The following is a 56,246-nucleotide window of genomic DNA, read 5'->3' as shown; positions in this document are numbered from 1 at the left end:
CAATATGATCGCTGATTGCCGCGCGCGGCAATCTTGTGTTTATGTCCTGGGCGACGTGCGCCGCAGCCCTTGCCATTGTGGGGAACGAAAACGTCCCCCTTTGGTTCCCAACAGGATCGGTTAACGGGATTGGCGCGCAAGGCCACGGGCTGGCAGGGTCGCTCGTTCAGTTCATCGGGGCCACAGGCCCCGGCAGGGGAGTATTCTTGGCACAAGCTTCGGGCAAGCGCAGCAGGACCAAGCGGTGGCTGGTTCGCTATCCTCGCGCCTTGCCGACAGCGATTTTCCTGCTCGTCACCGCGACCGCGGTGCTGAGCGTGTTCGCCATCGAAAGAGGTGAGGACCAGCGGCAGGCCGTGCAGATGCGCAGCCGTGCCATGGCGATCGGATCTGCCCTGGAACGACGCGCCAATGCCAGCAGCGCCTATTTGCGCGCGGGTGCGGCCCTGCTCGCTTCGCTGGACGATGTGCCCGCGTCACGATTCCGCCGTTTTGTCAGCGAATTGCGGCTGGATGCCGATTATCGCGGCGCAGAAGGGATCGGCTGGGCGAAAGTGGTCCATCCCGACGAGATCGAGGCATTCGACCAGCAGATGGCGGAAGAAGCGCCGGGCCGGGTGGTGCTGCATCCGCGGCCCAGCGGGCAGCAGCCCTATTCCGTGCCGGTCACCTATCTGCAACCCGACACGGAACGTAACCGCCGCGCCCTGGGGTTTGACATGTTTTCCGAGCCAGTGCGCCGCGCCGCCATGATCGAGGCGGAGCGTACGGCGCGGCCCACGGCCAGCGGCAAGGTGGTGTTGCAGCAGGAAGGCAATGGAGAGGCGCCGGGCTTCCTGATCTACATGCCGGTATTCGAACCTGCGCCCGGTGGCCGCCGCCTGCGCGGCTTCATCTACAGCCCGTTCAATGCGGAAGATTTCCTGGCCTCCGCATTGCAGCTGGAAGGGGCCGGGGAATTTGGCGTGCGGCTTTATTCAGGACAGCTGGGCGAAAGCAATCTGCTGGCCGATACGAATTTCGATCCGGCCAATACGATGCGCGCCGTGGAACGCATATCCATCGCCAACAGCCCCTGGGTGCTGGAAATCGATTCCGACAGCGGGGATCGGCTCTCCGGCCTTTCCATCCTGACGCTGATCTTCGGCCTGCTGGTTGCCAGCTTGCTGATGCTGCTGGTCCGCATGCTGACCCAGCAGGCGCTGGAGGACGAGGAGCAATTGCGCTGGTTCGAGGAACAGGCTTCGATCCGCAATTCATTGACGCGCGAGCTCAATCACCGGGTGAAGAACACGCTGGCCAATGTGCTTTCGATCATCGCCCTTACGCGCCGCCGGGCGGAAAGCCTGGATGATTTCGCCGCCTCGCTCGACGGGCGGATCCGGGCCCTGTCGGCAACGCATGACCTGCTGACCAAGTCCGATTGGGGCACCACGCCGATCCGTTCCGTTGTCGATGCGGAACTGAAGCCATATTCCTATGCTGCCGATCACGAGATCGATCTGGTCGGTCCGGAGATTGAACTGGCGCCCAATGATGCGCTTTCCCTGGGCCTTGCGATGCACGAACTGGCGACCAATGCGGCCAAATATGGCGCGCTGAGCAGGCCGGGCGGCAAGGTATCGGTCCATTGGAAGCTGACCACCGATGCGCTGGTGCGGATCGAATGGAAGGAAAGCGGTGGCCCGCCCGTGCCGCAGAAGCGCAATCGCGGTTTCGGCACCGACCTGATCGAACGGATCGTCGCGCATGAGCTCGACAGCCCGGTGGAACTGGAATTCAACCCGGAAGGCGTGCGCTGCGTCTTGACCATTCCGGTCAGGCGGCGGACCGAATTCGTGATGCGCGCCAACAGGATCAAGGCGGGTACCGAGCCTCCGCCCAAATCCGGCAAGGACTGATCCCGCCATACCGGCATGAAATCGCGGTGCTTCGCACTGGACCTGCTATATCCCGGCATATACAGCAACCTGATGAATGCTTCGCTTCATGCCCTGCGCGTGCTTGTCTTCACCCTGGCGGCGCCACTGTTCCTGTCCGCCTGCTCCGCTGCGGAACAAGGCGGCACCGGCACCGTCATCCTCGCCGCGTCGAGCATGCAGGAGGCGATGACCGATGCGGCCAATGCCTGGGCTGCTGAAGGGCACGCCGCGCCCACGCTTGCCTTTGCTGCGTCATCCGCGCTTGCCCGGCAGATCGAAGGCGGCGCGCCCGCGGACATCTATCTCCCGGCTGACGAACAATGGATGGACCGGATGGAAGGGCTGGACCTGCTACGTCCGGGAACCCGGTCCGATCTGCTGACGAATGAACTCGTGCTGATTGCGCCGAAAGAAGATGGAGAGGCGGATTGGAACATGACGCGCGGCGCCCTGCTCAACAGGCTGGGCGATGATGGCAGGCTGGCCATTGCGGACCCGCAGGGCGTGCCGGCCGGGCGCTATGCCAGGGCGGCCCTGACCCATCTGGATCTGTGGAACGCGGTGGCAAACAGGCTGGCCGTGGCCGAGAATGTCCGCGCTTCCCTTGCGCTGGTGGAACGGGGTGAAGCGCCACTAGGCGTGGTGTACAAGACTGATTCCATGGCGTCGGACAAGGTGCGCATTCTCGCCACTTTCCCGGCCGATAGCCATCCCCCGATCCGCTATCCGGTGGCGGTTCTCGCTTCTTCCGACAGCCGCGGTGCAGAGGCATTCATGGCCTTTCTCAAATCGCCCGAAGCGGGGGCGATATTTGCCCGGCGGGGCTTTGGCTTGGTGGAATGACCGGCTGGCTGACCCCCGCGGAATGGTCCATCATCTGGCTTTCCCTGAAGGTGAGCCTGGTGGCGGTGGGGTTGACCCTGCCAATCGCCTATGCACTGGCATGGCTGCTGGCCCGGCGGCGCTTTCCCGGCCGCTTGTTGCTGGATGCGCTGGTCCATCTGCCGCTGGTCGTGCCGCCGGTGGTTACGGGCTGGCTGCTGTTGCTGGCCTTCGGCCGCGCAGGGGTGGTGGGTAGCTGGCTGTATGAACAATTCGGCGTGACGCTGGTTTTTCGCTGGACCGGCGCCGTGCTGGCGGCGGCGGTGATGGCACTGCCGCTGATGGTGCGTGCCATGCGCCTGTCGATCGAAGCGGTTGACCGCCGGCTGGTGGAGGCTGCGCGCACGCTTGGCGCGTCCCCCTGGCATTCCTTCCTGACGATCAGCCTGCCGCTGTCCTTTCCCGGCGTGGCGGCGGGCATGATGCTGGGCTTCGCCCGCTCGCTGGGTGAATTCGGCGCCACAATCACCTTTGCATCCAACATTGCCGGGGAGACACGGACCTTGCCGCTGGCCATCTATACCGGGCTGCAATTGCCCGGCTCGGAAGCCCAGGTGGCGCGGCTGGCGTTCATTTCTGTCGTGCTTTCCGTGGGTGCGCTGATCGTTTCGGAACTGCTGGTGCGCCGTTCCGCCGGGAGCCGCGCCCATGTTCTTTGACGTGACGCTGCGGCACCGCATCGGGGAGCGGGAGATCGCGCTCGACTTCGTATCGGAGGATCGGCTCACTGCGCTTACCGGCCCGTCCGGCGCGGGCAAGACGACTGTGCTGAACTGCATTGCCGGGCTCGTCCGCCCGAAATCCGGGCGCATTGCCGTGGGTGGCCGCGTATTGTTCGACAGCGATGCCGGAATCGACGTGAAGCCGGAAGATCGCCGTGCCGGCTATGTGTTCCAGGATGCGCGGCTGTTCCCGCATCTGAAAGTATCGGCCAATCTCTTATATGGTGCGAAGCTGGCTGCGGCGGAGGATCGCTGGATCGGCACGGAGGAGGTGGTCGACTTCCTGGGTATCGGCCATCTCCTGTCCCGCTGGCCGCGCACGCTTTCCGGCGGAGAGGCGCGCCGTGTCGCAATCGGCCGCGCCCTGCTGGCCGGGCCGCGCTTCCTCTTGCTGGACGAGCCGCTATCCTCCCTCGACATTGCGCGGGCGGAAGATCTGCTGCGGCTGATAGAGCGGATCCGGGACGAACTGGAAATCCCGATCCTGCTGGTCAGCCACAGCCCCGGCGAAGTGTCACGCCTGGCGGGCAGGGTGATCACGCTGGATTAGCGGGCGCGCCCTTTCGCGGCTGCCCTTGTTATTGCGGGGGTGGGCCGGCCGGCGGGCGCGGGCCCCATTGCGTTGTCACGGGTTCGCCCTTCAATTCCTGGAAGGCGACATTCAGGCCGATCAGCGCGCGCGATTTGGGCGTGCCGCCATATTCCAGCCCCTTCATCAGCTCCTCACCCAAAAAGGGCTTGAAGCCGGGATTGCTTTCCAGCGCGGCCAATGCGTCTTCCGGCGTGCCGCCATCCGCCAGCGTCTTTTCCGCCGCATCCACCAGCGCGCGGTGGAAGGTGATGTAGGCGCGGAATTCGTCCCAGCTGCGGACCTGGCCGTGGCCTTCGATCACCTTGTCCACGCCCTTGATTGTATCCTGCGCCTTGCCCAGCGTGACCGGGGTGGCCAGCATGCTGCCGCCTGATGCGGGATCGATCAACGGTGCCATATACCATGCCATGATGTCGCCCGCGGCCATTGTCCGCTCCGCCGGGAAGACGACGAAAGCATCGCCATCCGTGTGGCCGGCGCCGAAATAATAGAGATTGATCTCGTCCTTGCCCGAACCGATCGTCATCCTGTCATCGAAGCTGCGGTCCGGCCGGCGGGCATTGGGCAATTCTGCCATCCGGGCGGAGGAATTGGCATGGGCGATCACTTCCACGTGACCGGCCAGATCCTCCAGCTCCGTATTGCTGCCCATATGATCGGGGTGGGAATGGGTGTTGACGATCATCGTCACCGGCTTGTCGGTGACCTTGCGCACCTGGTCCAGAATGGCCTGGCCATTGCCCGGCAGCTTGGTATCGACCAGCGTCACCCCGTCGCTGCGGACGAACACGACCGTGTTCCCGCCCGCGCCGAAGATCTTGTACACATTGTCGGAGACCTGCTCGATCGGTTCGATCCCGGGCAATCCGCCTTGCGCAGACACACCCGCTGCGGTCATTCCCGCAACCACGATCGCACCCAGTATCGCGATACGCTTCATATTCAGCCTCCCCAGAACACCCTTTCGGCGAACCAGTATGCACCCGCCAGGATCACCGCGATGGATCCTGCCAATGTGATAGCCTGCCCGGCCTTTGCGCTGCGGCGGCGAATTACCGTCAGCAGGCTGGCCACGATCAGGACCACGGCGAGCTGCCCCAGTTCCACCCCGACATTAAACGAAAACAGCGACCAGCCAAGGGCTTCTTGAGGAAGTCCGAATTCCCTGAGCACGCTGGCAAAGCCAAACCCGTGGATCAGGCCGAAGATTCCGGCCACCCAAGGGCGCAGATCGCGGCCATTTCCCTTCCGTTGCAGCAGGTTGTCCGCGCCCACCACGATGATGCTGAGGGCAATGGCCGGCTCCACCAGGTAGGCAGGGGCATTGACGATGTCCAGAGCGGCCAGTGACAGGGTGATGCTGTGGCCGATGGTGAAGGCGGTCACGATGGCCACCAGCTTGCGCCAGCCGCCGCCCAGCAGCAGCAGGCCGAACAGGAAGAGCAGATGATCGGGGCCGATCAATATGTGATGCACGCCGGAAGGGATGAATGTTCCCATCACGGCGAAGGCCCCCGCCGTCGTGCCGCGATAGAAAGTGCGGGATTTGCTTCCCTCGCCGAAGATCCACTGCTGGCTCAGCTTGCCGCCGTCATAGATGTTCACGAAGGTCTGGTGCTGCGGATCGTAGGGGAACAGGTTCATCCCCAGCGTCAGCGAAGGCGGTGGTTCCCGCGCAATGCGGAAGGATAATTGCACAGCATCATCTGCCGCCTTGGTCGCCGTGCCGCGCCATTCCACCGGGCCGGCCAACCCGCCTTCGGCCATGCGACTGGCGAGCAGGGTTTCGATTTGCGCCCGGTTCGCCCCCAGCACTGCGGGATCGAGCAATCGGTCAGGCTCTTCGATCCCCAGTTCATGGGCGCCATCGATCACATGGAAGGTCACGCGGCCATGGATCGCATCGTCATGCAATTCCACATCGACATAGCTGAAGGGGGATGGATGGGCGGAAGCTGAAGCGGCGCAGAACAGCAGGACCAGTGCCGCCAGAACGCGCCCGGCATACTTTCCCCACGCGGCACTGGGCCGCGAATCCGGCAGTCGATAGAACAAGAAAACCCCCTCCGTCCCGGTGTGGAACCTGCCGCCGCTGTCGCAGCATGTCGCGCGGCCCGCAATGCCTGGCGTCATCCGGTGCATATGGAAACGGCATCTCGCTCGCAGCCGAGTCGAATTTTCTGCGATTGTGCAAATAAGCTGTGACGGCCACAGCGATGAAATGCCGCTTACGCGACAGATTCCATCAGTAATCCGGCCGATCCGGTACAAGAATAACGCATTCCAAACCCCGACTTGCCTTATCTTGCTCGGCGAGGACGGGTCGGGAAATTATAAAATCGCGGGCTTCAGGGGTAAATCGGACAATCGTTCGCCTGCATAACATGATCGAGCGACCCTCCGCTTCTGTAATGCGGGGTGAAATGGATGAAATCGCTTGGAAAGTGTCTTCTTGTCGCTACGGCATCGAATGCGACAAGACCTTTGGCATGGCGGGCGCTGAAAAATCGGTTGCCGTCGCGCTCTACAATTTTGCGGGCCTGAACAAGGCCGCGACCTCAAAATAGCAGGACAGCGAGAGGATCCGGCCCGTCCGGGGCCGGATCCGTTCGTCCATGAAAAATCGAAGGGATCCGGTTTTGCCCGTCATATCTCTCCAGGACATCAGGAAGATCTACACTCTCGGCGATAACGAGGTGCATGCGCTTCGCGGCGTCTCTCTCGATATCGAAGCGGGCGAATTCGTATCGATCGTGGGCCCTTCCGGTTCGGGCAAATCGACCCTGATGCATATTCTCGGCTGTCTCGATCGGCCGACTTCCGGCCAGTACAGGCTGGATGATCGCGATGTCTCGTCGCTATCGGGGGACGAGCTGGCCGATATACGCAACAAGCGGATCGGCTTCGTTTTCCAGGGCTTCAACCTGCTGCCGCGCACCACGGCGGCGGAAAATGTCGAAATCCCGCTGCTTTATTCGCGCCCGGTGCTGAGCGCGGCGGAACGGCGCGAAAAGGCCTTGAAAGCGCTGGAGGTCGTGGGACTGGGGGACCGCGCAGAGCATGGATCGAACCAGCTTTCCGGCGGCCAGCAGCAGCGCGTGGCGATCGCCCGCGCGCTGGTGAACGAACCTTCGCTGATCCTGGCGGACGAGCCGACCGGCAATCTCGACACCAGGACCAGCATCGACGTGATGCATGCCTTGCAGGATCTGCGCGAAAGGCTGGGCATCACCATCGTATTGATTACGCATGAACCGGAAATCGCCGCCTATGCCACGCGCATCATCGCCGTGCGCGACGGCGGGATCCTCAGCGACGAACCGAACACGCCGCGTGAAGCGCTGGACGAAATGCCTGCAATCTCCGTTGCGGCCAGCTGAACGGGGCGGGCATGAACAATCTGCGCCATCAGATCGATCTCGCCTTCCAGGGGCTCATACGCAATCGCGTGCAGGCCGGGCTGGCCATGATCGGCATGATGGTGGGCGTGGCCGCCCTGGTTACCAGTCTCGCATTGGGGCGCGGCGCGCAGGATGCGCTGGAGGAACAATTGCGTGCGGCCGGCGCCAATCTTCTGCTGGTTACTGCGGGCAATTACCAGGTGCGGACCGGGCCGTTGAATACCGGCGATGCGACCAGCCACGGATTCGGCTGGCTGGACGATCCCGCACCGCTGCCCGGTTTCATCCCGCAGCCGGGACAGAAAATCCGCCCCGGCTTCGCTGAGGGCGAGATGCAGCCCGCCTCATTCGATGGCGAGCTTGCACCTTTGCCGATGCCGTTCTGGGATGACGAGGTTCCGGCGATGACCCCGGCCGTCCTCTATCAGGAGGAGGTTTCGAGCCTTTTCACCCGTATCCATTTCGAAAATGATCCGATGGAAGTGCATAACCATCCCGTCGCGGCCGAGCGACTGGGCGATTCCGCGGCCGGGCTGGGCGCTGCCGCCACTCTGACGCGGGAGGACGCAGAGGAAATCCGCAAGATCCCCGGCGTGCAGTTCGTGGTTTCCGGCGTGCATGAAAATGAACGGCTGAAGGTGGAAGGCAGCGATGCCGAATGGTTTACCCGGATGCACGGGACCGAAGCCCGCCTGCCCGAAGTCCGCACCGGATGGACCATGGTGCATGGTCGCTTCCTGGACCAGGACGATATTGCGGAGGCGGAACAGGTCGCCGTGCTGGGCCGGGTCGTGTCGGACAAATTGTTCGGCGAAGATGCCAATCCCGTGGGTGAAACCGTGGTGTTGTGGAACCAGCCCTTTCGCGTGATCGGCGTGGTTTCCAGCAAGAGCTGGGCCGCCAGTCCAACGCCCGGGGATGACCAGTTCGATGCCTTCTACGTGCCGATCAGCACCATCCACAAGCTTCTGAACCTCAGCCAGCTCAACAGTATCGCGGTGACCACGGATTCGGTCGGAGACACGACCGAAGTGGCAGAAAAGATCACGGAATTGCTGCGCGAACGGCACGGCATCACCGAGGAAATGGCCGACGACTTCAAGGTTGAAAGCGTCGCCCAGCAGGTTCTCGGCAAAGGGCTGGCCCCCAGCGTTGCCCGCGTCGTTTCAGGCAATATGGCGACGGTGGATGAAATGACCGTGGCCAACCTGTCTTCATCGCTGAAACGGACCAATCGCACGATTGTCGCCCTGCTGGCGGGGGTTGCCACGGTTTCGCTGCTGGTCGGCGGGATCGGGGTGATGAATTTGCTGCTGCTCTCCGTCACCCAGCGGACTCGCGAAGTCGGCCTGCGCATGGCCGTGGGGGCCAGGCCGAAAGATATCGCGGCGCAATTCCTGTTCGAAGCCGTGCTGCTCAGCCTGATTGGCGGGATCGCGGGGATCATCCTCGGCGTGGCCGCATCGGGAAGCCTTGAACAATTCTTCCACTGGTCCGCCGTGATCTCGCCCGTGGCGGCGATCCTGGCCGTGCTGGTGGCCATCCTGCTTGGCGCGATTTTCGGCGTCTATCCTGCCCGGCGCGCGGCCAGGCTCAGTCCAATCGAGGCTCTGCGATATGAATAGAATGGTCCTGTTGCGTGCCCTGGGTGTGGTCTGCCTGTTCGCATCGGCTCCACCAGCGCTGGCGCATGGCGATGAAGTCCATACCGCTCCCCATGGCGGTGTGATGGTGACCGATGGCGCCATGCATTTCGAGCTGGTGGCCGATCCCAAGGGCGGGCTGAAGATCTATTTCTCCAGCGCGGACGGCAACCCGCTTCCCGCCTCCGCCGCATCGGAAGTCGCAGTGGAAATCGAACATCCGAAAGCGCGGACCGAATATGTCGCGATGTCCATCGACCGGACCGGCGGGTTCTGGCGCGGCAATTCCCAGCCGCTGACCGATAAGGGCGCGGTGCTGCATATTGGCGTGGTGAGCCAGGGAAGGGGAGCGCTGAAGGATGTGCCCGCTTCGCAAGTCATCGCGGCGATGAACAATGCGGGGCATCATGGGCACTAATCTGCGCATGGCCATGCGCGCGCTGACGCAGAACAAGATGCAGGCGCTGCTGACCCTGCTGGGCATGAGCGTGGGCGTGGCGATGGTGGTGATCGTGTCCGGACTGGGGCGCGGCGCGCAATTGCGGATCGAATCCCAGATCGAGGCTTCTGGCCCGACGCGGATCACGATCAAATCCGGCAATCTTACCCCCGCCGGTATCAATACGGGCGGCCGTCAGGATACGAGTTTCGGCGAGGAAGCCGAAGGGGCAGTGGGCATTGGCCCGCTGGTCGGCGATCAGGTGGATGTCAGCCAGAACGAGGCGGTGATGGATGCGCGCCGGCGGATGGAAGCCGTCCGCCCGACAAGGCATCTCAACCCGCCGACCCCTCTGGGCGCGGCAGAGATCGAACTGCTCAGCCACGATGTCGAACACGTCATTGCCGTTGCCGGCTCCGTGACAGGCAATGCCAGCGTCGATCCGGATGCGGGATTGCGCATGCGCGTGGTGCGCGTGCAGGGATACGCGCCGGCATGGCCCGAGATGGATGGCTGGGACACGCTGGAAGGGGAATTGCCGGACGGGGCGAGCATTTCGGCAGGAGCGCCGGAAGTCCTGCTCGGCCCCGGCGCCGCGGCAAAATTGTGGCCCGATGGCGGTTCTCCCATCGGCAGGATTTTGCCCGTCAAAGGGGAGCAGCTTCGCGTAGTCGGCGTGATCGACGCGAAGGAGGATGACAAGGCGATCATCCCGTCGGTCTATGTTCCGCTGTCGCTGGCGCAGACGCTTCTTGAACGGGACAATTATGATTCGATCACCGTCCGCACCAGCTCGGTCGCAGTAACCAGCGCGGCGGCGGAGGAAATCGGCGAAAAGCTGCGCGTGCTGCACCAATTGCCGGACGACACCTTCGATGATTTCCGCATCGAGAGCCAGAGCGTATCTGCCCTGCCGAGCATGGGTTCCAATCCCGGCCTGGTCCGCGCGGTTCATGCCAATACGCTGGAGCTGGAAAAGCAATCCTGGGAAGAAATGGCCAAGAGCCTGCGGCAGGCCGGGCGCACTTTCACTCTGCTGCTGGCCGGTGCGGCGGCGGTTTCGCTGGCCGTCGGGGGGGTGGGCGTCATGAACATCATGCTGGTTTCCGTGGCGGCCCGCACGCGGGAAATCGGCCTGCGCATGGCGCTGGGCGCGCGCGCGAATGACGTGATGATCCAGTTCCTGGTGGAGGCGGTGACGCTGGCCGTGCTCGGCGGGTTGTTCGGCCTCATGCTCGGCGGGATCGGCCTGATGATCACCGAATATGGCCTGCACTGGGCTACGGCGGTTTCGCCCTGGATGCTGCTGCTTGCCTTCGCGATGGCGGCAATCACCGGGGTCGTTTTTGGAATAGCGCCCGCGCGGCGCGCGGCCCTGCTTGACCCGGTGGTCGCGCTGAGGGCGGAATGATGATGGCTTCGCGGCAAATCCGGAGTGCGCAATGTTCAAGCTGATACCGATCAATATCTGGATGGCCATCCGCTCTCTGAGCCGGAACCGGTTGCGCACTTTCCTGACCATGCTGGGCATCATCATCGGCGTGGCCGCCGTGCTGACCATGGTCGCGCTGGGCACTGGCGCCCGTGGCTCTGTTGAAGGGGATGTCCGCTCGGCCGGGACCAATCTCGTCTTCGTGCGTGCCGGCAATTACACGCGCGGGGGCGAAAGCGTGGGGATTTCGGCCGGGTTGGGATCGGCGGATACGCTGACCGATGGCGATGCCCGCGCGATCCGGGACAATGTGGACGGCATCATCGCCGTCAGCCCCGGCCTGTCATTGCGCACCACGGTTTCCGCCGGCGCTTCCAGCGCTTTTTCGCAAGTGCAGGGCGTGGCCCCCGAATTTGCCGAAGCCAATATGTGGGCTGTCGATCCCGGCCGGATGCTGGAGGATGATGGCAGCGAAGCGGTTATCGGCCGGACGCTCGCCAACGATCTGTTCGGCGATGGTTTCGATCCTACCGGCAAGACCGTGCGTTTGCGGGACGAGGATTTCACCATTGTCGGCGTGACCGATGACGAATCCAGCGACAATGATGAAAAACTGTTCGTGCCGTGGCGCAAGCTGCAGGCCAGCCAGAATATCGACCATCTCCATTTCATTGTCATCGCCGCGGAAGAAGCGGGGCAGACATCGCGGATCGCGGATGAGGTGAAGGCGCTGCTGCGCGAGCGGCACGGCATTGGCACGGCAGGGGGCAATCAGGGCTATCTCGGCGCGCAGGGTGGTTCTGCCAGGGCGGTGGACGATTTCACGGTCGAGACACAGGCGGCAGAGGCGCTGACCAAGGGGCTCTATACTCCTGCGGCCGCCTTTGCCCTGGCCAATCTGCCGAAGCTGGACGAAGTGACACTGACCGAAATGGCCGACACGCTGGACCGGGCAAGCGATACGATGACTGCGCTGCTCGCCAGCATTGCCGGTGTTTCGCTGATCGTGGGCGGGATCGGAATCATGAATATCATGCTTGTTTCGGTGACGGAGCGCACGCGTGAAATCGGCCTGCGTGTCGCCACCGGCGCGCGGTCCAGCGACGTTGCGCTGCAATTCCTGCTGGAAGCGATCACGCTGAGCGTGGTCGGCGGGCTGATCGGCCTGATACTGGGGCTGGTGAGTGCGCGGCTGATCGGATGGGCGCTGGACTGGCCGGTAAGCGTGCCCATTTCCGCGATGGCACTTTCACTGGGTATCGCGGCGGCTGTTGGCCTGATCTTCGGCATCTATCCGGCGCGGCGCGCTTCGCTGCTCGATCCGATCGACGCCTTGCGGAGCGAATGAATATGCCTGGCCGCTGATATGATCCGGGCTGGCCTGCGCATAACGGAATTATCCGCGAATGGGCGCCGGGCGCTCGTTCTGGTTCTCGGCCTGTTGCTGGCGGCCTGCGGTACGGCCAGGCCCGGCATCGAGGATCAGGCAGAGCGTTTCGTCACCATCGCATTGTCATATGCGCAGATCGATGAAGCGGTTCTTGACGGTTATTTCGGGCCCGAGGAATTGCGGCCTGCCCCTGATGAAGAACCGACAGTGGAGGAATTGCGGGCGCAACTGGTCACGCTGAAAGGCGAACTGGGCGATACGCCGCCAGGCGATCGCGCCATGCGCCTGCTGGCCCGTATCGAAAGCCTGATCGCGCTGATGGACAGCAAGGGGGACGATGCTGATCTGAACTTCGCGGAAGAAGCGGAAGAAGTGTACGGCCTGACCATTGCGGAGCCGGACATGGTCCCGCTCGATGCCGCGCGCGCGGAGCTGGAACGATTGCTGCCCGGCCCCAATTCGCTGGCGAAGCGGATTGCCGAATTCGAAGGCAGGTTCGTCATTCCGCTCGACCGGCGGATGCAGCTGTTCGAGCGGGCGCTGCTGGAATGCCGCAATGCAACCGCGCGTCACTGGACGCTGCCCGCGGGAGAGCGTCTGGCGACGGGCTGGACCGATGCCGCCCTTGCCGCCTGGCACCGCTATGAAGGCGGCCTGCGCAGCAGATTGCAGGTTAATCCGATGGCTGTGGCAACAATCGGTTCAACGCTCGATATCGCCTGCCACGAAGCCTATCCGGGACACCATGCCCAGTTCCTCGCCATGGAGAAGGCGGCGGGGGAGGGCGGATTGCCGGTTGAGGACAGGCTGGTACTGGTCCAGTCGCCCGGGCAATTGCTGCGCGAAGGGGCCGCTGAATACGGGCTCGGCCTGGCCTTTCCCGAGGAGGTCCGGGCCGGGTTGATGCGTGACATCCTGTTCCCGATGGCAGGCTTCAATCCCGATGCCGCGGCGAAATATACCCGGGTCCACCAATTGACGAAGCTATTGGCGGCGGCGACCACGCCGATCCTGCGCGATTATCTCGATGGCGAACTGACCTTCAGCGACGCGGCCCATGCGCTGGAAAATGATGCGCTGATCGCCAGCCCGCGCGCCCTGTTGCAATTCGTGCGGGCCAACCGCGCCTATGTGCTTGGCTATGTCGTCGCGCGAGACAAGCTGGCTGGCTGCATCGCCACGCGCAATCCATCGGGGGAGGCAGAGGGCAACTGGCAGGCGCTGGAAGATATCGTTGCGAACAGCGATTTATCCGCCTTGCGCGGCGCTGCCTGCGCCGGGTGAGGCGGCGCCGTTATTTTCAGCTATCCGCCTGCCAGCCCAGGCCAAGTGCCTTTTCAATTGCGATGAAATCCAGCGTCAAGGCCGCCCTTGCTGCGGAAAGCTGGCTGGTGGCTGCGTTGTGCGCGAGTTCCGTGTCGAGCAGTTCGCGCCGTGAGGCTGCGCCCAATTCGTAACGCTGGCGGGCATGGTCCACGATCCGTGCCGCACTGGCTTCCGCACGGGCGAGCTCGGCCACGGCCTGCCGGCGATAGCGGAAGGAGGAGAGCGCATCTTCCACATCGCGCAGGGCGCCCAGCACCGTGCTGCGATATTGCGCTTCGGCCGCGTCCTGCCGTGCCTCTGCCTGCCCGACCCGTGCGCGATTGCGCCCGAAATCGAGGAAGTTCCACTGCAGCATCGGCGCGGCGATGGCGGTGAAATCATCCAGCTGGGTGAGGTCGGACAGTTCCGTTCCGCCAATGCCGAGAATGCCGAAGAAGCTCAGCCGGGGTAGCCCCGCCGCTTTTGCCACGCCCAGATTGGCATAGCTTGCCGCCAATTGCCGCTCCGCCGCGCGGATATCTGGCCGGCGCGCCAGCAGGCCCGCCGGATCGCCAATGGCTATTTCCGCGGGTGGCAGCGGAACCGGGGCGTGCTGCGCCAGCATTCCGTCCACCGAACCGGGCACTTCGCCCACCAGAATGGCAAGTGCGTTGAGAAAGCTGTCTGCCTCGGCGCGAAGGGGTGCCAGATCGCTCCGGGCCGAAGCCAGCCGGGATTCCGCCTGATCGACGCTGGGCCGTGAAACCACGCCCTGTTCGAAACGCTGGCGTTCCATCTCCAGCAGGCTGGCCCGGTGTTCCACCGCCTGTTCAGCAAGAATGATCCGTTCCCGGCGATCGCGCAGATTGAGATAGGCCTGGGCGATGGCCGAAGTCAGGCTGACCTGCGCATCCGCCAGATTGGCCTCTGCCGCGCCGATATTCGCTTCGGCTGCTTCCACCTGCCGGCGATGGCCGCCGAACAGATCCACTTCCCAGCTGGCATTGAGGCCGAGATTATAGATGTTGCTGGAATTTGTGTCGCTGCCATTGTCGGCTTCGGCATTTTCACCATTATCCCCGATGTCCGGCACACGCAGATGCGCGGCCACGCCCATGGCGCTGAGGCTGGGGTTGCGATCGGCACGAACTTCGCCCAGCGAAGCGCGCGCTTCCGCCAGCCGTGCCTGTGCCATGGCGAGATCCGGATTGCCGGCCAGGGCACGCTGTTCCAGCGCGTCGAGCACGGGATCGCCCAGGCTTTCCCACCAGCGGGCCAGTGTCGGCTCCGCCCTGACGGTGCCGGTCTCCTCGCGGACGAAACCCTGCTCCGCATTGGCGGAATTGACCGCGGGCGGCCCATCATAATCCGGGCCGACCGTGCAGGCGGCCAACAGCAGCAGGCCGGGCGTAAGAAGGATATTGCGCATGGAATGTCTCAATGGCTTGGCCGCGAGGAGATGTCTTTGGGGAGGGGGCGCAGCAGCAGGGTCAGCGGGGTCACCGCCAGAATGCCGACGAACAGCAGCCAGAACATGTCATTATAGGTCATCACCAGCGCTTCCCGCTGGATCACGCCCCCCAATGCCCGCAGCGCGGCATCCGCACTGCCATATGTCTGGGTGAGCCGATCGACATAATCCTGCACGGCCACGCTGTTTGCCTGCAATGATTCCTCTATCCGCCGGCTGTGGAACCATTCGCGCTGATCCTGCACCGTGGCGATGGCGGCGAGGGCCAGCGAACCGCCCAGATTGCGCGCGGCATTGAAAAGGCCGGCCGCATCGCCTGCATATTGCACCGGAACGGAAGAAATGGCCGCCTGGTTCAGGAAGACGAAGGCCATCACCGTGCCCGCGCCGCGCAGCAATTGCGATTCCACGAAGATCCCGCCCGCGGATTCGTTAGTCAGCGAAGTATCCACATAACAGCTGAGGGCAAGGATCAGCATCCCCAGGCCCACCGCCACGCGAATATCGAAAATGCGCATCAGGACCGGCGTGAAAATCATCAGCGCCATGGCGGGAAAGCCTGAGATCATGACGATCTTGCCCGCCTGCAATGCGTTGTAATCGGCAATGGCGGCAAGGAATTGCGGGATCACGAAGGATGTGCCGTAAATCACCATGCCGATCATGACCGCCATGATCGCCACGCTGCCGAATGTCCGGTCGAACAGCAGGGACAGGCGGATTATGGGGCTTTTGGCCGTCAGCTGGCCGATGATGACCATCACCAAACCGATGGCGGAGGCGATCGACAGATAGACGATATGGCTGGAGGCGAACCATTGTTCGCGATTGCCTTCTTCCAGGACCACGGTCAGGCAGCCAAGCCAGATGGCGAGGCCGAACAGGCCCAGCCAGTCCGCTTCGCCCAGCAATTCCGGGCGCATCTTGTCGCGGGGCAGGCCCACCAGCAGCAGCGCCACCAATATGGCGCAGATCGGCACGTTGATCAGGAAGGCATAGTGCCAGCTGAACGCCTCGGTCAGCCAGCCGCCCAGCAAGGGGCCGATCACCGGGCCGAGAATAGCCGTGACCCCGAACAATGCCGTGCCGATCGGTTGTTGATGCGGCGGCAGGCGGGTGGCGATGATGGTCATCGCGGTCGGGATCATCGCCCCGCCGGTGAAGCCCTGCCCGGCGCGGCCGATGATCATGGTGGTGAGATTGGTTGCCGTTCCGCACAATACGGAAAAGGCGGTGAACAGTATCGCCGAGATCAGCAGGTAACGGCGCAGGCCGAAAACCTTTTCGAACCAGCCGCATAGCGGGATGACGATGATTTCCGCCACGAGATAGGACGTGGCGACCCAGGTGCCTTCCGTTCCCGATGCGCCGATTTCACCCTGGATGGTGGGCAGGGCGGAATTGACGATGGATATGTCCAGCGTCGCCATCATCGCGCCCAGCGTGCCGGCCATGACGGCCAGCCAGGCGCCGATATCGGCATTCTTGCGCCGGCCGGTTGTGGCGCCGGCGCCGTCCATCGGGGCGGCTGCGCTGGCCATCAGTCAGCGCCCTCTCCCCGGGCCTCCGTCATCTGGTCGAGCGATCCGGCCGCGGAACGCGTGTTCACCGTGACTTCCACCGACATGCCGGGGACCAGCCGGGCCAGGATTTCGGGCGTGGCGTCGATGGAAATGCGCACTGGCACGCGCTGCACGATCTTGGTGAAATTCCCCGTCGCGTTTTCTGGCGGAAGGAGGGAAAATTGCGCGCCGGTGCCGGGGGCGAAGCTTTCCACCCGGCCTTCGATTTCCACGCCGCTGAAGGCGTCAACCTCCAGCGTTACGGGCTGGCCCACGCGCATCAGGCCCAGCTGCGTTTCCTTGAAATTGGCCGTCACATAGAGCTGCTGCGTCGGAACGATGGACATGGTTCGCGTGCCCGGCTGCACAAACTGGCCCAGTTGCACGGTCTTGTTGCCGATGCGGCCCGAGATGCTGGCCTGCACCGTGGTGGAGCCGAGATCGACATTCGCGGCTTCGCGCTGCGCTTCGCCGCCTTCAGCCTGCGCCCGTGCCTGCCCCACCTGCGCTTCCAGGCTGGCGACACGGCGGCGGGCGCTGTCCAGTTCTGCCCGCGCGGCGGCAACGGCCGCTTCCGCGCGTTCCAGATCGGTCTGTCTGGTGGCGAGTGTCTGGCGCGATTCCGCGCCGCTTTCGGCCAGGGGCGTGTAACGCCGCACTTCGTCCCGTGCCAGTTTCAGCTCACTGCGTGCAGAGGCCAGCTGGGCGGTGGCGCGATCCACTGCTGCCCTTTGTTCGGCAATCTGGGCGCGCAGGCCGGCTGCGTTGGCTTCCGCCATGTCGATCTGCGCCTGCGCTTGCGCCACGCGCGAACGATAATCGCGCGCATCGATGCGGAACAGCGGATCGCCTGCTTCGACCTGCTGGTTTTCCGCGACCATTATTTCTTCGACATAGCCGCCGATCTTGGGAGAAACCACGACCGCGTCCGCCTGCACATAGGCATCGTCCGTGCTTTCCAGATATCGGCCTACTGTCCAATAGCGGACGAACCACAGGCCAAGCAGGATCAGGATCACTATCCCGCCGATCAGCAGCGCACGCCGTACGCCCTTGCGTTTCAGCGGAGAGGTTTTCGCTTCTTCTGCGGGGGCGGGCTCTCCGGCTTCGGGCCGGGCGGTCGTTTCCTCAGTCAAAGGCCGTCATCCTTCGCACGATTCGCATTTGTTTTGCCAGTTGCTCGCAATTGCAGCATATGGCAATACCATATGTTGAGGGCCCTCAATATGTCAGAACTTGAACCGCTGATATCCGCCTATGCCGAAGTCTATCTGCGCCTGACCCGGACGCTGGACAGGCAATTGGGTGGAGCGGGCGTGTCCTTTGCCCGGACGAAGCTGCTTATCTGCCTGCAGAAGCGTGGCCCGCTGCGTGGCACCGAAATCGCCGAGTTCTTCAGCCAGTCTCCACGGACCGTGACGGAGGCGATCGACGGGCTCGAACGGGATGGCTATGTCGAGCGGACACCCGACGCCACGGACCGGCGGGCGAAACTGGTCCGCATCACCCAGAAAGGGCTGGAAGCGGTCAAATTGACGGAGCCATTGCGCCGTCAGGTCATAGAGCAGACCTTCGGCGTTCTGGATGACAAGGAGAGAGAGCATTTTCTTGAAATGCTGAAAAAGATCTCATCCGCGATGGAAGATGCTTCTTGTAAAACACTTTCGCCTTGAACGCCCGGTTGGGGCTCCGGAAACAGGGGCTTTCCTGCATCGGTTCGGCGCAGTGCGATCTCCTTATGAAATAATGCCGGGCATGGTGAAGAAGCTGTAAATCTTTTCTTAGCCAGACAGGAATATCAGCCATGCCAAAGCGGCATGGCGGGCGCCCCTGAGCATCCTGCCGCCGCCAGGCGAGTAAGGATTATCATGAAGACGAGGCGTTTTTCGGTCGGCAAGCTGGCATGTGGTGTCGCATTTGCGGGTATCGCGATGGGTAATGCCGCGCCGGCCATGTCACAGGACAATGGCGCGGATGCGGGGGATGTCATCGTCGTCACGGGCACGCGCATCGCCAAGGTGACGACTTATAACAGCGCCGATCCCGTGACCGTGATCGATCCTGACCTGGCCAAGCGCGAAGGCAGGTTCGATATCGCCGCGACGCTGCAAAGCGCGCCGATGGCAGCGGGGTCGACCCAGATCACATCCGCCATTTCCTCCAACTTCGTTACCAATGGCGGGGAGGGCGCCCAAACCGTCGATCTGCGCGGGCTCGGTGCCAATCGCACACTGGTTCTGCTCAATGGGCGGCGGCTTGGCCCGGCGGGAACGCGCGGCGCGGTATCTTCCTTCGATCTCAACGCCTTGCCGATGTCGATCGTCAATAATGTTCAGGTTCTGAAAACCGGCGCCTCTTCCGTCTATGGATCGGATGCGATTGCGGGCGTGGTCAATATCGTGACCAGGCAGGATACGGACGGGCTGCAACTGGCCGTCAACGCCAATGTCCCGACCGAGGCAGGTGGCGAACAATATCGGGTGAGCGCGATCTGGGGCAAGATTTTCGATCGCGGCCATCTGACCATTGCCGGCGACTATGCGCATGTTAACGAACTGGCGCGGGGCGATCGCAGCTATCTCTCCTGTGCGGAGGCATACACGTTCCGGCCGGATGGAAGCCGTGCCGATCTGGTGGATCCGCGCACTGGCGAATATATGTGCGAAGGCAATGCCTGGGGGCATGTCTGGGTATTCAATTCCAGCGACAATCTTCAGCTGGACGATGGCACAGATACTTCCATCGGCGGCGGACCGGTGTTGCTGCAATATCAGTATCCGGGGCAGGATCTTGGCCTGCCGGCCTTCGGCGCGCCCGCTTTTCCGGGCGATTTCGGCGCCCCGGCGGGCTGGTATCCGGTTGCCTATGACCAGCAATCCACTGCGGTCGAAAACCTGTTCCACCCCTATATGGAAGAACAGACCGTCATCCCGGAGACAGAACTTTATTCAGTCTATGCCGATGGTGCCTATGACATCACGGATAATGCGGAACTGTTCGGTGAATTCCTGTTCAATCGCCGCAAGACCTATCAGAATGGCTGGCGGCAGTTCTGGACCTACGGCCCGACCGGCGATCCCTTTGGCATGGGCGCGGGCAATGCGTTCAACTATTGGGGCGGGGGCTTTACCGGGCTTAATCTGCTGAGCCCCACCGGCATCACCGACCACGATGACAGCTCTCAGGAAGTCGAATATTATCGCGGAGTAGCCGGATTGCGCGGTGATTTCGTGGCGGCGCCGGGATGGAGCTGGCAGATCCACGGCCAGTACAGCCGCAATATCGGCCATTATCGTAACGAACGCATCCTCGAAGATGCCCTGCTCACCAGCGAAAACCAGATGGCATCCTGTGTCGGCGCCGTAACGCCGATTTCCGGCCGACCCTGTATCGACCTGCCCTGGACGGATCCTTATTTCCTGGCTGGCGATCTGACGGCGGAACAGGTTGGTTTCCTGTTCGACTGGGAGGACGGGCGCACGCTCTACACTCAACTGGCTGGCGAGTTTTCGCTGAACGGCACGGTGGTGGATCTGCCGGCCGGTCCTCTCGCCCTGGCGGCGGGCGCGACTGTGCGGAAGGACCGGATAAACGATCGCCCCGGCGATATCACCCTTGCGGGCAATGCCTGGGGCAGCACGGCCGCCGGTATTACTGCGGGCAAGAGCGTGACCTCCGAATTTTTCGGAGAAATTTCCGTGCCCGTTCTTGCGGACATGCCGCTGGCTGAAGAACTGGTGCTGACCGGCGCCGTGCGCCGCACCAGCGTGACTGCGATCCGCGCTTCCGATGGTGCGCGCGATTCCGATAATGGCAACTGGACCTACAAGCTGGGCGCGAACTGGGCGGTCACGCCATGGCTGCGGCTGCGGGCAAGCTATGGCACATCGTTCCGCGCGCCTGCATTGTTCGAACAATTCCTGGCCGATGAAACGGGCTTCCTCGATCAGCGGCAGGTCGATCCCTGCTTCCTGTGGGCACCCAACCTGGCCTTTGGCGGTATTTCCCAGCGGGTGGCGGATAATTGCGCCGCCGCCGGTGTGCCGGGCGATTATGCCGATCAGAGCGTACAGGTGACTTCGGTCGCGCGGGGCGGGCTGGGCCAGCTGAAGGCGGAAACCTCCACTGCCAAGGTCGTCGGCTTCGTGCTTACCCCTGATCTTGGGGCCACCCGGCTCCGGCTCGCCGTGGATTATTTCGATATCGACGTGAAGGGCGAGATTGCCCGCCGCGGCGTGCGCAATATCGTTGAAGGCTGCTATGCCTCCGATGACGTCCCCAATGATCCGCTCTGTTCGCTCTTTTCCCGCGGGCAGCCCGGCGCGCCCTATGCGATCGGGGAAGTGGTCAACAGCTACGTCAATATCGCCCGGCAGGAAAATCGCGGGCTGGATGCCTCGCTGCTGGTGGAGCAGGACCTGGGCCGTTTCGGTTCCGTCAGCTTCTCCTCCGACATGACCTGGCAGATTCGCGACAATTACCAGCTGTTTGCCGGATCACCGCTGGAAAGTGACAATGGCGAAGTCGGCTCCCCCGAATGGGTGGGCGATTTCCGCCTGAACTGGGCCACGCCGCTGCCCGGGTTCAGCCTGTTCTACGGCATGAATGTGATCGGCGGCACGTCAAGCCAGGCCGAATTCGAAGCGAATAATGGCGGCGATCCCTGCATCACCACTCCGCTGCGCGGCACTTATTGCCCGGATCTGACGACCCCGGCGACTTTCTATCACAATCTTTCTCTTACCAAGCGGTTCGAGGACCGATTCTCCGTCACTTTCGGCGTCAACAATCTGTTCGATACCGCGCCGCCGCGCATTTCCGTGCTTAACGGCAATACCGTGCCGATGATCGGCCCGATCATCAATGCATCGCAATATCCGTTGTTCGGGCGGCGCCTGTTCATCAACGCAACGGCGGATTTCTGAATCAGGGGAAAGTGACCGCCTTCGACATGCGAAGGCGGCTGCACCTGCAGGAAACTGAAACTGTAGGAAACAGATGGTGCCGCTTAGGTGACTCGAACACCTGACCCCATCATTACGAATGATGTGCTCTACCAACTGAGCTAAAGCGGCACTGCACCGGGCCATAGAACCGTTGCAGCCGGCCTGCAATGGCCGGAATATCTGGAGGCCCGAGCCGGAATCGAACCGGCGTATACGGATTTGCAGTCCGCTGCGTCACCACTCCGCCATCGGGCCGGAGCGGGCGCCTCTAGCCTAAGGTTACGGGGTGCGCAACGCCCTATATGCCTTCTTTCAAAATCCTGGCCCGCTTGCCCCGCGCACGGCAAAAGATTAGCGTGCTAATCGATTGGGAAGGAGCGGCCATGTCAGGCGACAAACCTAAAATGCAGCGTATCGAGGGGCACAGCGAAGAACGCTTCCTCGGTTCCGACGTGTTCGAAAGCTCCGGCCGCAACCTGCCACCCCCCAATGGCGCGGGCACAGTGCGCGAGGATGCGCGCGATATCGATATCTATCACCAATGCGATGTCGCGGTGATCGGCGGCGGTCCGGCGGGCTGCGCGGCGGCATGGGCCGCGGCGAAGGCGGGCGCGGATGTAACGCTGGTCGAACGCTATAATTGCCTGGGCGGGCTTTCCACCGGCGGTCTGGTCATGTGGATCGACCGGATGACGGATTGGGAAGGCAATCACGTGATCCAGGGCTTTGCCCGTCATTTCATCGACCGTATGCCGGCTGACGGGGTGGCTGGCCCCCCGCGCGAGGATTGGGGAACCAGGGACGAGGCGAAGGCCGCCTATTGGGGCCAGCGCACCACTGCTTTCCACGGCATCGTGCAATGGGCGCCCACGCTCGATCCGGAACGGATGAAGCTCAACAACCAGGAAATGCTGTTGCAGGCCGGTGTGCGCATCGTGTTCCACGCCTGGGCCGCGCGCCCGCTGGTGGAAGACGGTGCGGCCAAGGGCGTGATCTTTGAAAGCAAGCAGGGCCGCAACGCGCTGCTGGCCAAGGTCGTGGTGGATACGACCGGCGATGGCGACATGTTCGCCCGCGCGGGTGCTGAATTCGATACCGATATTGAAGAGGGCGATGTCCACCATTCCATGAATACCGGCTGGGTTCTGGGCGGGGTCGACATGGACCGCTGGATCGACTGGAAAGTCCACAATCCCGACCAGCTGCGGCAATTCATGGAACGCGGGCGCGAGGAACTCGGCTTTTTCCAGACACCCTATGTCAGCTGGCGCCCCGATATCGCCTTGTTCCTGGGCCCAAGGCAATCGGGCCTTTCCGCGCTGGATGTGGACGACATGACGGAAGTGGAAATCCGCAGCCACCGTTTGATGGAGGGGCATTGCCGCTTCTTCCGCACCCACGCGCCGGGTTTTGAACATGTGTTCAGCCTGCAAAGCGCCAGCCAGCTGGGCGTGCGGCATACGCGGCGGCTGGCCGGGGTCGGCCGGATCGAACGCGGCAATTGGGGCAAGGGCACGCCGGCGGCGGACGAGGTGGGCATCAGCCCGTCGATCAGCCCGAAATTCCCGGTCGTTTCCGTCCCCTATGGCGCGATTGTCCCGCGCCAGCTCGATGGGCTGCTGGTCGGCGGGCGGCACGTCTCCTGCGATGCGAACAGCCACGGCTTCATGCGCGAAATCCCGCAATGCTGGCTGACCGGCCATGCGGCAGGCGCCGCGGCGGCGGTGGCGGCCAATCGCGGGGTGCAGCCGCGCCATGTCGATGTGGGAGAAATCCGCGGCATATTGCGCGAACAGGGCGCGCATCTTTCTGACGACATCGAAGTGGCCGCCGCCGGTGCGGCCGAGGAAGTGGCGGCCCAATGATCCGCCCCTGATCGCAAGGGTTTTTGGCGATCGCCTGGAACACTTGGAACACTGTCCTGATCGATAATTCCCGCAGCGATTATGCGCGCCTTTACAAGGGGGTAGCGCAGGCGGGCACGATTGGAGCATCGCGCCTGTCTGGCATGGTCCGGATCATGTAGGAAAGCGGGTGCCGGCAGATGGCGCGTCTGGTCAATGACTGGTCAATGATCCCGGAGGTCAGCTGGCCGCGCTTTCCTGCGCAATCAGTTTTTCCAACAGCCGCCGGGCGCGCGTGCCACCCTGATCAATTCCCAGCGATAGTGGTTTTTCCGACCAGAAACTGCCACCCGATTCCAGATTGGCTTTCACATTGGCATAGGCAGCTTCGATGATGGGTTTGTCCTCTTCATCGAATGCCTGGCGGAACATGGCATGAAGTGCCGCATCCAGCGCCGTATCATCTGTGTCGTTCGGGCGGCTGGATGACCAGAAATAATGGGTCTGATGATCATTGGCGGGTGTCAGTATATGCGCCTGCGGCAGTTCGAACCCGGCGTCGCGTCCTGCGCCATGCGGGCACACGCCGATATTCAGGCGCATTGAAGCCGGCGCATCCCAGCGCATTTCCAGCCAATGATCGACCACGGCATCCTCGGGAAAGGCGGATCGCGCCACGGAGGGGGGCGGAATCCCCGGCATCCACCAGTTGGAATGCAGCGTGTTGCCATCCTGACGCACGGAATGTTCGCCCGCGAAGATTACCCCCTGGCCGGCAAAACTGCCTTTGTGCACAAATTCTATATGGCTGAGATCGAGCAGGTTGTCGGTCCCATATTCGTAATTCGCATCCATTAGGGTGTACCCGGTGATGGTACGCCAGCCCGGCCTGTCAGGGACGAAGGAAAAGTCTGGAATCAGGTCTGGATCGGCGCTTTCCCGATCGCCTCCCCAGAGCCAGATAATCCCGTCATTTTCCAGGACCGCAAAGGTGGGAATGGATGCTGCGGCCGGAATACGGTCTGAAAAGGGATTGCGGTTGCACTTGCCATCGGGGCCGAAACCCAGCCCGTGATAGGGGCAGATCAGCGTATCCCCATCCCGCGTGCCGAGCGAGAGTGGCGCGAAGCGGTGCGGGCAGCGATCCGTAATCGCGGCAGGATCTCCGTTCTCCAGCCGGTAGAAATAAATCCGGCGGCCGCGGATTTCACGCGTGAAGCCGGCCTCGCCAAGCTCTTGCGACCATCCGGCCATGTACCAGGCTGTGCGGAGATAGGTCATCGATCCTCCTATATGTACCACTGGTACATATAGGATTCAGGGCAACGATCAAGCTTTGCCTGTCTGGCCCAGCGCAGGCACGAACAGGGCTGCTGTCGAATGCGCCCGCGCCTTGATCTCGGCCGCGTCGGGCATATCGGGCGAAAGGCCGATCAGGGCGCGTTCGTATTTTCCGGCGCGAATGGCGTGAAGCATCTGATCGGCAACTTCCGCGGAATTGATCGCCGGATGGACATCCCGGCCTTTGCGGGCGTCGAGAAGATCGGCCAGGGCCTGGACGATCACCTGGTGCCCGTTGCGATAGAATCCGGCCGATGCCCTGCTGTCCGCAGCGCTCACCACGGCGCGATACAGCGCGATGGAGCCCGGAAGGAGGTAGAAGCGCAATATGCCGCCAAGGAACCGTTCGAGCGCTTCCTGAAGCGGTAGCGCGTTTGCGGTTTCCAGCGCCAATTCCTCCACCGCGTGCTGCGCCTCGAATCCGATGGCGGCTGCAATCAGGCCATTGCGATCGCCAAAATATTTTACGAGCGTTGCCTTCGATCCCCCTGACTGGCGCAGCACTTCGTTAAGGCTGAACCGGTCGACGCCCACGGCCATGATCTGATCGCGCGCATGCTGCAGCATCGCATCGCATCTTTCATTGGCGGCCCGCTGTTTGGCATTGGAACGGATGGTCGTCTGCGTGGCGTTCATGATTGCATTGTGTGCGGGGAATGCAACCTCTGCAAGCAATCCGATTTACCGAGATTATTAGAAAAACGCCTTTGTGAATATCACGATATTTTATGAAATATGTCTGTAATTCCAGGGGAATGGAAGCCCCGATTTTTTAATATGTCAGCTGTAATAATCGGCAAATTTCGTAATGGCGGTGCATCTATGTTATAGGATGCCGGAACGCGCCCGTTTTGCCGGATGCCATATAATATGGCGCGCGCGTGACATGGGAAAAATCCCAGCCAATTAGCCGGAGATATTATGAAGCTTACGCAAGACCAGACCGACCAGATCCAGCAGAAGACCGGGCTTGAACCCGTGCCGACGGAGATTGCCCAGCAATCGGGCCTCGCCAACCATTTCGGGGACGAGACGTTCTATCTCAATGCCGACGGGATCTTCGTGTTCGAACAGGGCCGGGATCCGTCTGCGGAAGACAGCGGCGATGCCGGTGCGGTGACGGCGATCAAGATTGCGTCTGTCGAACAGGTCGGTGAAGCCAATGAAGTGGCTGTCCGCGCGATCGAACCGCAGCAGACCACGCTTACCGTCGAACTCGCCTGAGCGGTTCGCCCGATAGCGAATTGGGAAGAGCGGGGTGCGGCATCGGCCGGGCCCCGCTTTTTCATGGCTGCCCAGCCTGCCTAGGCGTCGCAGGCGCAGCCTTTGCCCTTGGTGCAATTCCGGTCCCGGGCAATGCACGTGTCGCCGCAGGCCTTGCCCTTCTTGCAGATCTTGCAGCAGGCATTGGCATAGGCCGTCCCGCATAAGGGCGCGGCGGCCCCGGTGATGCTCGTGGCGGCCAGGACGAGGGCGGCCAGGGTCGTTTTCATCGCATCTCTCCCCGATGGATCGGGCAGAGTGGGCCATCCAAATATTTATAATCGTTTAAAAAATATACTGACCGCGACTATGATCGTTCGGGCAGCAACACGCCGCCCGTGCTCATGTCGCGCACGTCGTGGCGGAATGTGTCGAGATAGCCGTGGGCCGGGATGCGCAGGCCGGGGCCTTCGCGCCGGGCCAGTTCCTCTGCCGGTACATCGATATCCAGGCTGCGGTTTTCCACGCTGATCGTAATCCTGTCGCCATCGCGCACCTTGCCGATTGGCCCGCCTGTTGCCGCTTCGGGGTGGACTTCGGCCACGGTCAGCCCTTTCAGGCACAGGCCGGATAGCTGGCCGTCGGTGACGAAGGCAGTGGTCTTGGCCAGACCCGCAGCGTCCAGCGCGAACAGCACCATGGAGGCTCCGCCGCCCATGGCCGGGCCGCCCTTCAGCCCCTGATTACGGGCGATCACCACATCGCCTTCCTTCACCTTGCCGTCCTCGATCGCCTGCAGGCATTCCATCGAATCTTCGAACACGCGGGCAGGGCCGGAAAATTCTTCGGGCCGGGATCCGTCGCGAATGCCCAGCCGGACCACGGCGGTTTCGGCAAAGCTGCCGCGCAATATGGCGATGGCGGGCCCTTCGCTGACCGGATCGTCAATCGCATGGATCACGTCCGGGCCGGGGATCACGTAATCCTTGAGATTTTCGGCCATCGTCCTGCCCGTGCAGGTCAGCACATCCCCGTCGATCCGGGTTTCCAGCCGCTTGAGCACGGCGCGCGCGCCGCCCGCATCCTCGAACGCTTCGATCCGCACTTCGCCCGTGGGCCGCACGGCGGAAAGGATGGGGACATCGCTCATCTCCTCCCACAGGGTGAAGATGTCGATATCCGTTTCCGCCTCCACGGCCACGGCCTGCAGATGCTTGATCGCATTGATCGAGCCGGAAACGGCGAGCACGGTGGCAATGGCGTTGCGGAAGGCGCCTTCGGTCATGATCTGGCGCGGCTTCAGATCCTCCCCCACCATTTCCACGATGCGGTGGGCGCAGGCGCGGGCATTGGCCTGCATCTTCGGGCTGTTGCCGCGCACTGGCGCGTGGCCGGGCAGGGTCATGCCCAGCGCTTCCACCACGCAATGCATGGTGTTGGCCGTGGCCATGCCAGCGCAGACGCCGGGGCCGCGAATGGCGTTTTCCGCCATGTCCGCCACGGGGAATTTGGGTTTGCCGCCAAAACGCTCACCCACGGCGCCAGACCAGACATCTTCCACGTCAACCGGCTCGCCATCGATTTCGCCCGCCTGCTGGTATCCGCCGATCACGAGGATGGTGGGGATGTTCAGCCGCGCGGCGGCCATCAAATGGCCGGGCGGGGTCTTGTCGCAGCTGGTCAGGCAGATCATGCCGTCCAGCATCGCCGCTTCCACCTGCACTTCGATATCGTTGGCGATGATGTCGCGCCCGGCCAGGATATAGGATCCGGCCTTGTTGGCGCCGGTGATGAAATCCGATGGCGCCGCGGTGCGCACTTCGAAGGGCACACCGCCGGCCTTGCGGATTTCCTCCTTCACTATCTGCGCGATGCCATCGAGATGGGCATAGCAGATCGCCAGTTCGCTGGAGGAATTCACCACCGCGATCTTCGGCTTTTCCATGTCTTCGGGCGACAGACCCAGCGCTTTCCAGTTTGCGCGGCGGCCGGGTGAATTGGCGGAAAGGCTGCGAAGTTTCATGCCTGCGATTCCCTGGCAGTCAGGTTGATGGGATGGGCGGCGCCGTCAGCTTCGTCCCGCTCATCGGCCAGGGCCTGCTCCGCCTCACGTTCGGCCACCAGCCGTTTTGCGAATTGCGACAGCGCGAGGATGCAGACGATGATCCCGGCCAGGCAGGCGGCCGAGAACAGATAGCCGTGCAGCACTTTCTGTTCGCTGCCAAGGAACAGGGCGGCGCCGACCAGCGGAGCCGCCACTGCGGCGAACTTGGCCATGAAGCTGGCCCAGCCGCCACCCGTGGCGCGGGCGGCGCTGGGGTAATAGACGCTGGTGATGGAAATCACCCCGGCATGGCCCGCGCCGACCAGGACGCTGCCGATGAAGATCACGGGAATGAACAGCGCCCCGTCCAGGATGATGCCAAGGCCGACCAGCAGAAGGAACGGAATGGCCACTGCCGGCGCCAGCGTGATCCATGCCGGGCCGCGCTTTTCCGTCAGGGCCAGCAGGGCAACACCGGCAATCGCGCCGGTCAGGCCGCCGATCGATCCGATCCAGGTCGCGCTCTGCACCGAAAGGCCAAGCTCTTCGAGAAACAGCACGCCGAAGCTGGATTTGAGGTAGATCGCGAAGCTGGAGAAGAAATAGGCCGCCCAGATCAGCGGCGTGATATAGGCCAGCCAGCCCTTGAACAATTCGCCAATCTTGTTGAGCGGATTGTCCGACTTGCTCGAACTGCGCTCATCCGAAAGATAGAAGCTGTGATAGCGGCTGAGATCCGTGCCCGGATCGAAGCGGCTGAGCAGCGGCATCACCGTGGCGGCAGGCCTGCCCTTGGCCACCAGCCACCGAGCCGATTCGGGCAGGGTGAATTGCAGCAGGACGGCCAGCGCCAGGGTCAGCGCGCCGCATACGAAAAATACATAATGCCAGCTGAGCAGCGGGGCGATCCAGTTGGTGATCCAGCCAGCGGCCGCAGCGCCGGTGCTGAAGCCCAGCATGACGATGGTGACGGCAGTGGCGCGCTTGCCCGCCGGCATCGCCTCCACATTCAGCGACCATGCAGGTGCCAGCAGCCCGCCGATCGTCAGGCCGCCCAGAAGGCGCAGAAGCATCAGCATTTCGGGCGTCTGGGCAAATCCGGTGACGAAAGTGAGCACTGCGCTGAGCACGGTGCACCAGAGAATGACGGGCCTGCGCCCGATCACATCCGCGATATAGGATCCGACCAGCGATCCGATCATCTGGCCGATGAAGGCGGCGGCGCTGACATTGCCCATCATCGCCTCGTTCAGGCTCATTTCGTCCCGAATATAGGGCAGGGTGTAGGCGATCAGCGAAAAATCCAGCCCATCGAAAAATGTGACCAGGCAGGACAGGATCAGAATCCGCCGGTGAAACGGCGTGAAATTCAGCCCCTGGAGGAATTTTGCCACATCTAGCGAGCCATCCGCTGCGCGCATCTCCGGTCCTCTTCCCATATTATTAGCAGGCTAAGCTTATCGCTGATTACCTGCCAGCGCCAGACCCATCGGCAGGCGCCCTGTTTTGTTTCGGGAATGGGTATTCCAGAAGCCAGCGCCGCGCAAACAGGATCGACCAGACGCGCGCCACGCACGGCAGAGCGCCCGCCTCCCTGGGGGGAAGCGGGCGCTGATATGATTTATTGCCGGGTGCCGGGCCCGTCCGTGGCCCGGCCGGATCAGGCGGCGGAGCTGTTGACGCCCATGCTCTGCAGGTAACGCTTCACATTGCGTCCGGCCTGCCGCAGCCGCTGTTCATTTTCGACCAGGCCGATGCGGACATAGCCTTCGCCATCCTCGCCATAACCGACGCCGGGGGCGACGGCGACTTCGGCATGGGTCAGCAATTGCTTGGCGAATTCCATGCTGCCCATGTCCTTCAGGCCCGGCGGAAGCGGGGCCCAGGCGAACATGGAAGCGGGTGGCGGCGGGATTTCCCAACCGGCGCGGCCAAAGGCTTCCACCAGCACGTCGCGCCGCTTGTGATAAAGCTGGCGGTTCTTCTCCACAATGTCCTGCGGCCCGTTCAGCGCGGCCACGGCGGCCGCCTGGATCGGGGTGAAGGCGCCGTAATCGATATAGGATTTCACCCGCGTCAGCGCGGCGATCAGCGTCTGGTTGCCGACCGCGAAACCCATGCGCCAGCCGGCCATGGAAAAGGTCTTGGACAGGCTGGTGAATTCCACCGCCACATCCTTTGCCCCCTTCACCTGCAGGATCGAAGGTGTCGGCTTGCCGTCATAATAAAGTTCGGAATAGGCAAGGTCGGACAGGATCCAGACCTTGTTCTCCTTCGCCCAGTCGACCAGCTTTTCATAGAATGCCAGATCGACCACTTCGGCCGTCGGGTTGGACGGGTAATTCACGATCAGGATGGTCGGGCGCGGCACGGTGAAGCGCATCGCCTTTTCCAGCGCATCCCAATAGCGTTCATCCGGCGTCGTCGGCACGGAACGGATCGTCGCCCCGGCGATGATGAAGCCGAAAGTGTGGATCGGATAGCTGGGGTTGGGCGCCAGGATCGTATCGCCGGGCGCGGTGATCGCGGTGGCAAGACTGGCCAGCCCCTCCTTCGACCCGAGCGTGACGACCACTTCGCTTTCCGGGTCCAGTTCGACCCCGAAACGCCGTTCGTAATAGGCAGCCTGAGCGCGGCGAAGGCCGGGGATGCCCTTGGACTGGCTGTAGCCATGGGCATCGGGCTTCTGCGCCACTTCGCACAATTTATCGATCACGTGCTGGGGCGGGGGCAGGTCCGGATTGCCCATGCCGAGGTCGATGATATCCTGACCCGCCTGACGGGCCGCGGCTCGCATCGCGTTGACTTCGGCGATGACATAGGGCGGCAGTCGCTTGATGCGGTAGAATTCGGTTTCCATGACCTCTGTTTAATCCAAAGCACGCGGGCAGGATTGCGCGCGGGCAACAGTAATTGTGGCCGAATCAGCGCAGCAGCGCAATTGTACTCTGCGCGTTTGCCTCTCCCATTTGTAACAATCTTGCCTATGATGGCCTGCAATGAGTGTGAAAGACGACTCCGCCGGACAGGCCGCCGACATTTTCACCGAAATGCTCCGCATCCAGGGAGAGGCGGCGCGACAGGTGATGGAAACCTTCCTTCCCGAAGCCGCGGAAGCCGTGCCGGGGGACGAGGTGCTGGCCGATTGGGGCGCCTCCGCCATGCGCATCCAGCAGATGTGGGAAGAATTCCACCGCAACCAGCAGACGCCCGAATCGCCGCTGCCCTTTTTCGTCGATCCCGCGCAATGGATGGGGCTGATGCAGGGCTGGTATCAGCAGATGCCGCTGCTCGATCCCGAACGCCAGCGGCAGATCTTCGAAGAAGGCATGGCCTTGTGGGAGGATATACTCGCCCGGTTCGAAGAAGGCGGTGAAGGCGGCGCCCCGGCCCAGCCGCTGGACCTGCCGCGCAAGGACCGCCGTTTCGCTGCGCCCGAATGGCGCGAAAGGCCGGTCTTCGCCCTGATCCACCAGACCTATCTGCTGCTGGCCGAACGGATCAGTGAAGCGGTGGACCAGGTGGAAGGGCTGGACGAGCAGGAGCGGGACCAGTTGCGCTTCGCGACCCGCAGCGTGCTGGACGCGATGAGCCCGGCCAATTTCCCGCTGATGAACCCGCTGGTGCTGGAACGCACGATTGACACGCAGGGCGAAAACCTGGCCAGGGGGATGGAACGGCTGGCCGCCGATCTGGAAAAGGGCCAGCTGACCCATACCGATTCCGGCGCTTTCCGCCTGGGCGAGAATATCGCCTGCACACCGGGCAAGGTCGTGCATGAAACCGAACTGTTCCAGCTGATCCAGTATTCGCCCACCACGGATGAGGTGATCGAAACGCCGCTGGTGATCTTCCCGCCCTGGATCAACCGTTTCTACATCCTCGATCTCAATCCGAAGAAGAGCTTCGTCCGCTGGGCGGTGGATCAGGGGCTGAGCGTGTTCGTGGTCAGCTGGCGATCCGCCGATGCCAGCCTCGCCCACATCACCTGGGACGATTATATCCGCGCGCAGATGGAAGTGATCGAACTGGTGCGCCAAAGGCTGAAAGTGCCGAGCGTGCACACGGTCGGCTATTGCGTAGCGGGCACGACGCTGGCCGCCACCCTCGCGATCCTCGCCCGGCGCGGGAAGGCGGATCATGTCGCCAGCGCCACATTCCTGACGGCGCAGGTCGATTTTGAACGGGCCGGCGAATTGCGCGCCTTCATTGATGACAAGCAGCTGGAACTGATCCGGCAGGCAAGCAAGGGCGGCTATCTGGATGGCCGTTACATGGCGGCGACCTTCAACCTGCTGCGCGGCACGGACCTGATCTGGAACTACGTGGTCAACCACTATCTGCTGGGGGAGGATTATCCGGCCTTCGACCTGCTGCACTGGAATGGTGATGTCACCAATCTGCCGGCAAAGTGGCACGAATCCTATCTGCGCGATCTCTATCGCGACAACAGGCTGGCCGAAAAGGATTCGCTGTCGGGCGACGGCACGCCGATCGACCTGACGCTGATCAAGACGCCGGTCTATGTCCAGGCCGGGCGGGAAGATCACATCGCCCCGCCGGAAAGCGTGTTCCGCATGTTGTCGCATCTTTCCGGCCCGGCGCGTTTCGTGCTGGCGGGCAGCGGCCATATCGCCGGTGTGGTGAACCCCCCGGCTGCGGGGAAATACCAATACTGGATTGGCGATTCCTCTGCCGAAAACCTGGGCGATTTCGTGGAGGGAGCGACGGAGCATCCCGGCAGCTGGTGGACCGACTGGATCGGCTGGCTCGAGTTGCTGGACGGCAAGCGCGTCCCCGCTACCGGCAAGCGCAAACCGGGCGGCCGGGGCGACCGGGTGATAGAGGATGCGCCGGGGCGATACGTCGCCATGCGCTAGGAAACGCCTGCCTTTCGGGGCGGAATGTTTCAGTTATTGTGCGCTGCACAAAAACGCCTTGACATCCACCATCGTTTCTCTATTTTGTGCAATGCAGCAATCGCGTTGCGGCGCGATGTAAACGAAGCGCAGCTTTAGCGAGGAACGAATGGCCGATTCTCCGGACAAGAAGACCGAAGACAGCGCCGAAAAAGCCTATGCCGCCGCGGCTTCGGAAATGAAGCCGAAGGCTGCCGCTGACCCAAAGGCATCCGAACCCGCGCCGGCCAAGGCCGAACCGAAGACGGAAGCCAGGAAGGCGGAAGGCGGGGAGCCGGCGAAGCAGGCAGCGCCTGCCAAGGTTCCGGCAAGGAAACCGGCTGCGGCCAAGAAAACCGCAGCGAAGAAAGCTGCTGCCAAATCCGCGCCCAAGCGCAAGGCGTCGGCTAAAAAGGCCGCGAAGGTTCCCGCGCCGAAACCCGCTGCTGAACCGAATATCAGCGCAATGGCTGCGAAGAAGCCGGCCAAGGTAGCGCAGCAGGCTGCGAATACTCCCCAAACCACCGTCAGCGAATTGAAGGACAAGATCATGGCAACCGCCAAGACACCAGATTACAGCAACATGCTCACCGAAATGCAGTCCAAGGCGAAGGAAGCCTATGACAAGGGCACCGAAGCCATGGGCGAAGCCAGCGAATTCGCGAAGGGCAATGTCGAAGCCCTGGTTGAAAGCAGCAAGATCCTGGCCGGCGGCCTGCAGGACATGAGCAAGACCGTGGTTGACGAAGCCAAGTCGGCTTACGAAACCATGACTGCGGACATGAAGGAAATGGCCGCGGTGAAGAGCCCGACCGAACTGTTCCAGCTGCAGGGCAAGATCATGCGCCGCAATTTCGATGCGCTGGTCGCCACCAGCTCGAAGAACAGCGAAACCATGATGAAGCTCGCCAATGAAGCGTTTGCGCCGATTTCCGGCCGCATGAACATGGCGGCTGAAAAAATGTCGAAGGCTGCCGCCTGAGGCGCCGCCTCGCAGCAGACTAGCTGACGCATCCGCCGGGGCTCCTCTCCTCTTCGGCGGATCTGACGGGCCGGACGGTTCAGACCGTCCGGCCCGCTTGCTTTTGGAGGCAGGGCAGGGCGCCAATTGCCATGCTTACCCTGCGTTAATCGACACGGATTATGAGGCGAATTGAGCCGCGCACCTTGCAGCGGCGGGGGCCGATACGATATTTGCGCTGCTATGCACCGAATTCCCGCTTTCTCGCCCATGGGGGCCAAGGCCGTTCCCGAGCTGCCCATCCGTTCGGCCGGAGAAGATGACGAAAGCGGAACCTCTGACGGTGAAGGGCAGATCGGCCTGGCAACGCGCACCAGGGCCAAGCCGAAAAAACCCAGCCAGTACAAGGTGCTGATGCTGAATGACGATTATACGCCGATGGAATTCGTCGTCATGGTGCTGAAGCGTTTCTTCCGCATGGATCTGGAACAGGCGACGCGGGTGATGCTGCATGTGCATCAGCGCGGCGTGGGCGTTTGCGGCATCTTCCCCTATGAAGTGGCCGAAACCAAGGTGAACCAGGTCATGGATTTCGCGCGCGAAAATCAGCACCCGCTGCAATGCACACTCGAAAAGGCCTGAAGGTCACACCCCGCGACCGAAAATTCAGGAACCAAACTGGGGGCATGACCTTGGATCAAGTGCGGGTTATAGCGCTTTGCAAGTTCCCGCCACCGCGATTGCCGCCAGTTTGACATTCATCACCGCCATAGACCGCTATATTTTCCGGCTCGTGCTGGTGCCGATGCTTGGCGTGTTCGCGCTGGCCGCATCGCTGCTGATGCTGGAAAAGATGCTGCGCCTGTTCGAATTCGTTTCGACGGAAGGCGGGCCGATCACTGTCGTGTTCCGGATGCTGGTCAACCTGATCCCGGAATATGCGGGGCTGGCGGTTCCGCTCGGCCTGTTGCTCGGCATATTGCTGGCCTTCCGCAAGCTGGCGACTTCCAGCGAACTGGACGTGATGCGCGCCGTGGGGTGGAGCTATACGCGCCTGCTGCGCGTCCCATACATGATTACCTTCGTGCTGGTGGCGCTGAACTTCGCCATTGTCGGCTATCTCCAGCCGCTCGCGCGGTATGGCTACGAGGAATTGCAATATGAATTGCGATCCGGCGCGCTGGGGGCTTCGATCAATGTCGGGGAATTCACCACGCTGGAAGATCGCGTGGCGTTGCGGATCGAAGAAAGCCGGGATGAAGGGCGCCAGTTGATGGGAATCTTCGCCCGTGTTTCCGATGGAAAGGGGCAATCGCTGGCGATCACCGCCCGCGAGGGACGCTTCCTCGCCAACAGGGAAGATCGCAACACGATCATCCTGCGCCTGCTGGACGGCACGATCGTGCACGATTTGCCCGATGATACGCCGCGCGTGCTCAGTTTCTCCCGCCACGATCTGCCGATCGACCTGCCCGCCATAGAACGTTTCCGCGATCGCGGGGACAAGAGCCGCGAATATCTGCTGCCCGAACTGTTGCGTCTCGGCTGGAGCCCGGAAGCCACCCCGCAGGAAAGGGATGCCGGCCTTGCCAATTTCAATTATCGCATGGTCGAAGTGGTGATGATGCTGATGATGCCGCTGCTGGCCGTGGCGCTGGCCATACCGCCCAAGCGATCGACCAGTGCGCTGGGCGTATTCGTGTCGATCATACTCGTCGTCTCCTATCACAAGGTGAACCAGTATGGGCAATCGGTGGCGGAACTGGGCCGGATCGATCCCTGGATCGGATTGTGGGGGCCATTCGTGGTTTTCGCCGCGCTGATCGGCTGGATGTATTACCGTGTCGCCTTCGTGCCGGGCGGGCAGGCCATCGGCGCGCTGGAAACGGCCTTCGCCAAATTGTCCAAGCGTTTTTCCGCATTGATGAAATGGTGGTCACGCAAGCGGCATCCCACTGGCGCGCCGCCAGTCGCGGCCCGCGAGCCGGAGGAGGGCAGCGATGGTGCTTGATTTCTTCCCCTCGGCCACGCTGACCAAATATCTGGCCAAGACATTCATCCTGCGGATTCTGGCCGTGCTGGTGATGCTGGTGCTGGTGCTGCTGATGCTCGACCTGCTGAGTAACAGCGCCGATATTCTGGCCTATCAGGGCAATGGCCAGGGCGAATTGCTGACCTATGCATCCTTGCGGATCCCGCAATTGATCGCCCGCTTCCTGCCTTACTCCATCTTGCTGGCGACGATCATCACGCTGGCGACGATGAACCAGAATAGCGAAGTGATCGCGATGAAGGCTTCCGGCCTTTCAGCGCATCAGATCCTCGCGCCGCTGCTGCTGACGGCAATGGTGATCGCCGGTTTCTCCTTCCTGTTCAACGAAAGGGTCGTGACACGGGCGACGGCAACGCTGTCAGCCTGGGAGAAGGCCGAATACGGACCTGTTCCCGACGATCCGGATACGCGCACCACGGTCTATCTGGCGGATGGCAATGACGTGCTGCTGGCATCCACCGTGCGGGGGCGCGGCGCGGATACGGTGATGGAGGATGTCACCTTCTACCAGCGGGACGATAACGGCATGATGCTGCGTCAATGGCGTGGCAGCCGGGCGACCTATGCCAATCCGGGCTGGATGTTGGAAGATCCGGAAGTCTTCAATGTCGGCCCGGCGGAAGAACGCGCGCTGGACGAACCGACCCTGATCGCGCCCGAACTGGGGCTGGATCAGCTGGAACTGCGCACGGTCAATCCCGATGCGGAAAGCCTGCCGCAATTGTCACGTTCGATAGAGGCGCTGGAAGCTGCGGGGCGCCAGACATCGGAATTGCGCGGGCGCTGGTGGCACAAGATTTCCGGGCCCTTATCGGCCGTTCTGATGCCGCTGCTGGGTGCGGTGGCCGGTTTCGGGCTGGCCCGGTCAGGCCATCTTTTCGCCCGCGCCGTGATCGGCATGGCGCTGGGTTTTGCCTATTTCGTGGTCGATAATGCGGCGCTGGCCATGGGCAGCTTCGGCGGATATCCGCCGCTGCTGGCCGCATGGGCGCCGTTCCTGCTGTTCTTCCTGATTGGCGAGACGGTGCTGGTCCGCACCGAGGAATGAGCCCCGGCGCCTGACCTTATCGACGGACCATGGTGCTGCGCGCGATGCGCATCACCAGCACTGTCATGCTGCCATAACTGGCGCGTTCATAAGTCGATTCCGTGCCCAGGCGCGCACATATCCGTTTATGCGCTTCACCCAGCGAGTGATAGGGCAGGCTGGGCAGCAGGTGATGCAGCGCGTGGTAACGCAGGCCCACCGGCGCCCACAGCGCGGCAAAGGGCGATGGGGGCGGCACATTGACCGAATCCAGATACTGGCCGGTCACCGTCATCACTTCGCCCTCATTCTCCCACAGATGGGCCACCAGCGTGCGCAACTGGTTGAAGATGGCGACGGCGGACATGATCGCCATGGCGATCAGCAACGGACGCCAGCCCAGCACGAAGATGCTGGCGATCAACACCATGGCCCAGGCGCTGGCCCCCACTTCCTGCCAGAAGAAACGGCGCTTCATCTCGCCTTCGGCAGGGCGGCGGCGGAATGCCGGGTTGATGGCAAGTGCCGAAAACCGTTCCCACGAGAATTTGCGGATCGGCGGGATGATGGCGCCCAGCGGCGTCAGTATGCCGAAACGGATGATGAGCGCCGGCGGCGCCAGCAGGGCGACCAGAAGGAAGACCGGCAGCGACCACGGCTTCATCAGTGCCAGCGGCAGATATTCCGGATCTTCCACCGTGCCATAACGGGTCCGGGCATGATGCAGCGTGTGAACGCCCTCATACATGAAGGACGGCGTCAGCAGCGGCACGCCGACCAGCGCGTTCCACGCGGTGCGGAAACCGGGCAGGGCGTTGCGGTGGAGATGGGAAATCTCGTGGATAAACAGCAAGGCGCGATAGAGCGCGATCACGGAAACGACCGCGCAGGCCACAGCCAGCCACGCATTGTCGATCAGGATTGCCCCGGCCATGGCGCCATAACCGACCAGCGCGGACAGCAGCATGTCCGGCCAGTATATTTCCGGCCGAGCCTTGTTGATATCGCGCGTAAGTTCCGCCGCGGCACGCAGCATGTCCTTGTCATCCGGCGTGGCGGAAAGCGCCACGCGCCGGGATGGCTGTGCCGCTGTGGCGGCTGCGTCTAGGGTTTGGGTTGCTGGCATCAAATAAGTTTCCGAATACGCCCCTGGCCGGTAATCGCAGCGACCCGACGGGCCCCTGCGCGGCCATATGCGGCTCGCTTGACAACGGCCCCGAAGCATACGCAGGGCTAATCGCGAATGAACGAGGACCGATAGTGTCTTACGACAAAATAGATATTACGCCGGTCACCGGCAAGCGCGACCTCAATGAATTCGTCGATCTCGCTTATCGATTGAATGAGGCAGATCAAAACTGGGTGCCGCCTTTGCGCGCCGAAGTGATGGAACTGCTGAACCCGGCGAAGAACCCGTTTCACGAACATGCGCGGATGCAGTTGTTCCTCGCCCGGCGTGGCGGGAAGACGGTTGGCCGCATCTCCGCCCATATCGACGAATTGCAGCTGAAACAGCCGCCGGAACAGGGGATGGGCCCGGGCACCGGCAATTGGGGCCTGCTGGAGGCGGAGGACGCGCAAACCGCCCATGCGCTGATCGCGCGCGCGGAAGACTGGCTGCGCGAACAGGGAATGACCCAGGTGGTCGCGCCGGTCAGCCTGTCGATCTGGGAAGAACCGGGCCTGCTGGTCCATGGCCACGACCACCCGCCAATGGTGATGATGGGCCATAATTCGCCCGAATATGAAGGCTGGGTGGAAACGGCCGGCGGCTATGACGTGGCCAAGCGGCTGTTCACTTATGAATTGCGGGTGGACAAGAGCTTCCCCGATCTCGTCAACCGGATCGTCGCCTCGGGCGAGAAGAACAAGCGGATCAATGTCCGCACGGTGGACTTCAAGCATTTCGAACGCGAGGCGGCGATCATCATCGATATATTGAACGATGCCTGGTCGACCAATTGGGGCTTCGTGCCTTTTACCGAGAATGAGAAGGCCTATGGCGCGAAGAAGCTCAAACAGCTGATCCTGCCGGGCGCGAACATGATCGCGGAGCTGGATGGGGAACCTGTCGCCTTCATGATCGCCTTGCCGGATGCCAATGCGAAGATTGCGAAGATGAAGGGCAGATTGTTCCCCTTCAACTGGATCAGGTTGTTGTGGTGGCTGCGCAATCCGCAGCCCGCGGATTTCCGCGTACCGCTGATGGGCGTGAAGAAGCGTTTGCAGAATTCGCGCCTGGCGAGCCAGCTGGCCTTCATGATGATCGAATATATCCGCCGCTATGCCGTCAGCGACCACAATGCGAAACGGGCCGAGGTGGGCTGGGTGCTGGAAGACAACCAGGGCATGGTCGCCATTGCCAAGGCGATCGACAGTCATATGAACCGTGAATATCGCATCTATCGCAAGCAATTGTGATATATTGATATTCAAGGGAACGGCGGAGAGTTTTCGCGCGTTCGGATTTCATACAGCCCGCATTCTGCAAACAGGGCCCCTATGCACGGTGAAAAGGAAGGCATTGTCGGTAAATCGCGGCTCGGCCGCGTCCTCGTGGTGGAGGACGACACTGTGCTTGCCCTGCATATTGAACAGGCCCTGCTGGATGCCGGTGCCACCAAGGTGGAAATCTGCCCGACCATCGCCTGCACGATGAAGGCGCTCGATGCAGGGCCTGCGCAGGCCATGGTGATCGACGTGCATCTGGCGGATCGGGACGATGGCTGGGCCTTGGCGGAGCTGGTGACCATGCTTGGCCCGCAACGCCCGCGCATAGCGTTCTCCACCGGATCGCCCGAGGATATTCCGCCTGAAGTGGCGGAGCTGGGCCCGATCTTCGAAAAGCCATATGATCCGGCGCAGCTTGCCGAAGTGCTGGCCAGCGGCAGGAAGGGCGGCCTGTTCGCCCGCCTGCGCGGCGCGCTGGGCTGACCCGCTTCCCCTGCATCATGCACTGCAAATCGCTGGATGCGCGCGCTGCCTGAATGCGGCGCGTTTTGCATGTCCCAAAACGAAAACGGCCCCCGCTCTTGGAGCGGGGGCCTATCGGGATCGTATCACCAGCCGCTTGGACGGGAGGGGGGTCTCGGCGGTGACAGAGGTGTAATGTCCCGCAAAAGACTGTGTTCCCGCATCTGCGAAAAATTTTGAAATTTTTTATGCCGCCGGGATTGCGCCTGCGCAACGCTACGCCAAATGCTGGTGCTGTTCAGGCGGGTTGCCGACTTGTGGCGGGTTCAGGAACCATCCCGAATCTGCCGCGTTGAACGCCCACAATATCGGGAAGGGTATCTATGTCGATTGGGGCCGAAGTCGCCGCTCATTTGCCATTTCTTCGTCGTTACGCTCGCGCGCTGACCGGGTCGCAATCGACCGGCGACGCGTTTGTTCGCGCCACTCTGGAAGCCGCCCTTGCGGATGAGGAACTGGCCGATTCCCTGCGGGGCGGGCGTGTTCCGCTATATCGGGCGTTCAACAAATTATGGGCGAGCGCCTATCTGGATGTCGGGGCGGAAGTTCCGGCGGCAACCCCGCATGAAGATGGCGCCCAGGCGAAGCTGAGCAAGGTCACGCCGCTGAACCGCCAGGCGCTGTTGCTGACAACGGTGGAAGATTTCACCCGCGCGGAAGCGGCGGAGATCATGGATATCGCGGAAGACGAGATTGCCAGGCTCGTGGCCGAAGCGGTGGACGAGATCGAGCGTGAAAACACCACCAGCGTCCTGATTATCGAGGACGAGCCGCTGATTTCGATGCAGCTTGAAGATCTGGTGCGTTCGCTGGGCCACGATATTTGTGGCACGGCCGCCACCCGCACCCAGGCGCAGGAAGTCGTTGCCGAACAGACGCCCGGCCTGGTGCTGGCCGATATCCAGCTGGCTGATGGTTCTTCCGGCCTCGATGCAGTGGACGATATCCTGGAAATCAGCACGATGCCGGTGATCTTCATCACGGCCTATCCGGAACGTCTGCTGACGGGCGACAGGCCGGAACCGACCTATCTGATCACCAAGCCGTTCCAGGAAGATACGGTGCGCGCAGCGATCAGCCAGGCGCTGTTCTTCAATTCCGGGCGCCCGCTCGGCTGATCGGCATTTCGCTGCTACAAGGCCGGCATGGCCCGGCTGAAACTCAAGCTCCAGCTCTATTGCGACGATGAAGTCGCAATGGGGCCGGGCAAGGCTGATCTGCTGGAAGCGATCGGCCGGGAAGGCTCCATATCCGCCGCCGGGCGTGCCCTCGGCATGAGTTATCGCCGGGCATGGTTGCTGGTCGATCAGATGAATCGCTGTTTTCGCAAACCGCTGGTGGAGACGCGGCCGGGTGGCGGCAAGGCTGCGGGCGCCAGCCTGACGGCGGAAGGGGAGGCGGCCCTGTCCGCCTATCGCACGCTTTCCGCACGGCTTGCGGGCGATACGCAATGCACGGCCTTTGAAGATCTGGAATCCGCGATCAGGGCCAGGCCCCGGCCCCGGCCGCGGGAATAATGTCCGCCCACCCGATCCGGCGGGGGGAGGTTCAGGGCGCGATCAGCACCTTGCATTGCGGACCGCGCTGCTTGAGGCTTTCAAACACTTCCGGCGTTTCGTCCAGGCTGATCGTATCGGTCACCAGCAGGCGCGGTTCCATTGCCCCGCGCAGCAGCGCCTCCAGCGCGGCTTCATATTCCTGCCGCGTGAAGAAGGCGCTGGTCACCAGTTTCACCTGCTTGCTGAGCATGGCGAAAGTGTTGAGCGTGTCCGGCTTCGTGCACAGGCCGAGCAGGCAGATCGTGCCGTCATTGCGCACCTGTTCCACGCCTTGCTGGATCAGGCCGGGAATGCCCACGCATTCGAACACCACATCCGCCTTGCCGCCCAGCGCTCTTTCCGCGCTTCCCACCGGGTCGGACGGATCGACCACGAAGATATCCGCCCCCATGTCCAGCGCGCGGTTGTGCTGGAATTCGGCAATGTCCTGCACCGCCACCCGGGATGCGCCGAACCTCTTGGCCCAGAAGGCAACGGCCAGCCCGATAGGTCCGGCGCCGAGCACCAGCACCTTGTCGCCCGTTTTCATGCCCGAAAGATTCACGCCGTGCAGCGCCACGGCCAGCGGTTCCACAATGGCGCCATCCGCGATGGAAACATCCACCGGCAGCTTCACGCATTGATTGGGGCGGGTGAGGGCGAATTGGGCATAGCCACCGCCCTGCAGGCCGAATTCTTCGCACCATTGCACTTCGCCGCGGTGGCAATATTCGCAGGTGCCGCAGCTCATCAGCGGGATGACGGAAATGAGATCTCCCGTCTTCAGCCCTTCGACCTCGCTGCCAAGCCCGACCACTTCGCCGGCGAATTCATGGCCGAGGATATCGCCATGCTTGCAGCCATAGGCTGCATCCTCGGTCATGTGCAGGTCGCTGCCGCAGATGCCGCAGCGGCCGACCTCCACCACGACCTGCCCGGCATCCGGCACCGGATCGGGCAGGGTTTCCACCTTCAGCGGTTCATGCAGGGCCTGGAAGGTCGCGGCTTTCATGGAGTCAGTCCTCGGATCCGATCTTCAGCACCGGCTTCACCACTTCGCCGCTTTCGCTGGCTTCGATCGCCTCGTTGATCTGGTCGAAATTGAAATAGCCGATCAGTTTTTCGAACGGGAAACGGCCTTCCTGGTGATAGGCGATGAGATCCGGCAGGAAGGTGACGAGATCGCTGTCCCCGCCCAGAATGCCCATCACACGGCGGCCGCCGCCCATGAATTCGGCTTCGTTGAAGGTCAGATTGTCCGCCGGGTCCGACGCGCCGACAATGCCGCAAATGCCCATTGGGGCGAGCAGGCTCCAGGCATCCTGGATGACCTTGTTGATCCCGGTCGTGTCGAAAACATAACCCAGGCCCTGCGGGCACAATTCGCGGATCTTGCCGATTGCATCGTCCTTCGCGTTGAAGGCATGGGTGGCGCCCAGTTCCTTCGCCACTGCCAGGCGATTGTCATTCACGTCCACGGCGATGATCGGGTCAGCCCCGGCAATCTTGGCCGCCATGATCGCGGCCATGCCAACGGTTCCGGTGCCGAAGATGGCTATGGGCAGGCCGGCGCGCACTTTCATGCTCCGCAATACCGCGCCCGCGCCGGTCATAAGGCCGCAACCGATGGGGGCGAGCCGTTCCAGCGGAATGTCTGCTGCGCTTTCCGGCACTTTCACCACATTGCGTTCATGCGCGATGGCTTGCGTGGCGAAGCTGGACTGGCCGAAGAAATTGGCATTCATCGGCTCTCCATCCGCGAACAGGGTGGGGCTGCCATCGGCGCGCATGCCCGACCAGTTATGCGGAAAGAATTCATAGCAATAGGTTGGCGCATCCACGGCGCAGCTGGGGCAATGGCCGCAGCTGTTGAAGCTCATCACCACGCGGTCGCCGGGCTTGGCCACTGTCACGTCGCTGCCCACTTCTTCCACGATGCCGGCGCCTTCATGGCCCAGCACCACCGGCAGCGGCACGGGCAATTGCTTGTCCCGCACCGCCAGATCGGTGTGGCAGATCCCGCAGGCGACCACGCGGATACGCAATTCTTCCGGCCGCAATGCGTCCAGCGTTACGTCCTGAATGGCGAAAGGTTCGGAATTTCCGCGGCAGATCGCGGCGCGGGCATGAATGGGGGACTGATCGGTCATGTTACCTCACTTTCGCCTTCCGGATGGACGCAGTGCCCGTCGCAATCAAGGACATGGATCAATCGAGCGGCTTGATCGGGCCAAGCTGCATCCCGCCGTCGATCATCACATGCGCGCCTGTCATGTAACTGCCTGCATCCGATGCCAGCAGCAGGGCCAGCGGCTTGATCTGATAGGTTTCGGCCATGCGGCCCACGGGCACCAGATCGTCCCAGGCCTTTTTCGCGGCGGGGTTCTTCTTGACCCAGCCATCGCCGATATTGGTGACGAAGGGGCCGGGCGCAATCGCGTTCACGCGGATACCGTATGCGGCCAGTTCATAGGCGGCATGGCGCATGAAATGCTTCACCCCCGCCTTGGCCGCCATATAGGGCACGCCCACGATCGCCTCGTTCACTTCGGCCGCGTTGGAACTGGTGATGACGATACTGCCGCCGCGCCGGTCCGTGTTCGCCTTCATCGCCCGCGCGGCTTCGCGCACCGTGTGGAAACAGCCGGTCAGGTTGATATCGATCGACTTGTCCCAGCGCCATTTGTCATAAACGTCGATCTGGCCATCGGGATTGCGCTTGTTCTCCGGGCTCCAGAACCCGTTGCCCACATCCAGTCCGGCATTGGCGAAGCAGATATCCAGCCCGCCATAGGCATGTACATGGGCATCGATGGCGGCGGCAACCTGATCCAGATCGGTCACGTCGCAGGCTTCCCAGCGGACTTCATAACCTTCGTCCACCAGCCTCTTCGTCTCGCGCTGGGCGCCTTCGGCATCCACATCGGTCAGCGTTACCCTGGCACCGGCTTCGGCCATGCATTCGGCATAGGCCAGGCCGATGCCGCTGGCCGCCCCGGTCACGAAGGCGGATCTGCCGGCAATGTCGAATTGATCGAGAGTTTTCATCGCCACCTCAGAGATAGAGCTTCGGATTGATCTCGATGCCCTGTTCCTTGCAGTAATCCTCGTAGTGATTCATCATCCAGAACACGTCGACCGTCTCGACGAAGTTCGCATCGCCATCATAGAAATCGATCGGGCCTTCCATCCAGCCGAACAGCTTGCAGCCTTCGGGGTGGTCGGTCACCAGAGTATGGCTTTCGCCCGGCACTTCCAGGATCAGGCCGCCGGGCGATGCCACCCAGTCATATTCCAGATATCGAACGGAACCTTCCAGGCAGACCATGGTGATCGTGCCGCGGTGGAAATGGGTGCCGACCACGCCCGGCCCCTTCACCCACAATATGTTGGAATAGAGATTGCGCCGCACGTCAAAGGCCAGGTGCTTGATCGCGGCGCTGTCGCCAAAGGGCACCCACGGGCTGTCCACGTCTGTCTGCGCGTCGATATAGCGCCCGCCGGGGGACGTGCGCTCCACCAGATCGCGATAGGCATAGGGAATGTCGACGATTTCGGCCTTGTCGGACGGCGGGGCCTTCATTTGCGTTGCCATGGCAGTTCCTCTCAGCGGATCAGTGTATCGACATAGTCGGCGCCCAGGCCGACCTTTTCGTAATGTTCGCGGGCATCGCGCATGTAATCGAACACGTCGTAATGGCCGACGGAATTGCCTTCTTCGTCCAGCCACATCAGCGGGCCGGATACGACGAAGAAGACCTTCATCGGATCCGGGTGTTCGTAGGAAACGAGCGTATGGCTTTCGCCCGGCGTTTCGAAGATGAAATCGCCGGCCGTGGCGGTCCAGTCATGTTCCAGATACGCCCATTTCCCGCTGATCGTGTAGGCCCAGATCGGCTTGGGGTGATAATGCCGGTTCACGATGCACGGCTTCTTCGCCATCAATACATCGGCCCACATGTTCAGCGACGGGCTGATCCAGACCGGCTTGGAATAGACATCCTCCACGATCGGGACCCACAGCTTTTCATCCCCTTCCGCGATCTTGGCCATATAGGCTTCGGGCTTGGCGTCCGGGCGCAGGGCGTGGGGGACGGGAGGAGTCCCGGCCCACGGTTCCGTTGTCGGTGCTTCAGGCATTTCTTCTCTCTCCCTCCGGCTCTCAGAACTCGAACCCGAGCCGGGCATACCATTCGGCCGGACGGCTATAGGTGCCATAGATCACACCGCCGCCGATCTGCGCCTGTCCGGTAACCAGATAACGCTCGTCGGTCAGATTGGTCCCGCCCACGGTCAGGTTCCAGCCCGCCAGATCCGGCTGATAGGTGACGCTGGCATTCACGATATCGGTGGAAGGCCGCATCAGCAGACGGGTGCCTTCCGTGTCGTTGCGCATGCTGGTGGTGTGGGTCCAGTCCGCCAGCACGATCAGCGAACCTGCGCCGAAGGGCACTTCCAGACGCGGGGAGATATTGATCTTCCAGTCCGGCGCCTTGGGCAGGCTGGCACCGGCAAACACGCCCAGTTGCAGCGGGTTCGGGTCCACCTGGGCCGGGCCGTCCACGCTGGTGTAATAGGCATCGACATAGCCGATCGACGCATTGACCGTGAAAATATCCGACGGGGCGGCCTGCGCTTCGATCTCGAAGCCCTTGATCCGCGCATTGCCGGCATTCTTCACTGTCGGCGAAACGCCTTCCTGGAAATTCAGCTGGATGCCTTCATACTTGGTGCTGAAAGCCGCCAGGTTGAGCTGCAGCAGGCGGTCGATCAGGGTCGATTTCACGCCCGCTTCCCAGGTTTCCGCCTCTTCCTCGCCAAAGGTTGGCGCCACCATCAGCGGGTTGGAAAGACGCGTGGTCCAGCCGCCCGTCTTGTAGCCCTGGCTGAACGAGCCGTAGAACATGATGTCCTCGGTCGGGTAGAGCTGCACGCCGGCCTTGAAGGAGAAATTGTCGAAGCTCTGATCGTTCGGTTCCGTCGGGTAATAACGGAACGGCTCGCTGGGGATCGGGAAGCCCAATGCGGCGGCGCAGGCTGCGCTCGGATTGCCGGTCTGCGGGTCCAGATCCATGCAGCCCGCCAGCTTGTAATTGATGCCGTTCAGGTCCGATTGCGCGCCGATATAGCTCTTGTCTTCCTTGGTATAGCGGCCACCAAAGGTCACGCCGATCAGGTCCGACAGGCGCCAGTCCACCTGCCCAAAGGCGGCATAGGCGGTGGTGTCGATCTCGCCCGGGCCATCGACCTGCAGCAGCCCGCCCGCGAAGGTCACGAAATCGCGCAGGTCGCCCTTTTCATTGAAGACATAACCGCCAAGCACGAAGTTCAGCGCATCGTCCAGGAAAGAGCCGGTAACTTGCAGTTCCTGGCTCCACTGTTCCTGGTCCACCGTGAAGCTGGTCTGCAGGATCGGCAGCGGCGAATTGTCGAGATCGACCCCGGCGGCAAAGTCGATCTTCCGGAAGGAGGAGATCGATTTCAGCATCACGTCCGGGCTGACATCATATTCCAGATCCAGCGCGACGCCGCCCTGTTCCAGCTTGGAGAAATTATTGCCGGTGGCGTAGCTGGTATCGATATCGTCATTCACCCAGCGATCGTCATAGGGGGCGATATCGTTCAGCGGATCGGCATCGACATTGCGGCTGGCCAGCCCTTCGATCGTGTTATAGCCGCCCGATCCGTTGCGCGGGCCGCAGACGAAGGTGAGGCCAGCAGCGCCGATTTCCGCCGCGGTGGAACTGATGCAGGTGTTGAACAGGCCGGAGAAGAAGGCCGCCGGATTATCATCCAGCACGTCCAGCACCGTATTGGCGGTGGATTCCTGATCGATATTGGTGAAATCGCCCGTCAGCGTGGCCCGGAATGCGCCGCCATCGTCCCAGCGCAATTTGCCGCGCGCGCTCCACGTGTCATCGCCGCCCTGCCGGTCGGCATTCTGGTAACCGGCTGCCGGGAACTGCTCCCACGAAGTGTAATCGCCTACGAAGCCCGGATATTCCTTGCGCTTCTGATAGCCGTCGCGCTTCATCATGCCGAAGGCGAGGGAAGAGGAAAGCCCGGTGGTGATCGGCAGTTCGACCATGCCGCGCACCTGCATACGCTTGAAGCTGCCCGTGGTCACATCGCCGGTGACGCGGAATTCATCGCCCGGATTGCGGGTCACGATGGAGATCGCGCCGCCAATCGTGTTGCGGCCGAACAGCGTGCCCTGCGGGCCCTTCAGCACCTCGATCCGCTCCACATCGAGCAGGTCCTGATTGGCGCCGATGGAACGGCCGAGATAGACGCCGTCGAGATAGACGCCCACCGCCGGGTCGATATTGAAGGCGAAGTCGCTCGACCCGATGCCGCGGATCGTCGCGCCCAGAACCGCGCTGGAGCCGGAGAAGGGCGTCGATGCGTCCAGCGTCACGTTCGGCGTGATGGCGGACAGGGAAGATACGTTGCCGATGGCGCGTTCCTGCAGCGATTCGGCATCGAAGGCGCTGATCGCAATCGGCACATCCTGCACGTCTTCCGCGCGCTTCTGCGCGGTGACGACGATTTCCCGGATACCGCCTGTCCTCTGCTGGTCTTCCTGACCGGCCGCATCACCTGCCTGCTGCGCGTCTTGGGCATAAGCGGGCGTGGCAAGGGCAAAGGCCAGAACGGCGAGCGAAACCTGCGTGCATTTCATCGTGTCTCTCCCAGGGTGTTCTATCGTTGGCGCGGGCCGGTTTTTCGGCTCCTTATCCTTCACGATAGATCATGGTGACACGCGGCGCTTGGACCCGTGCGCAGCCGCGCTTGGACTGAAACGCAACGGGGGGACTTAATGCGCCTGGTCGCGCAAATGGCCGGTCAATCGCTGTTGCCCATCCGCCAGTCGCGCGGGGAAATGCCGAATTTCTGCCGGAAACAACGCGTGAAATAGGCGCTGTCATTGAAGCCGTGGGCAAATGCGATGTCCGTTATGGTCGCCTTCGGATCAGTGATCAGCCGTTCCGCCGCCCGTTCCAGCCGCCGGTTGAGAATGGCGGCGGATGGCGTCGTTCCCGCCTTGGCGAACAGGTTCTGCACGCTGCGGACAGAAGTGCCCAGTTCGCTGGCGATGGTGGCGCTGCGCAGGTCCGGATCGTCCAGCGCAGCGTCAATCACCGCTTCGGCATGGCGGCGCAGGCGTATTTCCTGTTCCGATACGGGGTTTTCCCGCCCGGCATCGCGGATCGCCATTGCCGCCAGGTCATAAAACACGCGGTTGACGCCTTCGGTCCAGTTTCCATCCAGCGGATCGGTCCCGTCTGCCTGGCGCCACAGCGACATCAGGAAATCGTTGAACACCCGCGCTGCGGCGGAATTGCCCGAAAGGCTTTTGGCCAGCCTGTCTTCCAGATCGGGCACGCGTTCCAGCAGGCCCTGCTTCGGGAATTCCACCACCATCATTTCATGCGGGGAGAGATCGAACTGATAGGGGCTATGCGGGGATCCGATCACGAAATCGCCGGGGCCGAGCTGGGTTTCCTGCCCTCTTTGCCTGTGCTGCCCGGTGCCGCGCCACTGCATGTGCATGATCACGCGTTCTTCCACCGTGTCCAGCGGGCGGCGCCCGACGGAGGCAGTGACGGATCGCGTGCGGATCATATCCAGATCGCCGACGCTCCAGCTCCACAGCTCGCCTTCGAAACGCTGGCTTTCGGCATTGACGAATGTTCCGCAGAACACCTCGTCCGCCACGGAATTCCAGTATCGCAGCCGGTCGTCGGCAGCGACGCCGTCGGTCACGAATTTCGCAATGGAACTCATTGTCCGATATCCTTCTCCCTTGGTCCCCCGTCCTTGTCCTTGCTAGCGCGCGCGCCGGGCGAGCACGGCAGGCGCTGTTTCCTTCAGCCCCAGGGCCACGATGCCGCTGACCAGCGAAAGCCCCATCAGCAGCCACAGGAATGCCGAAAGGTCGAACGCATCGTTCAACATGCCGGCAATGGTCGGGCCGAACACTCCGCCCAGAACCTCGCATGATCCCATGGCGAGGCCGAGCACGGTGGCGTGATGGCGCTGGGCGAATGTTTCGGAAGGGATCGTGGCCATGAAGATCGGAAAGATCCCGTTCACCGCCCATCCGACGAAGAAGATCGCGGCAAGGCTAAAGGCCGATCCTTCATAATACAGCGCGCCCAGCGGGCCGGCCACGGCAAGCAGGGGCAACAGCACCATCACCGGCTTGCGCCCGATCATGTCGGACAGGCCGGACACCACGATGGAGTAGATGGCAGCGGCAATGCCCAGCGCGCCCATCACCCAGCTCATCGTGCTGGGGTCCAGCCCTTTTCCCTGCACCAGATAGATCGGCATGAAGGCCCAGGTGATCACGAAGTGGCCGACCATCAGCACCCCGACGACGACGCAGATCCACATATTGCGGACCTTCAGCGCCTGCAGGATCGACATGCTGTCGCCGGCATGTTCTTCCTGCACCGGGGCCGGTTCGGGTTCCTTCAGCATGAACCAGATCAGCGCGGCGCTGAGAAGGCCCGGCGCGGCGGCCAGATAGAACGCCTCCCGCCAGCTGAATTGCATGGCGAACCACACCAGCACCACGGGCGCCAGGAAGCTGCCGAGAAGGTTGGAACCGAGATTCTGCGCCACGCCCTGCGCAAGGCCGCGCCGCCGCGGGTCCACTTCGCTCGCCACCATGGCATGGCTGATCGGCATCACGCCGCCTTCGGCCGCGCCCATCAGCAGGCGGGCGGCGAACAGGAACAGGAAGCTGGTGGCCAGCCCGGAAAGGAACGAACACAGCGAAAAGGCGATAGTCGACAGGATCAGCAGCAGCTTCCTCTTGCCGAGGCTGTCCGACAATTTGCCGACGAAGAAGGCCGCAATCGCCCAGGTGAAGCTGAGGCCGCTGGCCAGCAGGCCGATCTGCGTGCCCGAAAGCTGCAGCTCCGGCTCCACGAAAGGCATCAGCGCATTGATCGCCTGCCGATCGAAGAACACGATGCCGAAATTCAGGCTGAGCAGGAAAACCAGCAGGAACTGGTAGGCGGGCGAATTTTTCGTCCAATTGCCCTGCCGGGCGGTGCCGCTTGGCTGCATTATCGTCTCTCCCGGTCCGCGATTCTGTTGCCGCGGCCTTTATTGTTGTTGCCCCTCCGTCAGAGGAATGGCCGTACCGGATCGCTCCCGTCCCAGTCCCGGCTGGCCTGCCAGAACCGCGTGAAGGCCTGGTCCATGCCCGGTGTCACGGGTAACAATTCCAGGAAGCCCCAATCCGCGCCCGTGCCATTGTCGAGATAGACCACTTCGCCCCCGGTCGGCACGGCGGCGCGGAACGCCTCTTCATATCCGCGCGCCTGGTAATCCCGGCTGGCTGCGTCCACATCGGCGCAGGCAATGCCGAAATGGTGGAAGCCATATCCGCGCTTGCCGATCGTTTCCTGATAAACGCTGGGATTGGCATCCAGCGGCTGGATCAGTTCGATAAGCATGTGCCCGGCAAAGCCCATGGCGATGGTGATATCGGCCGTGCTTTCCTGCCCGCGATAGGTCTGCCCTTCGACAAGGAAGTGATCGAGCACGAAGAACGGGCCTGCGCGCATGTCCACGATCCAGCGCTGGATCGCCTCCTGCAGATCGGGGACCACGAATGCGGTTTGCGCCACGCCGCCCATAGGCTGGCCATAGCCAAGCGTTTCAGTCATCTAACCCTCCCAGCCGGCTTTGCGCCAGTCTGGTCTTATGGCTCGTCAATCGGCGCGACAAAGTCAATCATAACGTGTTAGAAACCACGCGGGACAAAGAGGAGAATGCCATGGCGACCCAGCTGAAACGCGGGGCCGAATGCAGCGATGCGGAATGGACCGCGCGGCAGGAACTGGCCGCCTGTTATCGGATTTTCGACATGATGGGCTGGTCGGAATCGATCTACAACCACATCACCCTGCGCGTGCCGGGGGAGGAAGCCTTCCTCATCAATCCCTATGGCCTGTTGTGGGACGAGGTGACAGCGTCCAACCTGGTCAAGATAGACAGCGACGGCAACAAATTGTGCGCCAGCCCCTATCCGGTGAACAAGGCGGGTTTCACCCAGCACGGCCTGTTCCACAAACATCTGGATTGGGCACATGCCATCGTCCACACTCACACGCCCGATACAATGGCGGTCTGTTCCTGTGCGGACGGGCTGACGCCCACCAATTTCTATGCCTGCTTCTTTGACGGGCAGATCGGCTATCACGATTTTGAAGGCATTACCGTCCGCGCTGAAGAGGGGGAGCGTTTGCTGGCCAATCTGGGCGAGAACCGGATCCTGATGCTGCGCAATCATGGCCCGGTGGTGCTGGGCCAGACATTGTACGAGATGTTCTTCAATTATTACATGCTTCAGCGCGCCTGCGAGATACAGGTGAAGACCGCGGCCCTTGGCAATCCGATCCGCGTTCCGCCCGAAGTGGTGGCCGTGCATCAGCGTGACCGCGACGAAGTGGCGCTGAAGGATTTCGGCAAGGCCGATTTCGAAGCCTGGATGCGCAAGCTGGATCGTATCGACACCGGCTGGCGCGAGTAGTAAGCGCCCGGCCATGTCACGCATGACGGTCAATGGCCGGCCGGTTCAGTTCGATATGGACCCGCAGACGCCGCTGCTTTGGGCGCTGCGCGATGCCGCCAATCTGACAGGCACGAAATATGGTTGCGGCGCCGGCGATTGCGGCGCCTGCATGGTGATGGTGGATGGCGCCGCCTTGCGCAGCTGCCTGGTCACCATTGCGGAGGCGGAAGGCCGCTATGTCACGACGATAGAAGGGCTTTCGCATGATCGCTCGCATCCGGTGCAGCAGGCGCTGGTGGCGGAACAGGCGATCCAGTGCGGGTTCTGCACGCCGGGCATCGCGATGGCGGCGGCCGCCCTGCTGGAACGCAACGCCAATCCGGGCGAGGCGGAGATACGCGAAGCTATCCCCAATCTGTGCCGCTGCGGGGTTTATCCCCGTCTGGTGAAGGCGATAGAGCGGGCCGGGCGCGTAGCGCGCCGGGCCGAAAGGATCAGCGCGGCACCCGCGCCGGGCATCGATGCGCGCGACGCGGCGAGCGCGGTGCCGGCCATGCGCGCGCCGGACATTGAAGGAGAAATCGAGTGAAGGCGACCATCTGGCACAACCCGAAATGCGGCACTTCGCGCAAGACGCTGGCCCTGCTGGAAGAACGGCCGGGAATCGATGTCGAAGTGATCGAATATCTCAAGTCGCCGCCGGGTAAGGACAAGCTGGCCCAGCTCTATCGGGATGCAGGGATGAAGCCGGCTGAAGGGCTGCGTATGCGTGGCACTGACGCGGCGGAGCGCGGCCTGCCCGATGCGGGCGATGACGATGTGCTGGAAGCAATGGCGGCCGAACCGATCCTGATCGAACGCCCGCTGGTGGAAACGGAAAAGGGCGTGCGCTTGTGCAGGCCGATGGAAAAGGTGGAAGAAATCCTTTAAACAGGTGCTGGCTCACGCTGTCCTGAAACAGTCGAGCTTGCATTGATGTTTCATATTTGCCAACCGATTGGCATTCCCAAAGGCGCTTTGTGCGCCATGCGCAGACAAGGGGGCGCGACTATTTCATGAGTGGCAGTGAGTTGGCCGAGGGCCGTCGTCCCGGGCTTGTGCAGCGCATTTCCCGGGCCATGGGTCCAGCCGGCGTCTTCTTTCGCGGGTTTGTGGAACATCCCGTCATGGTCGGTTCGATCATTCCTTCATCGAAGGCAACGATCGAACGGATGCTGCGCCCGGTGGACTGGGCCAATTGCAAGCTCTTCGTGGAATATGGCCCCGGAGTCGGGACTTTCTGCCGCCCCGTGCTCGACAAGCTGCCGCGCGATGGCGAACTGGTGGTGATCGACACCAACCCGATGTTCATTGATTATCTGAACAAGACGATCCGCGACAGCCGGTTCCACGCCGTGCTCGGTTCGGCCGAGGATGTGGAGGAAATCGTCCGCTCGCTCGGTCATGAGAAGGCGGATTATGTCCTGTCGGGCCTGCCATTCTCGACCCTGCCGGAAGGCGTGGCGCCTGCCATTGCCGCCGCCACCCACCGCGTGATCCGCAAGGGCGGTGCTTTCCTGACTTATCAGTTCAGCACGGTCGCGCGCGATTACACGGCGCGCCATTTCCCGCGCGTTGAAACCGGCTTCGTCTGGCGGAACATTCCGCCCTGCGTGCTGGCCTGGGGCTGGCAGGACTGACGGGCCGGGCATGTCCCGGCCGGGGGCTCAGCCCCGGCCGACCATGATCTATCCTATTCGAAAGTCTGGCTGACCGCGCTGGCCGAAGGGCCGGCCAATTGCCGGTGCGCTGCCGCTATCACCGCCACGAACACGATCGACAGGCCTGCGCCGATCAGGCCCTGCGCCACTGCGCCGACAAAGGTGAAAGCCGTATCGCCCAGCACGAAGACCAGTGCGGACAGCAATACGCTCAGCACGATGGCGATCACGAAATAGACCAGATAAATCAGGAAATAGAACAGGAACAGCCGCACGCTGTTTCCCTTGGTCAGTTTCCAGCTCCGCGCGAGGATCCTGAACGGGTTGAACACTTTCTCGATCGCGATGACGGCTGGCGAGAGCGAGATCTTCACCATCGAATAGATCATGCCGACAAACAGCAGCATGGAGGCGATAACCGCCAGCACCGGAAGGCCGGATGCGGCGGACGCGCCGACCAGAAGGCCGCCGATCAGCGAAAAGCCGATCACGAACAGCAGCAATGCACCGATGCCCGGCAGCAGCCCGATTGCCCCGGTGCGCAAGGCATCGCCCACGGTCGGTTTGGAATCGTCCCGCAGCAGCGCCAGCAGCGCCAGATAGCCGACAATCTGCGCAAAGAAGACCAGGACATAAAGCCAGGCATAGCCGCCATAGGCGGCGATGATCTGCGCCTGCATGGCTTCCGGATCTTCCAGACCGCCGACAACATCCTGCAAATTGGGCGAAACAATCCCGGAAAGCAGGCTGGGAAGGAAGAAGAAAATACCCGCAACGATCAGCAGGACCTCGCGATTGGCGCCCATCATGGATGTGGCTTCGCGCCAGGCGGCGCTCATGTTGAATTTCATTCCTGGGTCCCTCAACTTTCCGAACCCTCTTGATAAGCGCCTTTCCTGTCGCCACGCAATCAATTGACATGATGGAGATTCAGGAAATCGCCGAGACCGGGCCCGAATGGCGCCTGTCCTACGAACAGGTGCCCTATCGCGAGGCGCTGGAACAGCAGGAGGCGCGCAACCATGCGATCGCCGCCGGGGATGCGCGGGAATTGTTCTGGATGCTGGAACACCCCCCGGTCTATACGGCGGGCACCAGCGCGGCCCCGGCCGATCTGATCGATCCGCGTTTCGACGTGGTGGAGACGGGGCGGGGCGGACGCTACACTTATCATGGCCCCGGCCAGCGGATCACCTATGTCCTGCTGGATTTGAAGAAACGCGGGCGCGATGTCCGCTGTTTTGTCCACGGGCTTGAAAACTGGGTCATCGCGACTCTGGCCGATTATGGCGTGGAAGCATGGGCCGTGCCCGACCGCGTGGGCATCTGGACGCGGGATATTGACGGGAGCGAGGCCAAGATCGGCGCCATCGGCGTGCGCGTTCGGCGCTGGGTCACCATGCATGGCTTTGCCGTCAATCTCGATCCCGACCTTTCGCATTTCACCGGCATCGTGCCTTGCGGAATTTCCGAATATGGCGTCACCAGCCTTGCCCGGCTGGGCATATCGGTTGCGCCGCAGGAGTGGGATGAGGCATTGCAGCGGCGCGCCGGCGAATTTCTTGCCGCGCTAACCTGTTCGGAGTGAAGCGCGTGTCCTCACGATTATCCGTCACCGCCCTGCTGCCACTGGCATTGCTCGCCGCTTGCGGCGGGGGCGATGATGCCGCCGCGCCCGAAGGGGATGGCCGTTCGGCATCGGGGGAAGTGCTGGAAGGCACGATCAGCGATGCCATGCTGCCTTATGGCGAAACCACTTCGCAGCCGCCATTGATGGCGCCGCCGCCCCGCACGACATCCGCTGAAAGCACGGAAGAAAGCGAAACGGACGAAAGCATTGAGGGCGAGGGCGATGTGGAAGGCGCCGAGGAGGCTGCGTCTGCACCCCCACCGGCGGCCACCAATGATCCCGCCGAATAGATAGGTTCAGCGCAGGTTTTCCAGCAGCTTGCGCGCCTGTTCCAGATGTGGCTGGTCGATCATGCGGCCATCCAGCTGCAAGGCGCCAGCGCCGGGATTGGCGGAAAAGGCGTTCACGATTGCGCGGGCCCGGGCAATGTCTTCTTCACCCGGCGTATAGGCGGCATTGATGATCGGCACCTGGTCGGGGTGGATTGCCATCATCCCGTTGAACCCGTCGGCATAGGAATTGGCGGCGATCCGTTTCAATCCTTCCGAGTCGCGGAAATCGGCATGGAGCGTGTCCACCGCCAGCACGCCGGCGGCATGGGCTGCCAGCAACACATTGGCGCGGACCATGCGGAACGCATCGGTCCATTCGCCCTGGCTGTCGCGCTTGCGGCTGGCGCCAATCGCGGCGGACAGGTCTTCCGCCCCCCAGGTCAGGCCCGCAAGGCGCGGCTGCTGCGCATCGGCATAGGCGGGAATGCCCAATGCCGCCGCGGGGGTTTCGCTCACCAGAG

53 protein-coding genes and 2 tRNA genes (1 of these 55 running past the window's edge) are annotated in these 56,246 nt (G+C 62.4%); 30 read left to right on the top strand and 25 right to left on the bottom strand.

The genetic code is table 11. From position 1 onward, the window contains the following. Window positions 1–206: 206 nt before the first annotated feature. The 4 genes from WYH_RS07800 (at window position 207) to WYH_RS07785 (ending at window position 4,076) form a co-directional block, all read left to right on the top strand. Complete coding sequence (locus WYH_RS07800) at window positions 207–1,901, top strand: CHASE domain-containing protein (RefSeq protein ID WP_235979030.1); 1,695 nt, start codon at window positions 207–209, stop codon at window positions 1,899–1,901. A gap of 72 nt (window positions 1,902–1,973) precedes the next feature. After that, window positions 1,974–2,765: a molybdate ABC transporter substrate-binding protein gene (gene modA / locus WYH_RS07795; RefSeq protein ID WP_053833671.1), complete on the top strand. Its 792-nt coding sequence runs from the start codon at window positions 1,974–1,976 to the stop codon at window positions 2,763–2,765. Further along, on the top strand, window positions 2,762–3,463 hold the full coding sequence (gene modB, locus WYH_RS07790; RefSeq protein WP_046903393.1) for a molybdate ABC transporter permease subunit: 702 nt from the start codon (window positions 2,762–2,764) through the stop codon (window positions 3,461–3,463). Before modA ends, modB begins: the two co-directional genes overlap by 4 nt. After that, entirely contained in the window at window positions 3,453–4,076 is a 624-nt protein-coding gene (locus WYH_RS07785; protein WP_046903392.1) for an ATP-binding cassette domain-containing protein, read from the top strand. The genes modB and WYH_RS07785 overlap by 11 nt, the downstream gene beginning before the upstream one ends. Before the next feature lie 28 nt (window positions 4,077–4,104). On the opposite strand, the gene WYH_RS07780 is transcribed toward WYH_RS07785, so the two are convergent. Both WYH_RS07780 and WYH_RS07775 read right to left on the bottom strand, forming a co-directional pair. After that, a complete protein-coding gene (locus tag WYH_RS07780) occupies window positions 4,105–5,058 on the bottom strand; it encodes an MBL fold metallo-hydrolase (protein ID WP_046903391.1) in 954 nt (317 codons plus the stop codon). Between the two features lie 2 nt (window positions 5,059–5,060). Beyond that, window positions 5,061–6,173 carry a HupE/UreJ family protein gene (locus tag WYH_RS07775; RefSeq protein WP_169780737.1) on the bottom strand — a complete coding sequence of 371 codons (1,113 nt, stop codon included), beginning with the start codon at window positions 6,171–6,173 and terminating at the stop codon, window positions 5,061–5,063. Between the two features lie 368 nt (window positions 6,174–6,541). Here WYH_RS07775 and WYH_RS16800 point away from each other — a divergent pair, with 368 nt between their 5' ends. From WYH_RS16800 to WYH_RS07745, 7 genes are read left to right on the top strand one after another with little or no spacing between them, the layout of a single operon-like run. Beyond that, window positions 6,542–6,685 (top strand): hypothetical protein, encoded by a 144-nt coding sequence (locus WYH_RS16800; RefSeq protein ID WP_169780735.1) that lies wholly within the window; start codon window positions 6,542–6,544, stop codon window positions 6,683–6,685. A 48-nt stretch (window positions 6,686–6,733) separates the two neighbouring features. After that, entirely contained in the window at window positions 6,734–7,498 is a 765-nt protein-coding gene (locus WYH_RS07770) for an ABC transporter ATP-binding protein (RefSeq protein ID WP_046903390.1), read from the top strand. 11 nt (window positions 7,499–7,509) lie between these two features. Then, window positions 7,510–9,144, top strand: coding sequence for an ABC transporter permease (locus tag WYH_RS07765; protein ID WP_053833450.1), 1,635 nt, complete (start codon window positions 7,510–7,512; stop codon window positions 9,142–9,144). After that, on the top strand, window positions 9,137–9,580 hold the full coding sequence (locus tag WYH_RS07760) for a hypothetical protein (protein WP_156320091.1): 444 nt from the start codon (window positions 9,137–9,139) through the stop codon (window positions 9,578–9,580). Before WYH_RS07765 ends, WYH_RS07760 begins: the two co-directional genes overlap by 8 nt. Then, window positions 9,570–11,012, top strand: a complete 1,443-nt coding sequence (locus WYH_RS07755; RefSeq protein WP_046903388.1) for an ABC transporter permease — start codon at window positions 9,570–9,572, stop codon at window positions 11,010–11,012. Before WYH_RS07760 ends, WYH_RS07755 begins: the two co-directional genes overlap by 11 nt. Before the next feature lie 31 nt (window positions 11,013–11,043). Then, window positions 11,044–12,381, top strand: a complete 1,338-nt coding sequence (locus WYH_RS07750) for an ABC transporter permease (RefSeq protein WP_046903387.1) — start codon at window positions 11,044–11,046, stop codon at window positions 12,379–12,381. 18 nt (window positions 12,382–12,399) lie between these two features. Then, window positions 12,400–13,707: a hypothetical protein gene (locus tag WYH_RS07745; RefSeq protein ID WP_046903386.1), complete on the top strand. Its 1,308-nt coding sequence runs from the start codon at window positions 12,400–12,402 to the stop codon at window positions 13,705–13,707. 16 nt (window positions 13,708–13,723) lie between these two features. Here WYH_RS07745 and WYH_RS07740 read toward each other — a convergent pair whose 3' ends face one another. Genes WYH_RS07740 through WYH_RS07730 form a run of 3 tightly spaced genes read right to left on the bottom strand, consistent with a single transcriptional unit; the run spans window position 13,724 to window position 17,897 of the window. Further along, window positions 13,724–15,157, bottom strand: a complete 1,434-nt coding sequence (locus WYH_RS07740; RefSeq protein WP_046903385.1) for an efflux transporter outer membrane subunit — start codon at window positions 15,155–15,157, stop codon at window positions 13,724–13,726. 8 nt (window positions 15,158–15,165) lie between these two features. Then, complete coding sequence (locus WYH_RS07735; RefSeq protein ID WP_046903384.1) at window positions 15,166–16,740, bottom strand: DHA2 family efflux MFS transporter permease subunit; 1,575 nt, start codon at window positions 16,738–16,740, stop codon at window positions 15,166–15,168. After that, window positions 16,740–17,897 carry an HlyD family secretion protein gene (locus WYH_RS07730; protein WP_046903383.1) on the bottom strand — a complete coding sequence of 386 codons (1,158 nt, stop codon included), beginning with the start codon at window positions 17,895–17,897 and terminating at the stop codon, window positions 16,740–16,742. Before WYH_RS07730 ends, WYH_RS07735 begins: the two co-directional genes overlap by 1 nt. Window positions 17,898–17,987: 90 nt before the next feature. Between WYH_RS07730 and WYH_RS07725 the strand changes: the two genes are divergently transcribed. Together WYH_RS07725 and WYH_RS07720 are read left to right on the top strand one after the other, a co-directional pair. Further along, the gene (locus WYH_RS07725) at window positions 17,988–18,434 is read left to right on the top strand and encodes a MarR family winged helix-turn-helix transcriptional regulator (RefSeq protein WP_046904936.1); all 447 of its coding nucleotides are present in this window, start codon (window positions 17,988–17,990) and stop codon (window positions 18,432–18,434) included. A gap of 195 nt (window positions 18,435–18,629) precedes the next feature. Next, a complete protein-coding gene (locus WYH_RS07720; RefSeq protein ID WP_053833448.1) occupies window positions 18,630–21,686 on the top strand; it encodes a TonB-dependent receptor domain-containing protein in 3,057 nt (1,018 codons plus the stop codon). A 74-nt stretch (window positions 21,687–21,760) separates the two neighbouring features. Here the strand turns inward: WYH_RS07720 and WYH_RS07715 are convergent. Both WYH_RS07715 and WYH_RS07710 read right to left on the bottom strand, forming a co-directional pair. Continuing rightward, window positions 21,761–21,836: transfer RNA gene (locus tag WYH_RS07715), tRNA-Thr, on the bottom strand. Between the two features lie 52 nt (window positions 21,837–21,888). After that, window positions 21,889–21,962: transfer RNA gene (locus WYH_RS07710), tRNA-Cys, on the bottom strand. Window positions 21,963–22,111: 149 nt separating this feature from the next. On the opposite strand from WYH_RS07710, the gene WYH_RS07705 reads away from it, so the two are divergent. Beyond that, entirely contained in the window at window positions 22,112–23,572 is a 1,461-nt protein-coding gene (locus tag WYH_RS07705; RefSeq protein WP_046903382.1) for an FAD-dependent oxidoreductase, read from the top strand. A gap of 219 nt (window positions 23,573–23,791) precedes the next feature. On the opposite strand, the gene WYH_RS07700 is transcribed toward WYH_RS07705, so the two are convergent. After that, window positions 23,792–24,832: an aromatic ring-hydroxylating oxygenase subunit alpha gene (locus WYH_RS07700; RefSeq protein WP_046903381.1), complete on the bottom strand. Its 1,041-nt coding sequence runs from the start codon at window positions 24,830–24,832 to the stop codon at window positions 23,792–23,794. 48 nt (window positions 24,833–24,880) lie between these two features. Further along, window positions 24,881–25,528 (bottom strand): TetR/AcrR family transcriptional regulator, encoded by a 648-nt coding sequence (locus tag WYH_RS07695; RefSeq protein WP_046903380.1) that lies wholly within the window; start codon window positions 25,526–25,528, stop codon window positions 24,881–24,883. 285 nt (window positions 25,529–25,813) lie between these two features. On the opposite strand from WYH_RS07695, the gene WYH_RS07690 reads away from it, so the two are divergent. After that, window positions 25,814–26,116: a hypothetical protein gene (locus WYH_RS07690; protein ID WP_046903379.1), complete on the top strand. Its 303-nt coding sequence runs from the start codon at window positions 25,814–25,816 to the stop codon at window positions 26,114–26,116. Window positions 26,117–26,196: 80 nt separating this feature from the next. On the opposite strand, the gene WYH_RS07685 is transcribed toward WYH_RS07690, so the two are convergent. From WYH_RS07685 to WYH_RS07670, 4 genes are all read right to left on the bottom strand, one after another. Beyond that, window positions 26,197–26,385 (bottom strand): hypothetical protein, encoded by a 189-nt coding sequence (locus WYH_RS07685; protein ID WP_046903378.1) that lies wholly within the window; start codon window positions 26,383–26,385, stop codon window positions 26,197–26,199. A gap of 77 nt (window positions 26,386–26,462) precedes the next feature. Then, a complete protein-coding gene (locus WYH_RS07680) occupies window positions 26,463–28,118 on the bottom strand; it encodes a dihydroxy-acid dehydratase (protein WP_046903377.1) in 1,656 nt (551 codons plus the stop codon). Continuing rightward, window positions 28,115–29,560, bottom strand: coding sequence for an MFS transporter (locus WYH_RS07675; protein WP_046903376.1), 1,446 nt, complete (start codon window positions 29,558–29,560; stop codon window positions 28,115–28,117). The genes WYH_RS07680 and WYH_RS07675 overlap by 4 nt, the downstream gene beginning before the upstream one ends. Window positions 29,561–29,799: 239 nt before the next feature. Next, complete coding sequence (locus WYH_RS07670; RefSeq protein ID WP_046903375.1) at window positions 29,800–30,999, bottom strand: LL-diaminopimelate aminotransferase; 1,200 nt, start codon at window positions 30,997–30,999, stop codon at window positions 29,800–29,802. 139 nt (window positions 31,000–31,138) lie between these two features. On the opposite strand from WYH_RS07670, the gene WYH_RS07665 reads away from it, so the two are divergent. The 5 genes from WYH_RS07665 to lptG all read left to right on the top strand — a co-directional run bounded on the left by WYH_RS07665 (window position 31,139) and on the right by lptG (window position 37,099). Beyond that, window positions 31,139–33,019, top strand: a complete 1,881-nt coding sequence (locus tag WYH_RS07665) for a PHA/PHB synthase family protein (RefSeq protein WP_046903374.1) — start codon at window positions 31,139–31,141, stop codon at window positions 33,017–33,019. A 148-nt stretch (window positions 33,020–33,167) separates the two neighbouring features. After that, window positions 33,168–34,019: a phasin family protein gene (locus WYH_RS07660; RefSeq protein WP_046903373.1), complete on the top strand. Its 852-nt coding sequence runs from the start codon at window positions 33,168–33,170 to the stop codon at window positions 34,017–34,019. Window positions 34,020–34,241: 222 nt separating this feature from the next. Then, window positions 34,242–34,640, top strand: coding sequence for an ATP-dependent Clp protease adapter ClpS (gene clpS / locus WYH_RS07655; RefSeq protein WP_235979029.1), 399 nt, complete (start codon window positions 34,242–34,244; stop codon window positions 34,638–34,640). Between the two features lie 109 nt (window positions 34,641–34,749). Beyond that, window positions 34,750–36,009: an LPS export ABC transporter permease LptF gene (gene lptF / locus WYH_RS07650; protein ID WP_046903372.1), complete on the top strand. Its 1,260-nt coding sequence runs from the start codon at window positions 34,750–34,752 to the stop codon at window positions 36,007–36,009. Further along, entirely contained in the window at window positions 35,999–37,099 is a 1,101-nt protein-coding gene (gene lptG / locus WYH_RS07645) for an LPS export ABC transporter permease LptG (protein ID WP_046903371.1), read from the top strand. Before lptF ends, lptG begins: the two co-directional genes overlap by 11 nt. Window positions 37,100–37,115: 16 nt before the next feature. Here lptG and WYH_RS07640 read toward each other — a convergent pair whose 3' ends face one another. Continuing rightward, window positions 37,116–38,204 carry a fatty acid desaturase family protein gene (locus WYH_RS07640; protein ID WP_046903370.1) on the bottom strand — a complete coding sequence of 363 codons (1,089 nt, stop codon included), beginning with the start codon at window positions 38,202–38,204 and terminating at the stop codon, window positions 37,116–37,118. Window positions 38,205–38,338: 134 nt separating this feature from the next. On the opposite strand from WYH_RS07640, the gene WYH_RS07635 reads away from it, so the two are divergent. From WYH_RS07635 to WYH_RS07620, 4 genes are all read left to right on the top strand, one after another. Beyond that, window positions 38,339–39,499, top strand: a complete 1,161-nt coding sequence (locus WYH_RS07635; RefSeq protein WP_046903369.1) for a hypothetical protein — start codon at window positions 38,339–38,341, stop codon at window positions 39,497–39,499. A gap of 81 nt (window positions 39,500–39,580) precedes the next feature. Next, complete coding sequence (locus tag WYH_RS07630; protein WP_046903368.1) at window positions 39,581–40,012, top strand: DNA-binding transcriptional response regulator; 432 nt, start codon at window positions 39,581–39,583, stop codon at window positions 40,010–40,012. A gap of 362 nt (window positions 40,013–40,374) precedes the next feature. Further along, window positions 40,375–41,169, top strand: coding sequence for a response regulator (locus tag WYH_RS07625; protein ID WP_046903367.1), 795 nt, complete (start codon window positions 40,375–40,377; stop codon window positions 41,167–41,169). A 27-nt stretch (window positions 41,170–41,196) separates the two neighbouring features. Further along, a complete protein-coding gene (locus tag WYH_RS07620; protein ID WP_046903366.1) occupies window positions 41,197–41,568 on the top strand; it encodes a winged helix-turn-helix domain-containing protein in 372 nt (123 codons plus the stop codon). Window positions 41,569–41,599: 31 nt separating this feature from the next. On the opposite strand, the gene WYH_RS07615 is transcribed toward WYH_RS07620, so the two are convergent. The 9 genes from WYH_RS07615 to WYH_RS07575 form a co-directional block, all read right to left on the bottom strand. Next, window positions 41,600–42,601, bottom strand: a complete 1,002-nt coding sequence (locus WYH_RS07615) for an alcohol dehydrogenase catalytic domain-containing protein (protein WP_046903365.1) — start codon at window positions 42,599–42,601, stop codon at window positions 41,600–41,602. 4 nt (window positions 42,602–42,605) lie between these two features. Next, a complete protein-coding gene (locus tag WYH_RS07610; protein ID WP_046903364.1) occupies window positions 42,606–43,739 on the bottom strand; it encodes an NAD(P)-dependent alcohol dehydrogenase in 1,134 nt (377 codons plus the stop codon). A gap of 58 nt (window positions 43,740–43,797) precedes the next feature. Then, on the bottom strand, window positions 43,798–44,637 hold the full coding sequence (locus WYH_RS07605) for an SDR family NAD(P)-dependent oxidoreductase (protein ID WP_046904933.1): 840 nt from the start codon (window positions 44,635–44,637) through the stop codon (window positions 43,798–43,800). Window positions 44,638–44,644: 7 nt separating this feature from the next. Then, window positions 44,645–45,184 carry a 2,4'-dihydroxyacetophenone dioxygenase family protein gene (locus WYH_RS07600; protein WP_053833447.1) on the bottom strand — a complete coding sequence of 180 codons (540 nt, stop codon included), beginning with the start codon at window positions 45,182–45,184 and terminating at the stop codon, window positions 44,645–44,647. A gap of 11 nt (window positions 45,185–45,195) precedes the next feature. Next, window positions 45,196–45,729 carry a 2,4'-dihydroxyacetophenone dioxygenase family protein gene (locus WYH_RS07595; protein WP_046903363.1) on the bottom strand — a complete coding sequence of 178 codons (534 nt, stop codon included), beginning with the start codon at window positions 45,727–45,729 and terminating at the stop codon, window positions 45,196–45,198. Between the two features lie 22 nt (window positions 45,730–45,751). After that, window positions 45,752–48,271, bottom strand: a complete 2,520-nt coding sequence (locus WYH_RS07590) for a TonB-dependent receptor (RefSeq protein ID WP_046903362.1) — start codon at window positions 48,269–48,271, stop codon at window positions 45,752–45,754. Between the two features lie 164 nt (window positions 48,272–48,435). Continuing rightward, complete coding sequence (locus tag WYH_RS07585) at window positions 48,436–49,377, bottom strand: helix-turn-helix domain-containing protein (RefSeq protein WP_046903361.1); 942 nt, start codon at window positions 49,375–49,377, stop codon at window positions 48,436–48,438. A 42-nt stretch (window positions 49,378–49,419) separates the two neighbouring features. Beyond that, window positions 49,420–50,670 carry an MFS transporter gene (locus WYH_RS07580; RefSeq protein WP_046903360.1) on the bottom strand — a complete coding sequence of 417 codons (1,251 nt, stop codon included), beginning with the start codon at window positions 50,668–50,670 and terminating at the stop codon, window positions 49,420–49,422. Between the two features lie 59 nt (window positions 50,671–50,729). Beyond that, the gene (locus WYH_RS07575) at window positions 50,730–51,275 is read right to left on the bottom strand and encodes a VOC family protein (RefSeq protein WP_046903359.1); all 546 of its coding nucleotides are present in this window, start codon (window positions 51,273–51,275) and stop codon (window positions 50,730–50,732) included. Window positions 51,276–51,385: 110 nt separating this feature from the next. On the opposite strand from WYH_RS07575, the gene WYH_RS07570 reads away from it, so the two are divergent. The 4 genes from WYH_RS07570 to WYH_RS07555 all read left to right on the top strand — a co-directional run bounded on the left by WYH_RS07570 (window position 51,386) and on the right by WYH_RS07555 (window position 53,802). Then, entirely contained in the window at window positions 51,386–52,141 is a 756-nt protein-coding gene (locus WYH_RS07570; protein WP_046903358.1) for a class II aldolase/adducin family protein, read from the top strand. A 13-nt stretch (window positions 52,142–52,154) separates the two neighbouring features. Further along, window positions 52,155–52,712, top strand: coding sequence for a (2Fe-2S)-binding protein (locus WYH_RS07565; RefSeq protein ID WP_046903357.1), 558 nt, complete (start codon window positions 52,155–52,157; stop codon window positions 52,710–52,712). Then, on the top strand, window positions 52,709–53,053 hold the full coding sequence (locus WYH_RS07560; RefSeq protein ID WP_046903356.1) for an arsenate reductase family protein: 345 nt from the start codon (window positions 52,709–52,711) through the stop codon (window positions 53,051–53,053). The genes WYH_RS07565 and WYH_RS07560 overlap by 4 nt, the downstream gene beginning before the upstream one ends. Window positions 53,054–53,178: 125 nt before the next feature. Continuing rightward, window positions 53,179–53,802 (top strand): class I SAM-dependent methyltransferase, encoded by a 624-nt coding sequence (locus tag WYH_RS07555; RefSeq protein ID WP_046904931.1) that lies wholly within the window; start codon window positions 53,179–53,181, stop codon window positions 53,800–53,802. 53 nt (window positions 53,803–53,855) lie between these two features. On the opposite strand, the gene WYH_RS07550 is transcribed toward WYH_RS07555, so the two are convergent. Then, window positions 53,856–54,674, bottom strand: coding sequence for a hypothetical protein (locus WYH_RS07550; protein ID WP_046903355.1), 819 nt, complete (start codon window positions 54,672–54,674; stop codon window positions 53,856–53,858). Between the two features lie 71 nt (window positions 54,675–54,745). Between WYH_RS07550 and lipB the strand changes: the two genes are divergently transcribed. Beyond that, the gene (gene lipB, locus WYH_RS07545) at window positions 54,746–55,411 is read left to right on the top strand and encodes a lipoyl(octanoyl) transferase LipB (protein WP_046904930.1); all 666 of its coding nucleotides are present in this window, start codon (window positions 54,746–54,748) and stop codon (window positions 55,409–55,411) included. Window positions 55,412–55,416: 5 nt separating this feature from the next. Then, window positions 55,417–55,743, top strand: coding sequence for a hypothetical protein (locus WYH_RS07540; RefSeq protein ID WP_156320089.1), 327 nt, complete (start codon window positions 55,417–55,419; stop codon window positions 55,741–55,743). A 6-nt stretch (window positions 55,744–55,749) separates the two neighbouring features. Here the strand turns inward: WYH_RS07540 and WYH_RS07535 are convergent, their stop codons facing one another. Beyond that, window positions 55,750–56,246: the 3' portion of an HpcH/HpaI aldolase/citrate lyase family protein gene (locus tag WYH_RS07535; protein WP_218917156.1), read on the bottom strand. The gene runs 388 nt beyond the window's last position; the window shows 497 of its 885 coding nt (coding positions 389–885); the start codon falls outside the window, past its right edge; it ends in the stop codon at window positions 55,750–55,752.

Source organism: Croceibacterium atlanticum (genome assembly GCF_001008165.2).
In the GTDB taxonomy this organism is placed as follows: Bacteria; Pseudomonadota; Alphaproteobacteria; order Sphingomonadales; family Sphingomonadaceae; genus Croceibacterium_C; species Croceibacterium_C atlanticum.
Note: the sequence above shows the minus strand (reverse complement) of the source record. Positions and strands in the feature narration are given on the sequence as shown.

Coding starts and splice junctions, on each gene's coding strand:
- modB (WP_046903393.1), top strand. CDS start 2,762: ATGACCGGCTGGCTGACCCCCGCGGAATGGTCCATCATCTGGCTTTCC.
- modA (WP_053833671.1), top strand. CDS start 1,974: ATGAATGCTTCGCTTCATGCCCTGCGCGTGCTTGTCTTCACCCTGGCG.
- WYH_RS07575 (WP_046903359.1), bottom strand. CDS start 51,275: ATGACTGAAACGCTTGGCTATGGCCAGCCTATGGGCGGCGTGGCGCAA.
- WYH_RS07550 (WP_046903355.1), bottom strand. CDS start 54,674: ATGAAATTCAACATGAGCGCCGCCTGGCGCGAAGCCACATCCATGATG.
- WYH_RS07570 (WP_046903358.1), top strand. CDS start 51,386: ATGGCGACCCAGCTGAAACGCGGGGCCGAATGCAGCGATGCGGAATGG.
- WYH_RS16800 (WP_169780735.1), top strand. CDS start 6,542: ATGGATGAAATCGCTTGGAAAGTGTCTTCTTGTCGCTACGGCATCGAA.
- WYH_RS07640 (WP_046903370.1), bottom strand. CDS start 38,204: ATGCCAGCAACCCAAACCCTAGACGCAGCCGCCACAGCGGCACAGCCA.
- WYH_RS07600 (WP_053833447.1), bottom strand. CDS start 45,184: ATGGCAACGCAAATGAAGGCCCCGCCGTCCGACAAGGCCGAAATCGTC.
- WYH_RS07605 (WP_046904933.1), bottom strand. CDS start 44,637: ATGAAAACTCTCGATCAATTCGACATTGCCGGCAGATCCGCCTTCGTG.
- WYH_RS07670 (WP_046903375.1), bottom strand. CDS start 30,999: ATGGAAACCGAATTCTACCGCATCAAGCGACTGCCGCCCTATGTCATC.
- WYH_RS07735 (WP_046903384.1), bottom strand. CDS start 16,740: ATGGCCAGCGCAGCCGCCCCGATGGACGGCGCCGGCGCCACAACCGGC.
- WYH_RS07695 (WP_046903380.1), bottom strand. CDS start 25,528: ATGAACGCCACGCAGACGACCATCCGTTCCAATGCCAAACAGCGGGCC.
- WYH_RS07565 (WP_046903357.1), top strand. CDS start 52,155: ATGTCACGCATGACGGTCAATGGCCGGCCGGTTCAGTTCGATATGGAC.
- WYH_RS07750 (WP_046903387.1), top strand. CDS start 11,044: ATGTTCAAGCTGATACCGATCAATATCTGGATGGCCATCCGCTCTCTG.
- WYH_RS07690 (WP_046903379.1), top strand. CDS start 25,814: ATGAAGCTTACGCAAGACCAGACCGACCAGATCCAGCAGAAGACCGGG.
- WYH_RS07665 (WP_046903374.1), top strand. CDS start 31,139: ATGAGTGTGAAAGACGACTCCGCCGGACAGGCCGCCGACATTTTCACC.
- WYH_RS07680 (WP_046903377.1), bottom strand. CDS start 28,118: ATGAAACTTCGCAGCCTTTCCGCCAATTCACCCGGCCGCCGCGCAAAC.
- WYH_RS07745 (WP_046903386.1), top strand. CDS start 12,400: ATGATCCGGGCTGGCCTGCGCATAACGGAATTATCCGCGAATGGGCGC.
- WYH_RS07675 (WP_046903376.1), bottom strand. CDS start 29,560: ATGCGCGCAGCGGATGGCTCGCTAGATGTGGCAAAATTCCTCCAGGGG.
- WYH_RS07585 (WP_046903361.1), bottom strand. CDS start 49,377: ATGAGTTCCATTGCGAAATTCGTGACCGACGGCGTCGCTGCCGACGAC.
- WYH_RS07720 (WP_053833448.1), top strand. CDS start 18,630: ATGAAGACGAGGCGTTTTTCGGTCGGCAAGCTGGCATGTGGTGTCGCA.
- WYH_RS07740 (WP_046903385.1), bottom strand. CDS start 15,157: ATGCGCAATATCCTTCTTACGCCCGGCCTGCTGCTGTTGGCCGCCTGC.
- WYH_RS07765 (WP_053833450.1), top strand. CDS start 7,510: ATGAACAATCTGCGCCATCAGATCGATCTCGCCTTCCAGGGGCTCATA.
- WYH_RS07725 (WP_046904936.1), top strand. CDS start 17,988: ATGTCAGAACTTGAACCGCTGATATCCGCCTATGCCGAAGTCTATCTG.
- WYH_RS07620 (WP_046903366.1), top strand. CDS start 41,197: ATGGCCCGGCTGAAACTCAAGCTCCAGCTCTATTGCGACGATGAAGTC.
- WYH_RS07555 (WP_046904931.1), top strand. CDS start 53,179: ATGAGTGGCAGTGAGTTGGCCGAGGGCCGTCGTCCCGGGCTTGTGCAG.
- WYH_RS07785 (WP_046903392.1), top strand. CDS start 3,453: ATGTTCTTTGACGTGACGCTGCGGCACCGCATCGGGGAGCGGGAGATC.
- lipB (WP_046904930.1), top strand. CDS start 54,746: ATGGAGATTCAGGAAATCGCCGAGACCGGGCCCGAATGGCGCCTGTCC.
- WYH_RS07615 (WP_046903365.1), bottom strand. CDS start 42,601: ATGAAAGCCGCGACCTTCCAGGCCCTGCATGAACCGCTGAAGGTGGAA.
- WYH_RS07755 (WP_046903388.1), top strand. CDS start 9,570: ATGGGCACTAATCTGCGCATGGCCATGCGCGCGCTGACGCAGAACAAG.
- WYH_RS07610 (WP_046903364.1), bottom strand. CDS start 43,739: ATGACCGATCAGTCCCCCATTCATGCCCGCGCCGCGATCTGCCGCGGA.
- WYH_RS07685 (WP_046903378.1), bottom strand. CDS start 26,385: ATGAAAACGACCCTGGCCGCCCTCGTCCTGGCCGCCACGAGCATCACC.
- WYH_RS07660 (WP_046903373.1), top strand. CDS start 33,168: ATGGCCGATTCTCCGGACAAGAAGACCGAAGACAGCGCCGAAAAAGCC.
- WYH_RS07780 (WP_046903391.1), bottom strand. CDS start 5,058: ATGAAGCGTATCGCGATACTGGGTGCGATCGTGGTTGCGGGAATGACC.
- clpS (WP_235979029.1), top strand. CDS start 34,242: ATGCACCGAATTCCCGCTTTCTCGCCCATGGGGGCCAAGGCCGTTCCC.
- WYH_RS07705 (WP_046903382.1), top strand. CDS start 22,112: ATGCAGCGTATCGAGGGGCACAGCGAAGAACGCTTCCTCGGTTCCGAC.
- WYH_RS07630 (WP_046903368.1), top strand. CDS start 39,581: ATGCACGGTGAAAAGGAAGGCATTGTCGGTAAATCGCGGCTCGGCCGC.
- WYH_RS07770 (WP_046903390.1), top strand. CDS start 6,734: ATGAAAAATCGAAGGGATCCGGTTTTGCCCGTCATATCTCTCCAGGAC.
- WYH_RS07760 (WP_156320091.1), top strand. CDS start 9,137: ATGAATAGAATGGTCCTGTTGCGTGCCCTGGGTGTGGTCTGCCTGTTC.
- WYH_RS07590 (WP_046903362.1), bottom strand. CDS start 48,271: ATGAAATGCACGCAGGTTTCGCTCGCCGTTCTGGCCTTTGCCCTTGCC.
- WYH_RS07595 (WP_046903363.1), bottom strand. CDS start 45,729: ATGCCTGAAGCACCGACAACGGAACCGTGGGCCGGGACTCCTCCCGTC.
- lptG (WP_046903371.1), top strand. CDS start 35,999: ATGGTGCTTGATTTCTTCCCCTCGGCCACGCTGACCAAATATCTGGCC.
- WYH_RS07625 (WP_046903367.1), top strand. CDS start 40,375: ATGTCGATTGGGGCCGAAGTCGCCGCTCATTTGCCATTTCTTCGTCGT.
- WYH_RS07580 (WP_046903360.1), bottom strand. CDS start 50,670: ATGCAGCCAAGCGGCACCGCCCGGCAGGGCAATTGGACGAAAAATTCG.
- WYH_RS07700 (WP_046903381.1), bottom strand. CDS start 24,832: ATGACCTATCTCCGCACAGCCTGGTACATGGCCGGATGGTCGCAAGAG.